Origin of the sequence: Solibacillus sp. FSL H8-0538, assembly GCF_038003525.1 — a bacterium.
Classification (GTDB): domain Bacteria; phylum Bacillota; class Bacilli; order Bacillales_A; family Planococcaceae; genus JBBOPI01.
Genome location: NZ_JBBOPI010000001.1, coordinates 3,440,001 through 3,497,671 on the forward strand (window position 1 = coordinate 3,440,001; position 57,671 = coordinate 3,497,671).

Below are 57,671 nucleotides of genomic sequence, written 5' to 3' on the forward strand. Positions count from 1 at the left end.
CTTCTAGCAGTAACATACGGAAGTCCTTATCACGATGCTTATACCCTAATCCTTGAATATGTAAATGGTAGTGGCAAAGCTCATGTAAAATAATGCCCCGCAATTCATCTATTCCAAAATAATCATACAGCTTTTTATTTAGTTCTATATTATGTGATCTTAACAAGTATCGGCCTCCCGTTGATTTTAAACGGTTATTGAAATAGGCATTATGTAAAAACGGCCGATTAAAATACTGTAATGATAAATCTTCTACTAATTGTTGGGCTTGTTCATCCGTCAACATCTCTCCCCCTTAACATGGCACATCTTTCCCCAAAAATAGAGCAAGCTGATGTCCTATTTTATGTTGTTAAGAACGTTACACTTTCTCAAGCAAAAAAGTGCGCACGAAAATCTGCGCACTTACTATTTTAGTCCATTTGAGCTTCTGGTGGTAGCATTGTCAAAGAAATACGGCCTTTATTTGCTTCTACCTTTTCTACCCAAACGGTTACGATGTCACCAAGAGCAACTACTTCAAGCGGATGCTTGATTCTACGCTTTTGCAGCTTTGAAATATGCACTAAACCATCCTGCTTCACACCGATATCAACGAAAGCACCGAAGTCCACAACATTGCGGACTGTCCCTTGTAGCTCCATACCTACTTGTAAATCTTCCATCTTTAATACATCCGTTTTTAGAAGCGGCTGCGGGAATGCATCACGGGGATCACGCGAAGGCTTCATTAATGTATCGACAGTATCCTTCACGGTTACTTCGCCCACGTTTAATGTAGCACTTAGCTCTTGTACATTTAGCTTACAAATTGCTTCTTCTGCTTTTTTCGTGCCAACATCCTTTTTCGTAATACCCGCTACTTTTAAAATTTCCTCCGCTAGCTTATAGCTTTCCGGGTGAATACCTGTTGCATCTAGTGGATTTTTTGCCTCCGCAATACGCAAGAAGCCAATTGCCTGTTCAAATGTTTTTGCACCAAGACGCGGAATTTTCTTTAGCTGCGCACGAGAAGTGAATTTTCCTGCTTCGCCGCGGACATTGACGATATTTTCGGCGACTGTTTTTGATAAACCTGAAACGTATTGTAATAGCGAAGCAGACGCTGTATTTACATCAACTCCAACTTGGTTAACAGCTGTTTCTACAATAAATGTTAAAGAGTCTGCTAACTGTTTTTGCGATACATCATGCTGATACTGGCCAACACCAACTGCTTTTGGCTCAATTTTCACAAGCTCTGATAATGGATCTTGTAGACGACGCGCAATCGATATGGCACTACGCTGCTCCACCTGTAAATCTGGGAACTCGGCACGTGCCACATCCGATGCAGAATATACCGATGCACCGGCTTCATTAACAATAACGTAAGCAGCATCCGTTTCAACTTCTTTCAATAGGTCTGCGATAAATTGTTCTGTCTCACGAGAGGCTGTTCCATTGCCAATCGCAATAATGCTAATCGGATACTTTTTAAGAATTTCTTTTACGACCGCTTTTGATTTTACGATATCAGGCTTTGGTGGATGTGGATAAATCGCTGTCACTTCTAGCATTTTTCCAGTTTCATCGACAACAGCTAGTTTACAGCCTGTACGGTATGCTGGGTCTACCCCTAATACCATTTTCCCACGCATAGGTGGCTGCAGTAATAAATTACGTAAGTTCTCAGAGAAAATATGAATAGCCTGCGCTTCCCCTTTAGCTGTTAACTCTCCGCGTAACTCCCGTTCAATCGATGGCTGGATAAGACGCTTATAGCTATCCGCAATAGCAAGCTTCACTTCATCCACCGATGTCCCGCTAAAATTGCGTGGAATCCACTGTTGTTCCATGATTTGAGTTGCTCGCTCAAGTGGTACCTGAATAGCCGCACGAAGAATATCCTCTTTTTCCCCACGATTAATCGCTAAAATACGGTGTGGTACAATACGGTGAATAGGTTCCTCATATTGATAATACATTTCAAACACTTGCTTTTCGTCTTCTTCTGCATTTTTTACAGACGTTTCAAGTTTCCCTTCGCGCCAGGATAGCTGACGTAACTTATCACGCACTCCCGCATCATCTGCAAAACGCTCGGCTATAATATCACGTGCTCCATTTAGTGCATCCTCTACGGTTGAAACACCATTTTCTTCATTAAGAAATGAAGCAGCGATAGTCGCGATGTCCCCCTTAGTAAATTGCATTATTTTATCTGCGAGCGGTTCCAGACCACGCTCTTTTGCAATCGTTGCTTTCGTACGGCGTTTTTGCTTATACGGACGATATAAATCTTCCACGCGCTGCAAGATTGTTGCACCATTAATTGCTGTAATTAACTCTTCTGTTAGCTTGCCTTGCTCCTCGATTAAACGTGATACTTCTTCTTTTCGATTTTCTAGTTGCTGTATGTAATGATAGCGATCTTCCACCGCTTTAATTTGAACTTCATCTAATGAACCCGTCGCTTCTTTTCGGTAACGTGCAATGAACGGCACAGTATTGCCATCCTCTAAAAGTTTAATGACCGTTTCTGCCTGATGCGGCTTTACTTTTGCATCGTTTGCAATGATTTGTAGCATTTGTTTATGTTCCATTTTTCCACTACCCTTCTTTGTTTATTACATTTATCCCGCATTTCCGAGGAATAATACCCATGCTGATTGAAGTTCCACTTTATTTTACCATTTGATTACACTTGAACGTAAGTTAGTTCCATTCGATAAACCTACCTTACTCGCGAAAGCAGGCAAATTGATGTCCTTTCATGAACACTAAAAAACGAGTCTACTTTTTATAAAGTAGACTCGTAGTATAAGAACATAATGAACACCACCACTCGAGTCAAAATTGAATAATTCATCAAGCGCTTGGTAGGTAAGCGCCCTCTCCATTACCTCTAATACATCTTCTGCTCGTACGTCTAAATAAATTACTATGAAGATCGCCGTAACTCGGTCGTTAATGCTTCAACCGCCGATTTTAATATCGTAGTCCCCGTTCTATTATTCCATTAGAAACTCAAACCGCCCATGTTTTATTATATAAAAAACGTTTAATTTCCCTAGTACTCTAAATTATTTTCTGCTAAATCCATTTCTCTACTCGAATGGTTGTCCCTTTGTTGACGAAAGATTGAACATCCATATCGTCCATCAATTGTCGCACTCCTGGTAAACCCGCACCTAAGCCGCCTGATGTCGAATAACCAACCTCCATTACCTTGCGTACGTCTCCTATTCCAGGCCCTTTGTCTGAAGCTGTAATTCTAATTCCTTCTCTATCATTTTCGCTAATTCTTTCTATTGTAATCTTACCTGCACGAGCATATAAGTAAATATTACGTGCCAGTTCACAAATCGTTGTCGTAATCTTTGCCTGATCAAGTGTACCAAATCCCACAGACTTAGCTTCGTTACGACCGAGTTGACGTGCCGCTACAATATCCCATTCCGTGCTTATCTCAATAATAGCCTTTTTACTCATCACTGTCCCCCAATTCCAGTTGGAGATTCATTGGTGCTTGAATAATCCCTTTTTGATTCATTTCGAAAATATACTTTCACAAGTTACAATCAATTAATAGCAACAATTACGATACTTCTATCTATTAATATACCGAAGCAACCAGTCTATAGTATCCAACTAAGTATAGTACGATTTTTAGTTATATCGTTAAATTTTTAAATATTTTAAATATTTAATTGATTATAATACAAAGAACCAAAAATTACTCGTTAAACATTCTACCTTTGAATAATATATTTACTTGTTTATACTTTCGTTGTATCACATATCGTTTTAAGTTTTTCGATTATTTTAAGAAAAGAATATGAAAAAACATCGAAACAAGTTGTTTCGATGTTTTTTGGTTTTTTTATGTATTAAAATTTAACTAGCCCTAAACTGATTTCAAGTGCAACATCTACTTTTTCCATCAATTGTGCATCAAGCTGTGTAATGCGATCTGTTAACCGCGACTTATCAATTGTACGCAATTGCTCAAGCAAAATTACCGAGTCCCGCTCAAAGCCATATTTTTTGGCATTGATTTCAACATGTGTTGGTAATTTTGCTTTTTGAATTTGCGCAGTAATTGCAGCAATGATGACAGTAGGACTGAATCGATTTCCTATATCATTTTGGATTATTAATACGGGTCTAGTACCACCTTGTTCAGAACCTACAACAGGTGAAAGGTCTGCAAAAAAAACGTCTCCACGCTTTACAATCAAATTGTCATCCCCCGCTTACGAGACGCTCCACCATATGTTCCGCTTCATACTCTGCATGTAAACATTCACTACAAATAGACAGATTTATGTGCGACATTTCCACATAGCCTTTCATTAAAGCTTCCCGTATTTGATTTGGTTGCTTATGCTTCGTAAATTTACGAGTTGATAGATACGTAATATCTTCGTCGCTTACAAAACTACTCCCAAAAGTCCGTTGAAATTGAACAAACATTTCTTCTGGCAGTCCTACAAATACTTTTTTCATTACAACATCGTCTAATTTCTTTGCGTACACAACAAGCACCTCCACCAAAACGTACCATTTTACATTCCTAGTTCATTTTAGCATTGAATAGAAACGATTAAAAGACAAGAAAATAAAAAAACTGACAATTCTTGTATTTATAGGTTCGTTTTATGGAGTTTTATATCGAAATTACTTACTTAATATAGATTCTTGGCACTCTTGACGTAATAATACACGGTACTTCATAGTTGATTGTTTCGACTTTTGTCGCCCAATCATCTAATGTAATCTCTTCTCCCTGCTGCTTACCGACTAATGTAACTCTCTCTCCAACATTATATGCTGCGGGTAATAAAATCATACATTGATCCATACAAATTCGCCCAATAATTGGCGAACGCTTGCCATCAACTAATACGTCTTGACCGCTAAGCTTACGAATCATACCGTCTGCATAACCAATCGGAATCGTACCAATATAGCAATCGTCCGCTGCTGTAAATGTTGCGCCGTAGCCAACTGATTGACCAGCGTGCAATTTTTTCACATGCACAAGTTCTGTTTCAAGTGCAAGTGCCGGGCGGAGTGGAAATGGTAGCACTTCTCCAACATAAGAAGAAGGAAGCAGACCATACATTGAAATACCGAAACGAACTGCATCAAACTGTAAAGATGAATGCTTAATTAATGCTGTTGCAGTATTTGCTACATGTACAAGCCTCGGTTTTTCAGGGAGATATTGTAAAAGTTCTTTAAATTTATCAACTTGCTTGTCGAAATACAGTGTTTCTTCTTCGTCAGCCGTAGCAAAATGCGTAAATATTCCATCTACACTAAATTGTGCAGTCGATGTAATTATTTCATATAGTTGGAGTAGCTCTTCTAGCGAATTAACGCCAATTCTACCCATCCCCGTGTCGATTTTTATATGGAGTTTTACAGGACTTTGTAGCGACTTTATTTGTTGGGCTTGTTCCACCCATTGTACTGAAAATACTGCTAATGTAATGTTTTCACTTGCTGCATAAGGGATGAATGAAATTGGCGTAGCGCCTAGTACTAAAATATCAATATGCGCAAAGTGTTGGCGTATGCGCACTGCTTCATCCGGTGTTGCAACAGCCAGCATCACTGCCCCCGCTTCTATTGCTGCTGCTGCTACTTGAATATCACCGTGTCCATATGCATTCGCTTTTACAACCGCAATAATATCTACATGTGGCTGCAAATAATTGCGTAGTGACTGAATATTTGCTTTGATTGCTTGTAAATCAATAAGGGCTTTTGTTGGACGATAATACGTTAAGTTTTCCATTTTGCATATACCTTCTTTTACTAGTATTAAACTACTTCGACTGAATTCTACCTATTTTTTAGATTTATTTTAGTAAGTAGATGTTACATTTACTTCATACTATCTTCTGTAACAGAGGCAGCAACCTCCATCATTTCTTCTCTAGATAACTTAGTAGAAGCAATAAAGAATGAGACACCATCCTTTTCCCAGCTAATTGAATGATCTGTCATAGCTCCAATCGTAAATCCTAAATCAGCTGGATCTCCAGGAGAGAATACAGGCAATGTCGTTTCATTATACACAACTGGTTGTTGCATTAATGTAAACGGTTTTTCTCCTTCAAACGTTAAAATAACTCGCTCTACTCCATTATCATTTATAGACTGAGTATCTACAAGCTTTGTATGATCCCAATTTAACTCTGGGTAATGTGTACGGAACTCCTCGCTCTCTATATCGGCTGCTGCTGTTTCTTTTTCTTCATTTTCCGTAAACTTTTCAACGGCATATTCTTCTGCTTTATGCTTGGCACCTAAATCAATTGAATTAAAAGTAATGACGACTTGCTCCTCAAGCGCCTCATTCATAATGCTAACACGTGTAGGCAACATTGTTTTTTTGTCGACAATAATTTGCTGAACAGGTAAAGCCGTTTTTTCGCGATTACGTGTTGCTACTTCAAAAACATAGTGTTTTTCTTCTTCCTTCATGACGGCTGCCTCATCAGATAATAAATCCTCTGCTAATGCACCAATTAAATATGCTTGGCTATTTTGCTTTGGCCAATCACTTTGGAACTTATACGTTTTTCGTAGTGATGGGGTAACAACAAACACCCCTTCTTTGTTTCGCACAATCATTTGTGTAACATCCTCACCTTGCTCTTTCACCGTCACACGGTAAAAATCAGGCTTTGTATGCCAAACATTTACATCATATACCCGTGGCTCACTTCCTGTTTTCACTTCCATAGATGCACTTAGCTCATACCCTTTTGCGTCATTCCACTTTTCATTTGCTTTGTGTACAACATCCTCCTGTGATGCTTTTCCACAAGCACTTAGCACCACCATACAAATAACGAGCAAAGCGACTATCCGGAATTTCATTTCTTCATCCTTTCTCCATTCTACTCCGATAAATCAGCATATGGAGATAACATAAAAATTATGTATTAATTCATTAATACAACCTGCGCAGCTGCTACTTGATTTGTATGCGTAATTGAAATAAATGCATTTGCTAGCTGCTCGTCAAAAAATAACACTGGCTTCCCGCTGTCATCTTTTAATATTTCAATTTGCTGTAGCTCGCAGCCTTTCCCAATGCCCGTACCATTTGCTTTCGCATATGCTTCTTTTGCAGCAAAACGCCCTGCTAAAAACTCGATTTTACGCGAGAGAGATAATGTGTCAAAAATCTCTAATTCTCGCGGAGTTAAAATTCGTTGCTGAAATTTTTCTGAGCGATTCATCGCCTTTTCTATACGTTGTAATTCTACAATATCCAATCCAATTCCTTTAATCATCTAAGTTTCTTCCTTTCATTTCTTAGTCATTCCAATGTATAATAATTTTATTAGAAAGACATATACCGACCAAAGATAGGTCGAGATGATGTCTTTGCTTATGCAGATAACCTAAAACCTTACATTCTTATCTGCTAAATCGAGGTGGAAAAATGTTTATTCGTAGAGAAAATTTCAAGCAATATATTCGACTGTATCCGGTCGTCTCCACAATTATCACCATTAACATAATTGTTTTTATTATTACACTCCTACCAGGTTTTGGCGATGAAATCCTTTATGCCGGCATGAGCGTCAATGGATTAATCGCTGAGGGCGAATGGTGGCGCATTATTACGTCGATGTTTTTACATGGCGGCTTTATGCATGTACTGTTTAATATGTTTTCACTATTTTTATTTGGACCAGAACTTGAAAATATTGCAGGCAAAATTCGCTTTTTAACAGTTTATTTCCTTGCTGGCATTTTTGGAGCAGCCGCAACATTTGTAACGCAAGACGCATTATATGCTAGTGTTGGCGCAAGTGGTGCGATCTTCGGAATTATTGGTGCATTTGGTGCGCTCGTATTTTACACGCACAAATCTTTCCCTCAACTACGCCAAATTATTTTACCGATTATCGTCATTAGTGTTATTATGACCTTTTTACAACCAAATATTAATGCTGCTGCCCATTTAGGTGGCCTCGTTGCCGGCTTTGTATTAGGACTTGTTTATTTTAATCCCAAAAATATGCTGCGCTGGCGTATGAAATAAAGGGGGCTTACAAAGTACAGGACGTACTAGCGGCGACATTAATCAGCCTGCCTCCTAAATGCGAGAAAAAGGACATCTGCTCATGAATTTTCACGGGAGATGTCCTTTTTCTTATTCACGTTCATACCAGTGATAAATTTCTTCAATTTGCTGTTGCTCCATATGATACGCCTTCGCTGCAGCACCGTTCATACCTGACATAACAACAATGCGCGCAGAGGCTACCTTCTTACGCTTTTGGAAATAGCTTTGACTGCTTTGCACAACTTGAATTCGTTTTTTCTCTGCAAAGAATGTGACGCGACTAATTCCTCGTGACACAATCGTTAGCTGTTGATCGGCAATCGTAAAACCCGCCGTCTTATGCCGCCAAATGCCAAGTACAATGACCGGTACGATTAATAATAGCGACAACAAGCCGTACGGGAAAAAGAAATACGACAATACCACCATTAAAGGTACTACCCAAATGAAATCAATTCGGTAAAAAAACTTCCTTGCTCTATTAGGCGAAGACACTTCAGGTGTGTAGTTAAAGTTTAACTGTGGAAACAGCTCATTTAGCGGGTTTAGCGCAGCTTTTTTTGAAATAAGCGGAAACAGTACAATTTTCTTATCCTTATCCCCACTAAATCCTCCACCAGCACTTTCAACTACTACAGCCGCCAATCCTAGCATTTGGCGAAACGGATTTTCAACGATTTTAATGGCCTGCACACGGTTAAGCGGAATCGTAATTCGCTTCTTTTCTAATAATCCACGCGTAATAACTAACCGTTCGCTTTCCTCGGTCACAGTAAAATTATAGTAGCTAAGGAATGTCATAATGACAGATACTACCCAAGCCAAAATTAAAGAAATTACTACTAAAATTGTGATAATAAGAAAGCTATACTTCATTAAGTATGATAATTCTTTAAAAATCATTTCAAACGGAATCAAATCCGCAAATTGTGATACTGCAGCAATAATCCCTGCTAGCACTACACCTATTCCACTTGAAGTCGTTGCTAGTAATAACAACTCCCCTGTTGCCATCTTATGCAACACTTTTACTGGGGGCTGAAGGATTTCTTCGACTACTGCCGCATCTCCCGTCGTTATTTGCTTCGCTTTCTTCATCTCACGTTCAATTTGCTCTGCTGCCTGCCTTGTAACAGCTGTTAATTCTGCTTCAGGCTTGCCATTTTTGCTTCCAGCCGTTTCAACCATTACTTGCACAAGTCCAAAAAGCCGGTGAAAAATACCTTCTTTATAATTTAAACTTTGGATTCGATCGAATGGAATATACCGCTTTTTTTTCACAAATAGCCCGTATTCGACACGCAGTTCACTATCCTCAAACCAATAGGTAAACGTCCACCATTTTACAATACCATTAAACAAGGAATAGATAACAAATACAAATAAAAACAATAGCGGAATCATCTCACCGATAAAGTTTTCATCGCGGTAATCAAAATTAAAATTAAAGCCATTTGCAACAATTAGTATGGCAATCGGAATTAGCAGTTCCTTAAAAGCTTTAAGAAAATTAATAACTGTAGTGATTGGGTGAAGTTTGTATTTTTCATTAGACATCTTCTTCCGCCACCCTTGCTAATTCAGAAATTTTTGTACGAAGCTGATCTGCATCTGCCGTCAAAAGCATCGGAATCGTGTGAACCGTTGCTGCCGAGGATATGGAAATGTTCGCCAAGTCATATTTCTTTAAGATTGGTCCCTGTTCCGTATCGACATGCTGTACACGCACCATAGGAATGAGTGTACGAGTGACGACAAATAAACCACTTTGAATTTCGATTTCTTGTTCTCGCACTTCATAACGCCAAACTTTCCAACGTACATTGGGGAATACAATAACCATTAAAATGCCTACCACTAGTACTAGCACACTAGCAATGAAGCTAATATACTCTGGCCATTCAAATTTATACGTCAGAAAAATAACAACCCCAGCAATAATTGCTAATATTATAGTTTGAAATACACCATATAAACGCCAGACAGTCCGCGCTTTTGGAGGGATTTGATAAATCGGTTGTGCTCTCACTACTTCCACCTCGTTTCTTTATTAGTTTATACGTTCAATACTGTAAATTGTTTCAAATTATTTGAGAAGTGCATTCGCGCCCTTTTGCACGCGACAAGCGCTGGAGAGTTCGAAGCAAAGGCCCTTATCACCCGAGGACCGACCGCTACCTTTAGAGGCTGGCGCTTTCGCCTAGACGTAGCATTTACTTATTTGAATGTTATCCAATGTTACCCACATGGCGAAATTTTATTATTTCCTTAACCATAAAAAAGCTGCATAACAAGACGATTGCTCATCTTGCCATACAGCTTAGAAAGACACAACTCGCCCAAAACAGGGCGAGTTAATGTTCTTACTTATGTGGATGGGAAAGGTATACTTTCTTTTCCACTAAAAATTTTTAATTAGTCTTCGCGACGTTGACGACGAGGAGCTCCGCCTTCACGGTTTCCGCCTTCACGACGGCCACCTTCACGACGAGTACCACCGCCAGCAGAACGACCACCACGGTCTCCACCACGGTTACGATCGCCACCGCGACCACCGCCGCTTGGACGACCACCACGACCACGATCTCCGCTACGGCTACGGCCACCGCCGCCACCGCCACCTGAACGTTCGCGACGCATTGGTAATGGACGCTCTTCAGTAATTGAGATAGGTGTTGCATCAGGTTCTTTAGTTATAGACTTAAGTGCCGCTGCAACTAAATCAATTGCATCATTACTTTGTAATAGTTGAGCCGCAAATTCACGGTATTCACCTAGGTTGTTATTTTGAACCATTTCTACTAAAGCTCTCATTGATGCTTCTTGTTGTCCAGCTAACGCTTCTTCTGAGCTTGGTGGACGTAAAGGAGTCATACGCTTTTTAGTAGTTTCTTCAACGATACGTAAGTAACCCATTTCACGTGGAGTTACAAAAGTAACTGCTGTACCAGACTTACCAGCACGACCAGTACGGCCGATACGGTGAACGTAAGATTCTGGATCTTGTGGAATATCAAAGTTGTAAACATGTGTTACACCTGAAATATCAAGACCACGTGCAGCAACGTCAGTAGCGATTAAGATATCAATTTTACCTTCTTTAAATTGACGTAAAACTGAAATACGTTTCGCTTGGCTTAAATCACCGTGAATACCTTCTGCGATAAATCCACGTAATCCTAATGCTTGCGATAACTCATCAACACGGCGTTTCGTACGACCAAAGATAATCGAAAGTTCCGGTTTTTGAACATCTAATAAACGAGATAATGCGTCAAACTTCTCACGTTCTGTCGCTTTCACGAAGAATTGTTCGATGTTGTCAACTGTTAATTCTTTTGCTTTAATTTTTACGATTTCAGGGTTTTTCATGAATGTCTCTGCAATTTTACGGATTGCTGGAGGCATAGTAGCTGAGAATAGTAAAGTTTGGCGATCAGATGGCACGCTTTCTAAAATCATGTTGATGTCATCGATGAAGCCCATGTTTAACATTTCATCCGCTTCGTCTAATACTAAAGTTTGAACTTCGTCTAATTTAAGTGTGCGGCGGTTGATATGGTCTTGGATACGTCCAGGAGTACCAACGATAATTTGTGGTTTGTTTTTAAGTGCACGTATTTGACGGCTAATTTCTTGACCACCGTATACTGATAGTAATTTAACGCGTTTGTCATAACCTAGCTTGTAAAGTTCTTCTGAAACTTGGATTGCTAACTCACGAGTTGGTGCAATTACTAATGCTTGAATGTTAGGGTTTTTAGGATCGATTTTCTCAATTAGAGGAATACCGAACGCAGCTGTTTTACCAGTACCAGTTTGTGCTTGGCCTAATACATCGCGGCCTTCCATAGCAAACTTAATAGTACCTTCTTGAATTGGTGTTGCTTCTTCAAATCCCATACGTTGTACTGAACGTAATGTAGATTCGCTAATATTTAATTCTGAAAAATTTGTCAAACTCTTCAATCTCCTTTTTCCTTATAGGTTGACAAATGGTTACATTTTCAGATGACATGTCGGCAAATTGGAGCCTGTATATGGAACGTTTCCGTTACTTAAAAAATTCTCTCTGTGTCTAGCAGAGCTCTCTTATATGAAAAGGAAAGCCCGGTCATTGCCGAGCGGTTCAATTCTATACTTCTAATTGTTTTCCGTAAATAAAAAATAGAATAAAACCGTTAAGTTCAAAAAAAAGCACTCTTCAACAATTAAATGAAGAGCCTTCGCACAAAATGTATCCATTGCTTTACATAGTCTATCATGGGTTGTGACGGTATGCAACGATAATGCTTGTATCTAAATAATCTGACTTTTCTAGACCTTGCACAAAAACTTCATCACCTCACTAAACCAGCTATCACAATCTTCACTATAGCAGATATGATGTTTTCCACCCGTTGATAAATAAACATACTTCTCCGCAGAAGAGATATGCTCCATTAAATAGTGCGCTGTTGCCTTTGGGACAATACCGTCTAGTTCGCCTTGCACAATATAAACGGGGATCTTAATATGCGAAATGTACGGCTCCACTAAGCGAACAATTTTCATAAATTCAACTGTAGCACTAAACGGAACATGCTTTAGTTTAAACGCATAACGTTGAAATAATACATTGTTTTTCAACGACCCATGTATTGCATCATCTGCTACATCACGTAAATCACGAACAAGCTGTGATGGACTAACATATTTTGCTGCCGCACTAAGCAGTACAAGCTTTTTCACCTTGTACCGTTTAGCTAGATATAGCGCAATCATGCCGCCCATCGAAAAGCCAACAATAATTATTTCATCCACCTGTTTTGCTAAACTGCGATACGCAATCTCTGCTGTCATGAGCCAATCTGTTGCTTTATAGCCCTTCAACGATAAAGCCTCTCCGTGCCCAGGCAAAGTTGGCATGTCTATTACCCAGTCTGTTCGTGCTGCTATATAATCGGCAAATGGTTGTATTTCATATGTACCGCCAGAAAATCCATGAATCATCAATACACCTATTGTCATAAGTTGCCTCCGGAATAGTCGTTTCTTTTATATTAACTCGTCGGGTGAAAAAGAAAACCTTTCAGCAAAAATTGCCAAAAGGTTTTCACATTTACAAAATTATTTTTACATATTTTTTTGTGGATATAAATTCATTCAAACCCTCTACTGAATGAGTTTAAAATTGTTTCTAACCTCATGCCACGAGAGCCCTTAAGTAAAATTATAGATTGATCTGTAGCATACTGCTGAATGTATTGGATAATAGGAGCATAATCTGCTTCTGAATAAATGAGTCGATCTGCCTCAAAACTCCTTTGCAACTTGTCATATAGCCACTTCATACGTGGACCATATAAACAAACACGAGCGATTTCCTCAGCATGAATGTAGTCTGCAGTCTGTTCATGGAACTGCTGCTCATTCTCACCTAATTCCAACATATCTCCCAGCACAAGCCATTTGTCATCACGCATCTTTGTTGATGTAACGAACTGAATAGCCGCGTTCATAGATGTTGGTGCTGCATTGTAAGCATCATTAATAAATAATGCCCCGTTGCTGCCGTTTACAAGCTGCATGCGCATATCCGTCAGCGTTACTTGTTGCAGAGCTGCACGAATTTGTTCATCAGTAAGACCCATCGCTTTACTTACAAGCATTGCATTTAGCGTATTTTTCACTTGGTGCTTTCCTAAGACAGAGATGAAAAATTCGCCCTCCATTATCCCTTTGACTTGGAAACGGCTACCGGATTCAATCGTTTCAATATCGTATGCCATTAAATCATTGTACTCACCAAAGCCAAATGATTTAGTTTTAGAATACTCATCTTCCGCTACTAAATGTTGTAGTAACGGCTCATCCCCATCAAAGAACAGTACACCCTCTTCAAGTAAACCTTTAACAATTTCATATTTCGCCCGTGCAATACCTTCGCGTGAGCCTAGGTCCTGCATGTGCGCCTCACCAATATTTGTAATAACCGCTAAATGCGGTCGTGCTATGCGCGTTAAAAATTCGATTTCCCCGAAGCCGCTCATACCCATTTCAAGAACAGATACTTCTGTATCCTCGTCTAATTGTAATATCGTTATTGGCAATCCGAGCTGGTTGTTAAAGTTACCAATCGTTTTTTGCACTTTAAAATACGGTGCCAGTGCGCCTGCTAAAATATCTTTTGACGAGGTTTTCCCGTTTGATCCAGTAATACCAATAAACGTCGCTTGATGCTCGCTCCGGTATGCAATCGCCATTTGTTGAAGTGCTTGTTCTGGATCCTCGACAAAAATAAGAGGGCAATTGGCGGGTGGGTTGGGTTCATCCTGCATCCATAAAGATGCTGCTGCTCCTTTTTCAAAAGCTTGCTCGACAAATTTATGGCCATTGACCGCCTCGCCGCGAAATGGTATGAAAAGGTCCCCTTCTTTAATTGTTCGTGTATCAATAGAAATGCCACTTACGAAGGTCTCTTCAAATTGCTGGTTTTGAATGTTTAACCACGCCGCAATTTGTTTTAAATTCTTTTTCAATTTTATCCCACTCAATCTTTATTGTATTGAAGTTGTTGTTTTTCTGCGTGACGCTCAGTCGCAAGAGCAATTAATCGATCAATTAATGCTGGATAGCTCACACCTGTATGCTGCCATAATAGTGGATACATACTAACTGGTGTAAAACCAGGCATTGTATTTACTTCATTGATGTAAACTTCATTATTTTCTGTAACAAAAAAGTCCGAACGCACTAGGCCGGCACCGTCTAAAATTTTAAACGCTTTAACTGCCATTTCCGCCATTTCCATTTCTACATCCTTTGAAATGTCAGCTGGAATAATTAGCGCTGTTGAGCCGTCCTTGTATTTTGAATCGTAATCGTAAAAGTCTGTTACCGGCTTAATTTCTCCAGCAACCGAAACTTTCGGTTCATCATTTCCAAGTACACCCATTTCAATTTCTCGTGCGACAACCCCTTGTTCGACAATGATTTTTCGGTCATATCGAAGTGCAAATTTTACCGCCGCAACAAGCTCTTCTGTGTCTGATGCTTTGCTAATTCCTACACTTGAACCTAAGTTTGCAGGTTTGACGAACATCGGCCAACCTAGCTCCCTTTCACATTTAGCGACAATTGATGATAAATTAAGTTCCCATTCACTACGAATGAAATGTACATAGGGAACTTGCTTTAAACCCGCAATTTCAAATAATTGCTTCATCACAACTTTATCCATTCCTGCAGCCGATCCTAATACACCATTTCCTACATACGGAACATTTAATACGTCAAGCAACCCTTGCACTGTACCATCTTCACCATTTGTTCCGTGAAGTAAAGGGAAAACAACATCAAATTGTAGTTTTGTGTGTGCTTCGATAAATTGCATAATATTATTTAATGAGCTCGTTTCGATCGGCTCAAATTGTAATTGTTCAACGGTTTGTGCCGGTTCTGTTAATTGAGGTCCTACACGCCATTCTCCATCCAATGTAATAAAAATCGGATGTACTTCATACACATCAAAATTCAAAGCTTGCGTTACTGCTCGCGCTGTTAACAGCGATACTTCATGCTCCGCAGACTTTCCTCCATATAATAAACCGATTCTTTTTTTCATTACTTTGACCTCCAGTTATTGAGTATTTCTAGTTTATCACGAATTAGAAAAGCACTAAAGCGATCGATTATCCCCGACAAGCATTGGACGAAAAAAAGCCACGTCCTGCAGTATATTCGTTATTAACCAGTCCTTGTGCGTAGAGGTTCCTGACGAGTAGGCTGGCACACGCGAGGAGGAACATACTGCGACCTCAAGGGGAAGATGCTTTAGCCTAGACACATCGAAAAAGATGCACTCTTCTCTTTCAAAAAAAACGTAAAGATAAAACTTCTTACATATCGTAAATAAAACACTCACCGCTCCCGGAATTTCCCCAGTGCTGTGAGTGTTAGCTAATTTGTATAAATTCATCATAGCCTAGCTTTAAAATTTCGGTTAAATCATCCCATACTTCATCCGGATAATCGTAATAAGCAAGCGTGCGAATTTCGATACCATAATGCGAGCTCGGTTTATCCAATTTATATAAGGATAATAATGCCCCCTCCTTCGCATATGAGCGAAATGCCTTTAGCATTGATGGATCAATGGTTGGTGACTCATCCTTTAACTTACGGCGCCAAAAACTACCTGTTCCTTCTTTTTCCTTAATCATTCGATTAAATAAATTAGCAACGAGCAGTTCTGAATCCCCAATAAAACGGAAATAAATCTTGGTCATTTTATCAATGCTTGATGAATAATAAATATATCGATTTTGAAGCTTTGCAAAAAATGGTGACGCTAATGGCTCACGCTTATGTCGGAAATAAAGCAACTCCGCTTGTTCCAGGGGCGTTAACGCATTCACATTTTTTTCTGTAGTAAAATCAACCCAACATAAATCAGCCGCAACATCGGTTTCTTTTTTTATAAAGTTTGGAATCTCCTCGCTACTAACAAAGTCCAATTGGGTATGCATATTAAAAGAGCCATCCTCGTATGTGTGCTTTAAAAGTAAGGCGTTTTTCAACGGATCAATTGATGTCATAAATTGTTTTAGTGACAGACCGCTATAAACAACGAAATGATCGACATCGTTCATATGTACATATAAATGATGCATAAAGTCTTCTGCCGACTTCATTTTTTTCGCCACAACATACACGCTCCCTTAAAGATAAATAATATGATTATTATATGATGAATTGTTGTAATTTGAAACATTTTCTCACCGAGTTCGTCACATCTTTTAACTTCAGTCATTTACAGTTTTTTTCGGGATAATATGATAAAGTTAAACATGCTAAAATAAACATGTTTAATTAAGAAAGATAAGCTAAAATAACCACTCCGTGTAGTAACGGCTCTTTATCCGACTTTGTGTCGGCACTCAGATTCAAATCTTTAAATAACAGTAAGGTGGAATTCATGGAAAATAATAATCGCAATTTTGCAAGACGCTTCGACTGGACGCTTGCTTTAATTATAATGATGTTTCTTATTATTAGTTTACTCGCAATCGCTTCTGCTCAAACTTCCGGACAGTACGGTAGCACCAACTTTGTGATAAAACAAATCCAGTGGTATTGCATCGGCTCCTTTATCGTTGCCTTTGTTATGTACTTTGAACCGGATCAATTCAAGAAAATGGCATGGGTACTTTACAGCTTCGGTATTTTTTTACTAATAATGCTCATATTTATGCCTGAAGGGAAAGGACAAATCGGTGAGCTCGTTAACGGCGCAAAAAGCTGGTATCATACACCACTTGGAAATATTCAGCCGTCTGAATTCATGAAAACCTTCTATATTCTAGCACTTGCTCACTTAATTAGTAAGCATCATGAAAAATATTCTTTAAAAACAATCCAAACCGACTTTATTCTACTCGGAAAAATCTGTCTTACTTTAATTATTCCACTTGGCTTTATTATGACACAGCCCGATCTTGGTTCTTCTCTTGTATTTTTAGCAATTACCGCAGCACTAGTTATCGTTGCAGGGGTGTCATGGAAAATTATTTTACCCGTATTCGCAGGAGGCGTAGCTGTAGGCGGTACTCTTTTATGGATGGCTCTTTACGCTCAAGACTTCCTAGAAAAAACATTTGGCTTTAAAGCGTATCAATTTGCCCGTATTTACTCTTGGCTTGATCCGTATTCATATTCAACGAGTGATGGGTATCACTTAATTACCTCACTAAACGCAATCGGTTCAGGCGAGATTTTAGGTAAAGGCTTCCAAACTCGTGAAGTATACGTAGCCGAAAACCATACCGACTTTATTTTCACTGTTATTGGAGAGGAATGGGGCTTTATTGGTGCGAGTATTGTTATTTGCTTGTATTTCCTATTAATCTATCATTTAACAAAAACAACATTACTGTTAAAAGATCCTTTCTGTACATACGTATGTGCAGGGATTATTGCCATGATTACATTCCATGTCTTCGAAAATATCGGCATGACAATTCAGCTATTACCGATTACCGGCATTCCACTACCCTTCCTCAGCTATGGTGGTAGTTCACTAATGGGTAACGCACTTGCAATCGGGCTCGTATTTAGCATGCGATTCCATTATCGTACGTATATGTTCTCGGCAAACGACAATGAAGATGAATAGAAAAGAGCTAAAGCATCCGTTCACGCCCGACAGCAACGCTCCTTCCATGTAGTAACGGTTGCAAAAGCTTTATGTACCGAAAGTAAAACGGCAGGTACATAAATCACATCGTGTTAGCCTAGACATCGAATAAAAAGAAAATTCCCGCTGATTTACTCAGCGGGAATTTTTATTTTAGTAGATAAGAAAGTATAACTTTCTTATCTACATAAGTAAGGACATCATCTCGCCCTATATTAGGCGAGATGTGTCTTTCTAACCTTAATTTTGTGTTTGGGGTGTCTGTGTTGGGGGTGTTAAAACTTTTAAAAGCTCAAGACGAGATTTTGTAACTGTAGCCGTAACACCTAATTTTGATAAATTCGTAACGATTTGCTTTAAATCAATCTCTTTAGCCATTCGAATACACCTCAACCTTTCTTTCATTACTCTATATAACGCTTAAATTGCTAAAAAGTTTCAAGTTCATAAGAGGTCTGACATATAACCTTTCACTTATCATACCATTAATTTTCACAAAAAAGTTTTTCGAATTTGTTACAATTTACAAAAGTCAAGTAAATCGTCTACACAAATTTTATCCCAATTTTTTAATTTTAAACACTCGATACTTACATAAGCATAAAATAATTGTTTTGAGGCAGTAAAATCGGATTAAACTAATCGCCTAAACCGGATTTACTATTTCAATTGGCCGTGCTAGAACGTACGATTGTACGCTTGGTCTCCCATATCAACACCTACATCGCTTGTGACAGGCACTAACAGGAGATTATAATTGTTATCATCCACGTATAAGGATACATGGATAGTTGTTTTTAAAACAGTTACAATAGATAGGATAATGTTAAAAGAAAGCAGGATTTATATGAAAAAGGCACTTTTATTACTGATGTCCATTCAATTCCTTGTGTACTTAGGGTTTGCGATTATTATTCCCGTCTTACCCGAAGTTATCATACAGCAAGGCTGGGATGAAATTCACGTCGGCGGTTTATTAACCGTTTATGCTTTAGCAAGCTTCTTCACCGCTCCTCTATGGGGGCAGCTATCTGATAAAATCGGACGCAAACAATTGATTTTAATTGGACTCATTGGCTTTAGCCTAAGTTTTATTATCTTTAGTGTATTCATTAGCAATTTATTCATGCTTTATGTCTCACGTGTTATTGGTGGCTTGTTCTCCGGTGCTCTCTATACTGCTGTTACAGGTTTCATTGGGGATATGTCTACAAACGAGACCCGTAATAAGTATATGGGCTTTATGGGCATGTCAATTGGACTTGGCTTTATTTTCGGTCCAGCAATTGGCGGGGTACTCGGCCATATTAGTTTACAGCTTCCGTTCATTGCGTCTGCTGCTCTGATCGCACTTCTATTTGTTTACGCTTTATTCGTGCTGCGTGAACCCGAGCGCTCTGGACAAGCAAATAAACGCGTACTTGTTCCGACTGGTGCTACCCATTTATTAAAATATCGTGTTCGCTATTTATTTCTTTTTTCTTTTTTCGTAACGTTTACGCTCGCTGGTGTTGAAGCGACGTTCCAGCTTTTCCAAATCGAACGAATTGCCATCACACCGTTACAGCTTGGTTATTTATTTATGTTTAGTGGCTTTGCAGATGCAGCAATTCAAGGCGGTGTCGTACGACGAATTAAAGACGGGGCAGAGGTTAAATGGCTAATCGGCGCCCAAATTGTTACAGCAGTAGGACTACTTCTCATTACATTGACAACAAGCCTAGTGTTTGCCGGAGTCGCTTTAGCTGTGTTTACTGCTGGAAACGCGCTCGCTAGAACTTGTGTCGTCTCACTCACTTCTAAAGAATCAGGAGGGAAATACGGCACAGCAGCTGGACTCACATACTCCATGGATAATTTAGGTCGTATAATCGGCCCGCTATTTTTCGCAGGTTTATTTAAGCTTGAGCCAACAATGACCTATTATTTCGGCATTATTTTCGCGGTGCTGACAATCCTATTTATCCTATTATTTAAAAAATCCACTAACACTTTACGAATTGATTAATAAATAACAAAAGCATTGCGTATTCTACAATTACGCAATGTTTTTTTGTTTCTTAAAACTAAATTCAATAAATTTTAGGCTCTTCACTATAATCCGCACTTGATTAAATTATCTCAAAAAATAAGCCCAGCGATATTGTAAAATCACCAAATAGATGATACAACATATCCAAAAATATGTGCAAAATGGATCGGATATCGCTTGCTGACGCTTATTACCGAATAAGTCGTATAGCGCTTTGCTCGATTGTGCGCATCCTGGATAAAAAAAATGCAGTGACGTAAAACGAAACGCCGACAGATTCGAACTATTGAGAATTTATAACATGAAAAAAGAGTGAGTCTCGTCGCAAGAGCAGATTTCGTTATTGAGCCAATTTTTTGTATCCTTATTAACTACTTTTATCGGAGTGACGTATCAACTAATTTTACAGTCCCTCCTTTTGTTCTCTCATTTCATGCAAACCCCTTTTATTTCTATTTTTAACTAAAAAAACATATAAAACTTATGGAGTAAGCACAAACTGAAGATACTTCTGTTTCAAGCAGGTAAAACTTGAAGCAACTTCACTTCAAAGGAGGAATTAACATAAATTCACCCAGACAGCTTCATGTACCGAAGGAGTTTGAAAACTTTCGCGTACATTTACAAAATTCAGCCGTCGTAACTTCCATAATTTACCCCATTCATGGTAAACCTAAAATTTACGAAAGTAAGCTTGCAGGATACCCATACTTACCACGAGATGCAGTACATCCAAAAGATGCTAACGGGCAGTACATGCTGTTATTAGCACAAATTAATTTTTCTGAAGTACATTTAGGTGCCCCATTCCCAACACAAGGCCTCCTACAATTTTATATTTCAGAACACTGTTATCACCATGCTCAATTAGGTACTGGGGATAGACTTTATAAAATACGGTACTACCCTACAATTATTGACAAGTCACATCTCATTTCCGACTTCTCTTATTTAACACAAACATATTCTACTGATTTCCCGATTAATAGTGAATTGGGTATTCAATTTTCGACAGCGATTGAACCGGTTTCAGCAACTGATTATCGATTATCATATTATTTTAACCCCTTAATATCGGGAGAGCATTTTGCAGTGGATGGGCGCACATTTAACGACCTGTACTTAGAGAACTTTTTAAGCGCAGACCACAAAGTAGGCGGTTACCCTTATTTTATTGAGGAAGATATTCGTAAAAATTCTGTAGCCCTTCAATGCTATGACACGCTATTACTTCAAATTGTTTCAAATGATGAACACGGTATTATGTGGGGCGACTGTGGTGTGATGAGCTTTTTTATTAACTCTAAAAAGCTACAGCATTTGGATTTCTCGGATATTTACTTTCATACAGAAGATTATTAAGCTGTCTCAAAATATTAATGCGACAGCTGCTTTTTATTGTTGAGGCTATTCATTTTAACTCGCCTTACATTACGTTATAATTATGTTCATTATAGTTAAAGTAGGTGAAAATATTGGCCACCTTTTTAGATATGAGTTACATTTTACCCATTGTTACATTCCTAAATATTTCATTTGCTTTAACGCTCATTTTTTTAGAGCGTAAAGATCCATCATCTAGTTGGGCTTGGATACTCGTATTATTCTTCCTTCCATTAGTGGGCTTTGTATTCTATTTATTGCTCGGTAGAAAGCTACGAAAAAAGCATTTATTCCGTTGGGAAGGAAGCAAAGATATTGGGATCGACAAATTAATCGATTTTCAAATTGAAGCGATAAAAAATGACCAACTCGATTACCGAACAGATCATGTCAAAGATTATAATCATCTTATTTATATGAACCTCACGACAAACAATTCCGTTTTAACACAGGACAATGATGTCGTCATTTATCTGGATGGGACAGATAAGTTTGAGGCACTTATTGAGGATATTTTAGCTGCGAAGGATCATATTCATATTCAGTATTATATTTTTAAGGTAGATAATTTAGGACAACGCATTTTGAATGTTCTTATTAAAAAAGTAAAACAGGGTGTAAAGGTACGTATTTTATATGATGAGATGGGGTCACGCGGTGTCAGAAAGCGCCATTTTAAAGATTTGACTGATGTAGGTGGCGAAGTCGAAGTATTTTTCCCTTCGATTTTTCCGATGATTAACCCTCGTCTAAACTTCCGAAACCACCGAAAAATCGTTGTGATTGATGGGCGTATTGGTTATATTGGTGGCTTTAATGTAGGGGATGAGTACTTAGGCTTAACCTCCAAATTCGGCTATTGGCGTGATACGCATTTACGTATTGAAGGCAGTGCCGTGCATCCGCTCCAAACTCGTTTCATACTAGACTGGAATCAAGCAAGTACCAAACAGCGGATTAATTATTCAGAACGTTATTTCCCTGCTATCCCCAAAAAGGGAGAAGCTGCGATGCAAATCATTTCAAGTGGTCCAGATACCGAGTGGGAAGTTATTAAAAATGGCTATATAAAGCTCATTACTAATGCAAAGAAATATGTTTATATTCAGTCCCCCTATTTCATTCCGGATGACAGCTTTTTAGACGCTGTAAAAATCGCTACGCTCTCGGGCATTGATGTTCGCATTATGATTCCCAATAAGCCGGATCATATTTTTGTATTCTGGGCGACTTACTCCTATGTTGGACAGCTTGTACACGCGGGCGCAAAAATTTATCATTACGCAAAAGGATTTATACACGCAAAAATGATTGTTGTTGATGACGAGGCTGCATCTGTTGGTACAGCAAATATTGACGTGCGAAGCTTTAGCTTAAACTTTGAAGTGAATGCCTTTATTTATGATCGTGAAATTGCACATAAACTAGCAGAAATTTTTGAGCAGGATATTTTAGATTGCTCCGAGCTAACCGTAGAAATTTATGAAAACCGCTCAAATATTGTAAAGTTTAAAGAATCTATTTCGAGACTATTATCTCCAATACTATAAAAAAACGTGTTTCGATTTTACTCGAAACACGTTTTTTAATCGATATTTAAATATTCCTCAAGTGAAACGCCTGCTTGAAATACTTTCGTTGCTAGTTCCTTACCTAAATAGCGGAAGTGCCAAGATTCATACATAAAACCTGTAACATTCTCTTTGCCTTTTGGATAGCGCAAAATAAAACCGTACTGGTGGGCATTGCCAATAAGCCATTGTCCGGCTTTCGTTTCACCGAATTCACTTGTTAGCCATAAATCCTCTTTACCCTTTTCACCAATATCAAAGGCCAATCCTGTTTGATGCTCAGAATAGCCAGGACGCGCGCTATAACGGTCTGCATTTACCTTGCCATCCCGATTCACGTAATTTGTATAAAGCTGTTGTTGATACTCATAAGAACGGAAGCCACTAAATGCAACAAGCTCGAATCCTTCTATTCTTGCAGCTGCTGCCATTTTCTCAAATGCAGCTCGCGCTTTTGGATCCTCACCCTTATTATACGTTTTAGGTAGAGGAGTCTTTTTATTTACAACGAGCACACCGTCAATAAATGTTGGCTCAGTTGGTGCAGCTTGTCCGTCAATATACCCATTTTCAATCTCTTGCTCTTTTGGTATAGAATCTTTAGGCTGCTCTGTGGTTGGCGCTTCTCCCTGCTCTACTTCTTCTGCCGACTTATCCTGGTTTGGTTGTGGTTCTGGTTGTGGTTCTGGTTCTGGTTCTGGTTGTGCATCCACTTCCGTTACTTGCTCTTCTTGTTGATGCGCTAAACTCGTTTTTGCCATTTCGTTTTTATAAAAAATCGAAGCAACAATAGAAATAAGCAACACAAATGAAATGAAAGCTCCAATTAATATTTTATTATTACTACGTTTATGACTCGTTTTCAACTTCCCCATAATGCGCCTACTTTCCTATACAATGTTACTATTTTAACATTATTTTTCTGATTTTACTTTATGAAAAACTTTTCTTGATGACAATCACCTAGTCGTTAGAAAGACACAACTCGTCCAAAATAGGGCGAGTTGATGTCCTTACTTATGTGAATGGGAAAGTCATACATTCTTATCCACTAAAAAGAGCTGTGACAATATACTTGTCGCAGCCTCCTTAAAATTTATCCCGAAATAATAATATACAAAACAAATGCGGATGCAACGGCAAAGAATAGGGACATATACTTCATCCACTTTGCCTCTTTTTCATAGCCTTTTTCTTTAAAACTACGGAATCGGAAAAAGTTTGATAATGCAAACATAATCGTTAACGCGAACACAGCTAGTTCAAAGTTTTGCTTCACTACGAAAAATAATGCAGTTAAGCTCGCCCCTACAACAAGAACAGTAGATACGATTTTTTCATTCATGCTGTCATCTCCTTCAGAAAGAAACATTTCACCACTAAAAAGTCGAGGCAAATAGCACCTCGACTGTATTGTACATTATTTTTCTATTTCCTCGGGTATTGCCGAATAATATTTCTTACCGATATATGTTTGAATAACTAAAATTAGTCCTCCAATAGACCAGTACAGCGGTAGTGCGGCCATTGATGAGAATGAAATAAACACAATCATTATCGGAGAAATATACATCATAATTTTCATTTGAGCCTTTTGTGCATCAGGTACAGTCCATAATGATACTTTTGCTTGTACAAAATAAATAATACCCGCAACAATCGTCATCGTAATGTCCGGTGACCCTAAACTAAACCATAAAAATTCATGCGATTTTACGTCGGCCGAATGTAAGATGGCAAAATATAATCCCATAACAATTGGCATTTGAATGATAATTGGTAAACAACCCATATTTATAGGATTAATTCCGTTATCACGATACAATCCCATCATTTCCTGTTGCAGTGACATTTGCTCTTCTTTTGTTTCAGCAGTCTTTAATTTCTTTTGGATTTCGTCCATTTTTGGTTTAACGACATCCATTTTTGTTTTCATTACCGCTTGATTGCGGTAATTTTTCAACATAAATGGCATTAACACTAAACGAATCGCAATTGTAATCGCAATGATTGCTAATCCATAGCTCCCGTTAAATACCGTATTACCTAAAAAGTCTAATAAACTATCCATAGGTTTTACAAAAACACTATAGAAAAAGCCTTCTTTATTGTCGACTGACTCACACCCTGTCAATAATACGAGAACCAGTGTCAACAGGGAACCTAACTTTAGTTTTTTCATTTTTCCACCTACTATAATATTTTAACTATTTCGAAGTATAACGTAACTCTTTAATAAATATCAAATAGCAGGCATGGTTTTATTATAGTTGTCAAAGCATGAGCACATCCTCGATTATGCGCAAATCCTGCTAACGTGACAGGATCCCGCGTTCTTAAGGAAGTACAACGGTAAAAACATTCGCGAATACTCTTTTCTTGTTAAACTTTTTCATATTCAAGTTCGCCAATTTCAAAGCGGTAAAATTCATGATGTAGTTCATCACGGAAATGCTTGGGTGTAACGCTCGTATATTTTTTGAAAATCCGCGTGAAATAGCTTTGATTACAGAAATGGAATTGGTCTGAAATTGACGTAATGCTTTTATTTGTATGACGTAAGTAATATTGAGACTCTTCCACGCGTCGAACATTTAAATATTCAACAAGTGTAATACCCACATGCTCACGGAAAATTCGCGACAAATGGCTCGTACTAATATGGAAATTTCCTGCAATACTCTCTACGGTTAAGTCATTTTCTAATTCATCATTAATATACATAATGACTTTATTTACTGTTTGGTGGCGGAATGTTGGTTGCTTTCGATCTGCGATGAAGTACACATAGAAATCAATTAAATCATCTGCGAATTGCAAAAATTCCGCATCCTTCATTTTATTTTCGATCATATCGGCACATGCAAGGTTAAATGCAAACGCTTTTTTCGAAGGAACTTGGTTATCAAGCAACTTACGGGCAACAATCGATGACAAAATCACAAAGTAATGGCGTACTACTTTAATTACTTGTTTTCCAAAACGAATAGAAAGGATATCAATAATCTCATGTAAAGATTTTTTTGCCTTCACTGCCTCCAAATGATATATCTCAAACAATAGCTTAGACTCTATTGTGAAAAATTCCTCAATCCCATTGTATTGGTTAATATTATCTATTTCTTGGAAGTATCTTTTAGAAATTGTTTCAGATATTGAATGTTGATGTAATTGCATAGATTACCCATCTTTCTTCAGAATGCAATGCGCATTATTTATTTACAAAAATTTACGTAAACCTTATTGCTATTTTTGAAAAGTAAACTACGAAAATGTTTTTTGGTAATTTTTTATAACATATTGAGTAAATCAATTGGTCCTCTAAACGCTAAATATACTATGTAACACTACGTTTTTCTTATAATTTTTAGTAACTAAAGTGAATATTACCATAATTTGCGTTTTTTTTTCAACCTAATTTTAGTAAACATTATAGTTCTAAAATCTTATTCATGCCCTTCCAAAATGATTAGACCATAGCTTTATATGCTACTTTTCCTACTAAATTAACAAAGAATTTTTTCCAATAAAAATACATAAATTGGATCTTTTAAAACTTTTACATTTACTTCAACCATAATTATTTCTTTGTTATTCAAAAATCTTCTTTAGGTAAACACTTTAAATATGTAGTAAAATAGTACATAATTATTTAAAATGCTTATGAAGAGGTGTTAGAGAGTGGATCCAAAACAAATAGAAGAAATCATGGATATAATTAAAGAATTTTTCCCAGAAAATACGTCAATCGCTATTTCAGATACAAATGAGTATTTGTATTATCAACCTAGCAAAAAAGTTGACCTGAAAATTAAGCCGGGTGATCCAATCAAAGAAGGTTCTGCTGCACACAAAGCGGTAACGTATGGACAAAAAATCAGTACTTACATCGAACCGGATGTTTTCGGCGTACCCTATTTCGGCATGAGTATTCCACTAATAGAAGAAGGTGAAACAAAAGGCGCTATTACAGCCATCTTCCCACAAAAGCCATCACCATTTTTAACAAACTACATTACCGTAAAGATTGATGACTGCTGGTACCCAATCAAGCATAACCAAGTCATTTATCTTGAAACACAGCTTCGTAAAACATTTGTTAAAACAATGGGCCGTGAAGGTTATCACCGTTTAAACTTAAGCGATCTAGAACTTTTCCTTGCTCCAGATTCATTTATTCGATGCCATCGTTCATATATCGTGAACATTGATTATATCGATGAGATTCAACCAGATTCTCACTCAACATTCTTATTAATTATGAAAGACGGTACGCGAATCCCTGTAAGTCAGCGTTACGCAAGCTACTTCCGTCGTTCATTAGGATTCTAATTCCATAGACTTAAATAGCTGTCTAACAAAAGACCTTTGCACTATTTGCAATGGTCTTTTTGTATTTATTTGATTTACAAAATATACAAATTCCCGTCGTTCAATAACACTATTCATTCGAAAAAACTCCATTATTCTCTTTAAAGTATTTTTTAAGCGCTTTTATGTGCTTTATGGAGATTTTGTGACAATTTGATGTTATTATTAGGTAATACGCTGGTTAGATATCCGGCCGAATAAACAGAAAATTCTTACACATTTTTTCAGTCTTACAAACCATCATAAAAACTTTTTAGGGGAGGATTTTAAAATGGATCCAAGAGTTGAGAAACGCTTAGGTTTAAAAGAATTAGCAGATAAAATCGTATCTGCACAAGAAGCTGCAGCTTTAATTGAAGACGGCAGTGTAGTTGGTATGAGTGGATTTACTCGTGCAGGGGACGCGAAGGTTGTACCACTAGCACTAGTAGAACGTGCTCAAAACGAAAAATTTAAAATCGATGTATATACTGGCGCTTCATTAGGTCCTGAAGTAGACAAACACCTTGCTGAAGCAGGAGCTATCCGTAAACGCGGACCATTCATTGGTGATGCAGGTATCCGTAATTTAATTAACTCTGGTGATGTATCATATGTAGATGCTCATCTTTCTCATAACGCGGAACTAGTGCGTCAAGGGATTATCGGTCCAATTAAACACTTAATTATCGAAGCTGTTGCCATTACTGAAGATGGCTTAATCATTCCTTCAAACTCGGTAGGAAACTCACCAATCTTCGCTCAATACGCTGAAAATATTATTGTTGAATTAAACCTTTCACATCCAGAAAGCTTAATCGGTATTCATGATATTTATGTACCAAAAGCACAAGGTGAACGTGAGCCAATTCCTATGACTGATATTACACAACGTATCGGTGAAATCGGTATTCGTGTAGATCCAGCTAAAATTCAAGCAATCGTTATTTCTGAAGAGCCAGATGCGCCTTCATTAATCGTACCTCCAGATGAAGAAACACAGAACATGGCTAACCTTTTATTAGACTTCTTCCGCAGTGAAATTAAAGCAGGTCGTTTAACTAATAACTTAATGCCATTACAATCTGGTGTAGGTTCTGTAGCAAACGCAGTACTTGATGGCTTTGCGAATTCAGAATTCGAAGATTTAGTTGTAGCTTCTGAAGTACTTCAAGATGCTGTATTCAACTTAATCGATGCTGGTAAAGTTAAATACGCTGCTGCAACTTCAATTACACTTACTGAAGAATTACAGAAAAAAGTGTACGGCAACTTAGAAAAGTATGCTGACAAAATTTGCTTACGTCCACAAGAAATCTCTAACCACCCAGAGCTTATTCGTCGTTTAGGATTAATTTCAATTAACACAGCTCTTGAGTTAGATATTTATGGTAACGTAAACTCTACGCACGTATCAGGTACAAAAATGATGAACGGTATCGGTGGTTCTGGTGACTTCGCGCGTAACGCTCGTCTGGGTATCTTCGTAACGAAATCATATGCAAAAGGCGGCGCGATTTCTTCAATCGTTCCAATGGCATCTCACGTAGACCATACTGAGCATGATGTAGATGTAATCGTAACTGAACAAGGGATCGCTGACTTACGTGGCTTAGCTCCAAAAGAGCGTGCTGCTTTAATTATCGAAAACTGCGCTCACCCAGATTACAAAGAACAATTACGTGATTACTACAACCGTGCTGTTGAAGCAACTGGTAACTCACAAACTCCTCATATCTTAGAGGAAGCTTTATCTTGGCACGTGAATCTTGCGAAAAACAAAACAATGAAACAAGAAACACCTGCTCAAGCTTAATTGATAAATTTATCGACAAAATCCCTTAATTGGATTTTGTCGATTTTTTTATATTTTAAAATGCTATAATAGGTGAATAAAAAGCTACTCTGGAGGGATGGGCATTTTGCGGTATTTTATTTATGCCATTATTTTCTTTTCATTTTTTGATTTATTTACACAGCTACCGATTATGAGCACATTTGCTGAATCTGTTGGTGCTTCTGCATTTGTAACCGGACTAGCTGTCGGAATGTATTCCTTTTCAAATACATTCGGAAATATTTTTTCTGGATTTTTTACAGACAAAAAAGGACCATTTCATGTGCTTGTGGCTGGTCTTCTCCTAACAGGTGCGGCTTTGTTTCTTTACGCCTTTATTGAGGAACCTTTCGCCCTTCTTGCCATACGTTTCCTTCATGGATTAGTTGCTGGATTTATTGTGCCAGCTGCCTTTACATATTTAGCGAATGAGACCTCACCGGAAAAACGCGGGAAAGGTGGAGCTATTTCTGGTGCATTTGTAGGGATTGCTGCCATTATCGGACCTGCTTTTAGTGGGATTTTAGCTAGTCGCACGAGCGCTCCTATTGTGTTTAACTTTACGGGTATATGTATGGTTGTTCTAGGGCTCATCGCTGTTGTTGTTTTACGTAATCAACAGGGGCATCGTAGTACAAAAACAGCTTCAACCGAGGTGCCAATTCGGGCATTCTTTAGAAACAGTGGTACATTAAAGGCGTTTACAGGCGCATTCTTTTTAATGTTCTCGCAAGGCGTCATTGCATATTTATTACCTTTACATGTTCAAAGTTTAGGATTTGATTCAAGAATGAGCGGTATGTTGATGAGTACGTTCGGTATAGTTGCTGTTTTGGTATTTATTTTACCGACGAATAAAATTTTTGACTTAGTTAAGCCGAAGTATACGTTAGCACTTGGTATCGGATTGATGGGCATTAGTCAGCTATTGCTCAGTCAATCCAGCGACACAACACTCCTATATGTCGCACTTGCTTGCTACGGGGTAGGATTCGGCTTTTTGTTCCCTTCAATCAATTCCTTATTAATTGATTCCACTACAAAGGAAGTACGAGGAAAGGCGTATGGCTATTTTTATGCATTCTTTTCTTTAGGTGTCGTCGTCGGGTCTTCATTACTCGGTTGGTTACCTATCAATCATACGCAGGGCTTCATACTTACAGGTACTTTGTTAATTGTATTTGCTCTCATTTCACTAATGGATCGGCAGAAATTTGTCCATTTAGCATAAATTAAAGCATGGCTCAAAATAATATGAGCCATGCTTTTTTATTATTTATTAAGTTATTGACTTTCTTCGTTATAATAATTAACCGTTGTTATTGCTCCTTCGCTAACCATATTATTACCACGTATGACTTGATTTGTTGCTTCAGCTGCACCTTGAGCGACATCATTTAGTGACTCGCCTGCTCCTTCATTCGTCTCTTGCAGGTACTTCTCTGTATTTTTATTGTTTTCTTTTTGCGTATCAACGAAGTTCATCGCTTTTGTTTTGGCTTCATTTAAAACCACCATTGCTTTATCACGATTTTCTTTTTTGCTCAGTACTGACGCTACACCAGCAGCTAAACCCGCAAGTGCAATACTTTTACCTTTGAACTTTGCCATTGAATATCCCTCCATAAAAATATTAACTGTTATGAAGTTCTTTTACCCAACATGATTAAAAAATAAACCTAAAGCTTCGCTGTATAAATTATGCAAATGTTTCAACATAGAGATATTGAATATGAGTGGACAGAAATTTCACCTCTTTTGGGTGAAGCCGCATTTGTTTTTACATCATCACCCTTTAAAGACCGTGAAAAAAGGAGTTGGCACATTTTAAGCCAACTCCTTATTTTTTATGCCTTCACATCATCATACTCTTCCGTTTTTTCGAATGCCGCTACTACATAAGAACAAATGGCATTCATTTTCAATTCATTTGCACGAGCATAATCTGCTGCTGTGTCTAGTAATTTTTTTGCTACCCCTTGCCCACGCAGTACGTCAGATACGTACGTATGATCCATATGCATTACTCCGTCGTGTTCAGACCACGTAATTTCAGCAACCTTTTGGCCATCCTGCTCATATTCAAATGCCGCATGATTTGGAAGTACTTTATTTAACGAAAATTGCATTGTCTTCCCTCCCCATTTAATTCCAATATATCACAATTAGGTTTTCACTATACAATAAAAGCCTCCCATGAAAGGAGGCTTTTAGCTATTATTTAAACCAAGAGGATACCGTATCAACTAAATTGTTGAAAAAGTTTTTAACGCTTGTCCAGAAGCCCTCATCTTGTAAGATTGCGCCGAATTTTTCTTCAAACTTTGTACTTAAATCGGTTAATTGGCTTGATAACTTACTAAAATCGATATTTAAATTACTAATACGGTCCATTAGATCTACTAACAGCTCGCGGTCTTTATCACTTAGCGTAATTTGTAGTTTTGATAATTGTTCTTCTACAATTTGTTGGACTTCTTCACGCGTTGCGGGATTTTGTTCTGCAATCACTTTTTTAATTTGTGTAAGCAACTCTGCTACCTTTTCATCACTAATGCCTGCATCTTCTGTTAGAGACGTGGCAACAGATAGTTCATCATTGGCTACATCTGTACGTTCAATATCCAGTGCTTCTCCTGTTTTTACCTCGTATGCCTTGTAAATCCCTACAAGTGCAGAGTGGCCGGTTACTGGCTTTGGTGCCGCAATTTCTACAATTGCATCCTCAATACCAGCTGTCAGCATTGCATTAGCGTACATTTCTGCTGTTACTTGTGTAATATTTTCTGGTGTAACAATACTAATGATTAAGCCTTTACCTTCATCTTGACGTGTAATTTTCGCTGATGAGTACATGCGTGAACTTGAGTTACTGTCTTTAATATAATTCACTAAGTCCTGTCCCGATACTGTAATTTCATCAAATTCCGGCTCTTGCTCAACCCGCAATGCTGTTTTTACTATTTCTTTTTCCGCGTCTGATAAACTACTACCGTACACAATAATCGGTACTCCAAGCTTTTCGTTTATGGCATTTTGATTATTTGTAGTAGCGAATGTAGATGTTGGAAGGAAAAATGAAATGGTTAGCGTAAATATCGCTAGACAGGCAATCCATTTTTGTTTCATTTTAATAACCCCTTTCGAAACGTACTCATTTATTTATATTATACAGCATATCAATTCATGTACGTTCTCTTAGTTAGTAGTACGACAAAAAAAGCAAAAGGTTCCAGCATACGCTCCACCTTTTGCTTTGATTTTAGACGCTCTCTGTCCAGCCGTCTTGTTGTTTAATTTTACCGGCTTTCATTAATGTGCCTAAAGCGCGCTTGAACGCACCTTTACTAATTTTAAACATTTCTTGTACTTCTTCTGGTGTTGATTTATCGCCAAATGGCATTTTACCACCAACACTTTCAAGATAAGCAAATATCTTTTCTGCATCCGTACCTAAACGCTCATGCTTACGTGGTAGTAATGAGCCGTTCAGTGAGCCATCATCTTTCACGTCGATAATGCGCACATGCACTTCTTGTCCCAGACGAGGTTCTGCTTGCATTTCTGACTCATGTACAAAAATACGGTACGGTACGTCAACGCCTAATAGGAATGAACCTACTGGTAGTAAACGGTACGGACGCGCAATAAGGTTTTTGTTGTGCACATCTTCCGCAGCACCTTCGTACATTTCAATTACTTTTTCTTCTGTCACTAACCGACCGAATAAATCGCCATTGCGGTCTGTACGCAATGTCATATATAAATGGTCACCTGGTTGTGGCCATAATTCCTCAAGTACTGGTAAATCCTCCGCCTTCACTAACACTTCACGCGATGTACCGATATCACAAAATGCGCCTTCACGTGTTACTTTAAGTACGCGTCCCCAACCGTAGTCCGCTTCTGTAATGGTTGGCAATGCTGTCGTTGCTTGAAGATCCCCGCGGCGGTCCGCAAATAAAAATACTTTCACTTGCTCACCGATCGTTAACGGTTCTAAAACGTCTGAAGAATTTAACGGAATTTCTACATCACCATTCGTTAAAATATAGCGAGACCCTTGTTCTTCTAATACTGTCAAGCTGACAACTTGACCCGATTTGATTAATTGATTCATTTATTTCCCTCTTTTCCTCGTAAATCATTACATACTATGATTTGTTTTCATTTCCTCAAGCTTTTTTGTAAGCTCTGGTTGGTCTTCCAATAACTGAACTAAGTCAGCAATTCGATCGATGGAGTTCCAGCTAAGGTGATGCTCAATCCCTTCAACATCCTCATATATACGTCCTTCATCGACACCGATAAGACGTAAGAATTGCTCCAATAGCTCATGTCGTTGGACAAGGCGCTTTCCTAGCTTTTCCCCTTTTGGTGTTAATGATAAGCCTCTATATTTTTCGTATACTAAATATCCATCTTTATCTAATTTTTGGACCATTTTCGTAACTGAGGAAGGTAGAACAGATAATGCATCCGCAATATCAGACACACGTGCGTACCCTTTATTTTCAATTAGTAAATAAATTTGTTCAATGTGGTCTTCCATGCTCGGTGTTGGCATATCCTGTTCCCTCACTTTCCAAATGCTATTACAAGTTTACTACAACTTTGTATAAAAAGTTAACTGAAAACGAAAAATGAGCCATCCTCATACCGAAGAAGGCTCATTTTCATGTCGCGGATTGCGCCCTACAATATGAATCGCACGAATAATTTGTTTATTAATCATTTCAATATTTTCTGGTGTATTAAGTTGTTGAAATGCCGCGTCACGTGAATCTTTCGTAGTAACATATTTAGGAGGCAGAGTATTCAAAGTTATGGCGATAATATCCAACTCACAAACCTTACAATGACAAAAAGTTTGATACTCATTCCCATGCAGTAAAAATCTGACAAGTCCACTTACAATTTCTTCAATAACATTTCCTAAAACCGGTTCTGTCATATAATACTTTCGCCTCATTTAACTTTTTCGTTAATATTCATTTAACTCATCATAGCGCTTAACTGAGAATAACTCAATATTCCCCATGCATTTCAACAAAAAATTATCGTTTTTCCGTTTTCCAATAAATCTATAATGTTCTATTCAGATGCTTAAATTTTAATTTATTGTTAAATTTTAATAACTATTTAGGATTTATTGATTTTTAATAATCGTAAGGAATTGAGTACGACGAGTAACGTGGCCCCCATGTCAGCAAAAATAGCAATCCATAACGTTAGCCATCCTGGAATAACAAGTAATAGCGCAAGTAATTTCAAGCCCAGAGCAAACGAAATATTTTGCTTTATAATTTGGAGCGTTTTTCTACTCAGTCGAATTGTATAAGGCAACTTTGTTAAATCATCACCCATTAATGCAATATGTGCCGTTTCAAGTGCTACATCTGTGCCAGCACCACCCATCGCAATTCCGACAGAAGCCGTGGCAAGTGCAGGAGCATCATTCACTCCATCACCTATCATTGCAACTGCTCCGTACTGTTGTTGGAGCTGCTTCATAGCCTCTAGCTTATTTTCTGGAAGTAGCGCTGCTCGCACATCACGAATACCGAGCTGTTGTGCAATAGCCTGCGCCGTCTGTTCGGCATCCCCTGTTAGCATAACTGTATGCTCGATATGATTATGATGGAGCGCTTCAATGACCGCGCGACTTTCAGCTCGAATTTGATCCGCTATCGCAAGTGCACCTATAACTTCGAATTTTGTTGCAGCGACAATGACAGATTGCCCTTGCATTGTAAGCTGTTGAATTGTCTTAGCTAACTGCGGTGTTAAAGGGGCAATCGTTTCAATCCATTTTACACTACCGACGTAAACGGTTTGCTCGTTGACGGTAGCATACGCTCCCTTTCCTGTTACTGACTGGAACTCGGAAGGCTCTGGAATGATGACACCTTGCTGATGAGCTTTTGATAGCACAGCGCGAGCGAGCGGATGCTGTGAATTTTTTTCAACCGCTGAAACCATCGCTAGTAGCTCGACTTCTAATAGGTCTGCTGCCGGAATAATATGCGTGACTTCCGGTGCACCTTTTGTTAATGTACCGGTTTTATCAAATGCAACCGCCTTAATGCGCCCAAGCTCTTCTAAATGGACACCGCCCTTAATAAGCACACCTTGCCCCGCTGCGTTTCCAATTGCTGTAACAATCGCAACGGGTGTTGAAATGACGAGCGCACACGGACACCCTACAACGAGCACAGCTAAACCTTGATAAATCCAATGCTGCCAGTCTCCAGTAACGAGTGGTGGAAGAACAGCTACAAGTAGTGCCACAAGCATAATAGCTGGAGTGTAATATTTTGCAAAGCGGTCAACGAATTTTTGAGACGGCGCCTTCTCTGCCTGTGCCTCCTCTACTAAATGAATTATTTTAGCAATTGTTGTATCTTCTACGCGCTTCGTCACCTTTACCTCAAGCGCGCCTTCTTCGTTTAACGTCCCAGCAAACACTGTGTCATCCACCATCTTTGTTACAGGAATAGATTCACCTGTAATCGGTGCTTGATTAACTGTTGAAAGTCCGCGAATAACAATGCCGTCCATCGCAATTTTTTGACCTGGCTTTACAATTAGCACATCGCCTATTTCAATATCTTCCGTTGCTACTTCCATCTCATGAGTGTGATTACCGTGCGCACGTTTTACAAGTGCTACAGGTGGTGCAATATCCATTAGCTGCGCAATCGATTGTCGCGCCTTATTCATTGAGTAAGCTTCTAATGCCTCACTAACGGCAAATAAGAATACAACAATAGCTGCCTCCTGCCATTCACCAATAATCGCAGCGCCAATGATCGCAATTGTCATTAATGTTTTCATATCAAACTCAAACTTCAGTAAATTTCGTAAGCCAGTTTTAAAAATCTGTAAACCCCCAATGATAATGGCAATACCGTATAAACTATTAACTGCAATATGACCCTCACCTTGAAAGGTCCCTATAAAATAAGCTGCAACGACAAAAAATAATGAAAGTGCAGCTAGCTGATTTTCCGTACGTTTATAAAATGGCACACTTGTATCAATCCGGCGCTCCGTAGCAGCTACTACCTTAATACCGTCAAAGGCTCCAGCTTCCTCTAGCTGCTCTAGAGATGCATCCCCCGTTACAGTAAGCTTTGCCGCACCAAAATTTAATTGCACATCCTCTACCGTTGGAATGTCCCGAACATTACGTTCAAATTTTGCTGCGCAGTTTGCACACGATAAATTTTGCAGACGGTATTGCTGTTTGTTTGTTTCATTCATGGTAATTCACTCCTTTGAATGTTCATACGCAATTTTAACGATTTGATATACATGATCATCTGCTAACGAGTAATACATTAGTTTGCCATCTCGTTTAGATATCGCTAATCTGTGCTCCTTTAAATAGCGTAAGTGATGAGATGCTGTTGCTGTACTTGAACCGATAACGGCGGCCACATCACATACACATAGAGACTCTTCAATTGTTAACGCATAGGCAATTTTTAAACGAGTTTCATCTGCCAACGCTTTTAAAAACTGAGCCACCTTCGATAAGTCAGGCATTTGTTGCTGTACATGATGAACGGCGGCTTCATTAATCTTTGTGATTTCACACACTTCTTTATTCACTGTCTCACCTCATTCAAATATTCATTTGATTGTTCACAGTATAGCCGATTTATTCATAATATTCAAATGTCCATTTGAATGTTATGGACAAAAGTACAATAAAACTCGTAAGAATCTTCTCGGATAATTCCCAAGCATCGCCTAAGCACAAATTTGCTTCATGCGGTCAGTATGGTTACCGAGGTACATAACAGATACTCCAAGAGAATTTTTATAATGTTTAAATGAGACAGGTATACTTTCTTATCCATAAAAAAAGCTGTCCAAAAGCGAGTTATTCACTCACTTTTTGGACAGCCCATCTTTACATTATTCTTGAGGTTTTAAAATTAATTCGTATGTTGTATCTATGTCACCATTAATTTTTGTTTTCGAATAGCGTCCGTAAACCCAGCGTGAAATTTGATTATCATACCATTTTGATTTCACATGACCACTTTGACCTGGACCTACAATATGCTCGGCATACGATAAATCTTGAAGATCAGCTACAAAACGCCAAGACGCGCCGTGATTTACAATGCCACTGCCATTTTCAGAAGCAGCTTGCACCGTTACACTAGAGCCGCCTACAGCCATTTGATCAGGAGTTAAATATGAGGCTAGTAAATCTGAAGCGCCCGACAATGGATGATTAAACGTTAGCTTATTATAGCTACCCCATTGCCATTTTGAAATGGACGTACCGAATTTCTGATTAATTATCGAGACAGAATCCTCAAATGCTTTATAAACAAATGCATCTAAGCCGCCTTCATTCGCAATCCAAACGCCTTCGTTGCCTGCATACGCATCACGTAACATTTGGTCCATAACTTGCGACTTACCAGGCATTAACTCATACACATCTTCTGGCATTGCATCTTTAAATAACGCTTCCTTCATGTTTTTCATTAAGAAGTGGAAAACAAGAGGTGCACCCTCATCCTTGTTATCATACAGTTCCCATTCTTCCATTAATGTAATAACATTCGCGTATTTATTATCTGTATCCATCTTCTTTATTGTCGCCAGTAATTCCGGCAAAAACTCTTCTGCATACAGATTTTTCTTATCCATTTGCATCGCCTTCATATCCGCTGCTGTTAGTTTGAGCTGTGCGCCCGTTTTCTCGTCATAAATAGGCGTTTCAATCATCTCTACGATACGCTCGTAGCGATACGGCTGTGCCCAAATATTAGAAATATGGTACGGATATTCCTCACCAATGACTTCATTATTCGCTGTTGCGATATAGCCTTCTTCTGGGTTCACAACGGTCGGCAGTTCATCGTACGGGATGTAACCTTCCCACCCGTATTCAGAAGAATCACCTGGTACTGGTAGCTCTGCATTCCCCTTTTTACGAATCGGGACATTGCCGTTTGCTTTATACGCAATCGTTCCGTCTTTTGACGCGAATACGAAGTTTTGTGCTGGCGCCATGAAATCTTCCAGTGCGAGCTCAAACTCTTCCCAATTCGACGATTTATTAAAACCAATAACCGCTTGTAGTTCTTTCGTTGGCTCTAACGCTGTCCATTGCATTGAAAATACTGCCGATGCTTTTGTATCGTCTGTCATGACATTTGAAATAATTGGACCATGACGTGTCTCAACAACTTCAAAATCAATTGTTTGCCCATCTTTTACAATAATCGGCTCACTACGAACTGTCGCATCTTCCCACTGCCCGTCATACTTAAACTGATACGGATTATTTGGATTTGGCGTTTCGATATATAAATCTTGCACGTCTGGGTTCACATTTGTTACGCCCCATGCGATTTCTTCGTTATGGCCTAAAATAATGCCCGGAATCCCGGCAAAAATAACACCGCTAACATTTTGCTCCGGTGATTTTAAGTGCATTTGATACCAAACGGATGGCGAGCTCAAACCTAAATGCGGATCATCTGCAAGAAGTGGGTAACCTGATTCCGTAAGCTCCCCTGAAATGACCCAGTTATTACTACCATTAAATTCTTTAGGTAGTAAATCTGTATTGAATACACCCGAAACCTCTACCTGATTTGCTAAGTTTGCTTCAATAATTGATTTTGCGTTTTCTGGATAGTTAAACATTAACTCATCCACTTGCTCTTTTGTATAGTTTTGTAATGCCCAGTGGCGGAATGCTTGTAAATTCCAGTTGCCACCTAAGTCATAGGCCATATATTTACCAATCGCCAATGAGTCCACTGGTGTCCAAGTCTCTGGCTCGTAACCTAGTAACTTAAATTCATATGATAGCTTGCTCGTGCCTTTTACTTCGTCAATAAAAGCATTTACACCTTCTGCATACCATTCTAATATTTGTTTTGACTCATCATCATAGCCGTCCCATGATTCTTCCGCTGCATGACGCAGACTAAATGTACGGAAAAACTTATCTGTTTCAACCGCAGCTGCACCGACAACTTCCGCTAATGTTCCGCTCGCTTGACGACGTGCTAAATCCATTTGGAATAAACGATCCTGAGCCTGCACATAACCTTGTGCACGATATAAATCTTGTTCGGACTGTGCCTCGATATGTGGAACCCCCATACCATCGCGTGTAACATTAACATCTTCATCTAAAATTGTGACAACTGTTTCTCCTTCAATTAAAGGCTTAGAGTTTGCTACATATAAATGTAATCCGGCTACTATAACTCCACCAGCCACAATTACTAACCCGATAATCCAAATAAGCAAGTTGACGATTTTCTTGCCTCTACTCTTCACTGTTTTTTGTGACATCATATCCACCTCTCTATCTATGTAGTTACTGTTTTTCCAATAATGTACTTAATTCAACAAGTTCCACATGTACTGATTGAAGTCCTGCAACTGTATGAACTTTCAATTAAACAGTATGTACCCATTTACATCGTTTTCAATTTTAATACGATTGGGCAATGATCGCTACCTAAAACTTGCGAATGAATACCCGCTTCGTCGATAAATTCCACTATACGATCCGATACAATGAAGTAATCAATACGCCAACCTATGTTGCGCTCGCGTACCTTATTCATATAAGACCACCACGTGTAGTGATCGGTTGCATGTGGATGAAGATGACGGAAAGTATCGGTAAATCCACTTGTCAGTAATTCTGTCATTTTCGCCCGTTCTTCCACTGTAAATCCTGAATTCCCCATATTGGATTTAGCATTTTTTAAATCAATTTCGGCATGCGCAACATTTAAATCACCGCAATAAATGACTGTTTTTTTGACATCAAGCTCTTTTAAATAAAGGGCTAGTTTCTCTTCCCACTCCAAGCGCAGTGGTAAACGAGCGAGATCGCGCTGGGAGTTTGGCGTATACACATTCACTAAATAAAACTGCTCGTATTCTAGCGTAATGATACGTCCCTCCGACTGTGTTTCCTCGTCACCAACCCCATAGCAAACGGATTGCGGCTCATGCTTTGTAAAAATCGCTGTACCGGAATAGCCTTTTTTCTCTGCATAGTTCCAGTATTGATAATACCCTTCAAGCGGCAGCTCAATCTGGCCAGCTTGACATTTTGATTCTTGAATACAGAAAAAATCTGCGTCCATTTCATTAAAGTAATTTAAAAAACCTTTTGTGACACAGGCACGGATGCCATTGACGTTCCACGATATAAATTTCATTGTATGCACCCTTCCTGTTATGTTAGAAAGACCCATCCCGTCCAATAATACGAGGAGATGATGTCCTATTATGTAGTTAATGGAAGCTATCCTTTCTTAACTACTAAACAAGCGCCCTCCGTCTTCACGAAAGGCGCTCTTTTTGGTTAGTTACGATCAATCTTCGCCGACAATTTTTACTTCCTTTTCTAACTCTACACCGAACTTTTCTTTTACGACGCGTTGCACCATTTTAATTGTTTCAATATAATCTTTTGCAGTGGCGTTGTTTTTATTAATGATAAATCCAGCGTGCTTTTCAGATACTTCCGCACCACCAACACCCTTACCTTGTAGCTCACTATCTTGAATGAGTTTACCTGCAAAATATCCTGGTGGACGTTTAAATACACTACCTGCTGATGGATATTCGAGCGGCTGTTTTGACTCGCGCTGAAATGTTAAATCTGCAATTTTCGCATCAATTGCTGCTTGGTCACCTTTGGCTAATTGGAATGTTGCTGATAAAACATAGTAGCCGTTTTTAGAAATAATACTTTTGCGATATGACAAATCCAGCTCATCTTTAGACAACACTAGACACTCGCCTTCATCTGTTAACACCGCACACTGTACGATAACGTCTTTAATCTCACCGCCATACGCACCGGCATTCATTGCCATTGCACCACCGATTGATCCCGGAATTCCACAAGCAAATTCAAAGCCTGTTAAACTTTCTGCTGCAGCACGTTTTGAAACGTCTATAATGAGCGCTCCGCTCCCAGCATATACTGTGTCGCCTTCAATACGGATTTCATCTAGCTTTGCAAAATGAAGTACAATACCACGTACACCGCCATCACGTACAACCATGTTTGAACCGTTTCCTAGCATTAGTAACGGAATATCATGAGTATGTGCATATTTTACAACGGCTACTGCTTCTTGTTCTGTTGCAGGCATGACGAAAACATCAGCATTACCACCAAGTTTTGTCATCGTATATGTTTTTAATGATTCATTTGTTTTAATATTTTCTGGTTTTATCCATTGAGCTAAATCCTCAGCCCATTGATATAATGTCATAAAAGTCATTTCCTTTCCTGTAAACCTCTTGTACTCCTTTAGTATCGGGTTTTACGAACTTTTTGACAAGTAAAAACATATTACGTCCACTGTTGCGACCACTTTTCAATTTCACGAACGGCCCCTTCTAACGATTGGCCTTTTTCTGTCAAGGAATACTCCACACGAATTGGTACTTCTGAGAACATTTTACGCTCTACAAGACCTTCTTTTTCAAGCTCTTTTAAACGTTCTGATAATAGGCGTCCACTAATCGGCAAGGCAGATTCAATCGCATTAAAGCGTTGTGGCCCTTCTAATAGTTGATAAATAATTAACGCCGTCCAGCGCTTCCCTACTAACTCCATCGCTTTCGCTAGGCGTGGACATAATGCTGTTTCTTTCACTATTTTTCACCTCTACTTCATCTATTGTAACGATATTAATAACGATTGTAAATTTCACATTAAATAACGGTTAGCTATATTGCTAGTGTACCACTAGCACAAAATTACGAAAAGTAAGTAGCTTACACAATATTCACATTAAATTTAATAACATTTATTGTAATAAGTGGTCATTTATTTTATTATTACAGTTGTAAGCATTATTTGGGGGGATTATGTCATGACTCGATATGCAGTTGATCTTGCTCATTCATCAATTGGCTTTTCTGTAAAACATATGATGATTTCTAAAGTAACAGGACTGTTTGATTCGTACTCTGCAAAAATTGAAGCCGTTGATATTGCTAATTTAGCTGATTCGACTATTCAATTTGAAATTGATGTAGCCAGCGTTTCTACTCGAGATGCGGCTAGAGACAATCATTTAATTTCAGCAGATTTTTTTCATGCAGACCGCTTTCCTAAAATTACATTCGTTAAAACGGCTGTTGAACTAGTTGATGCTCGGCATTTTCGTGTCACTGGTGCTTTAACGATTAAGGATGTAACAAGGCCTGTGACATTTGATGTTACCTACACTGGCCATGTAACAAATCCATGGGGGGCAGAGGCTTATGGATTCTCATGTACAGCAATTCTTAATCGTAAAGATTTCCAGTTAACCTATAATTCCGTGCTAGAATCTGGCGGATTTCTAATTGATGAAAATGTTGTCGTTTCTGTTGAATTAGAATTAAATCCGATATAACTTATACACATCTAGCGTTGCTTTATGCAGGGCTAGATTTTTTTTGGAACTTTTTTATTGATATTACGTAAACAGAACGGAAGGTGGGGTTTATATGTTTCCAGGTGATTTTATGTTTAATTTTGCACCTATTTTTATCGGTATTATTTTTATCATAGTATTTAGCATGCTTGCGTTTACAATTATTTCGAAATTTATGGAAGGGATTAAAAATAATAATTCTCCGTTATTAAATGTACCTGCACAAGTCGTAGCGAAACGCACAAAGGTTCAAGGAAGTAATTCTTATACAACCTATTATGTAACCTTTGAAGTACATAGCGGTGATCGTATGGAATTAAAGCTATCTGGCTCAGATTACGGAATGTTCGCTGAAGAGGATTTAGGAATATTATCATTCCAAGGCACGCGCTTCGTTTCCTTTAAACGCCAAAAACCAGAAAAACACACCTCGTCCCAAAATTAAGGGCGATAGATTTTCCTTTATATGTGATTAAGAAGGTTATACTTTCTTTTCCACCAAAAAAGCTCCTCGCATGCGAGGAGCTTTTTGTTACTTATTATACAGTTACTGTAGCTAATTTTTGTGCAGCAGCTTTTACATTTTCAAGACCAGCAGCGATGATGTTTTGTGCTTCTGCTGGATTAGCATTGTGACCTTCGATAATTACTTCTTCAAGTAATTGCATACCGAATACGCCGCAAGCTACGTTTTTAATGTAAGTGTGAGCCATTTCCATTGGTGCTGACTCCGGAGTAGAGTAGATACCACCACGAGCTGAAAGAAGTATTGTTTTCTTATCAGTAAGAAGGCTAATTAATTGACCTTCAGCGCTGTATTTGAAAGAAAAACCAGCAGCATAAGTATAGTCAATGAAAGTTTGTAGTGCAGCCGGAATTGTTAAGTTCCAAAGTGGGAATGCCCATACTACTACGTCAGCAGCAGTGACAGCATCCATTGCTTTTTGTTTAGCCGCTAAGATACGCGATTCTAGTTCAGATAATTCTTCACTAGCTTGTAATTTACCGAAAGCATTGAATAAATCTTGACCGAAGTAAGGCATGTCTTCAGCGAATACGTCGAAAGTTGTTACGTTTGTACCTTCAACTTTAGCAGCCTCGGCTACAAAAGTTTCATACATTTGTGTTGAAACGCCGTCTGGACGGTTGTTAGCTTTAATTACTAATACATTAGTCATTTATAATAATCTCCTTTTAATTCAAAACTCATTTATCTCGAATTCGAGATATACTCTTATAATAAAAGAGCAACGATTAAAAATCAATCAAATTGCTCTCAGACTTTAGGATGAAATTATAGATCACACTGTCCATCTACACATGCTGCGCCTTCTTGACCTACCATATTAATCTTACGGCGAAGTCCTGCTTCCTGAGCAGCCTTCTCAATTGTTTGTTCAAATAATGCTTGAGGCTGTGCACCTGAAATCCCGTACTTATTGTCCACGACAAAAAACGGTACGCCGCGTACGCCAAGCTGCTGTGCTTCATAAATATCTTGCTCGACCTCGGCATTGTAATCCGTACTGTGAATAACTTGGAGCGCCTGCGCCTCATCTAAACCTACTTCTTTGGCAAGGGCCACTAGTTCGTCTGCACGTCCGATTGCCTTCCCTTCAAGGAAATAGGCTTTAAGTAAACGTTCACTCAATTCAGCACCCTTCCCTTGCTCCTCAGCCCACTTTACTAATCGATGCGCAGCTGTAGTATTCGCTGTTTTCATGTCATCGAAATTGTATTGTAAACCTACTTCTTTCGCGCGCTCAGCCACATTTGCAGTCATATTTTTTACTTCCTGCTCGGACATATTGTATTTTTTACTTAATGAATCATAAACAGAATCTTCAGCATCTACAGGTGTTGATGGATCTAGTAAATAACTTTTAAACTTTACCTCTACTTGCCCTAAGTAACCTGAGTCTTGTATAGCTTTTTCTAATTGTCTTTTGCCAATATAGCAAAATGGACATACATAATCTGACCATACTTCGATTTTCATAATTTTTCACACTCCTTGTTATTTATTGTAACGACGTATGTAAAGTTTACACAATTAAAAAGTCTTATGAATAATGCATCCTCCTCCCTCCTATACTGCCCAATAAAAAGAAAAAAGGTGATGTTTTGAGACATTCTATATGGCTAGATAATTTTACAGCCTTAGCAACTCCTACGCTAGCAAATGACATGAGGTGTCAGGTTTGCATTATAGGGGGTGGACTCAGCGGTATTTATACTGCCTATTTATTAGCTAAAAGCGGCGTAGATGTCGTACTTGTGGAGGCACAAGCAACAATTGCTCACGGTGCTACTGCCTACTCAACAGGGAAGTTAACTGCACAGCATGACATTATTTATTCAAAGTTAACAGAAGCACAAGGTAAAATGTATTACAGCTCAAACAAATCGGCCATTGATGCTGCGTTAACGACAAACCCTCCTTCCTTTTCACTTGCTACTTCATATTTATATACTACGACTGAAGAAGGCCAAGAAAAGTTGAAGCAAGAAGCAGAAGCGTATAAAAAAATCGGCATTCCTATGGTCGCAACGAAGGAAGTTGAATTAGCTCTACCTATTCAGTTGGCACTTGGTATGAAAAATGAAGGGCAAATAAATCCAGCTGAGTTTACTACTCATTTCGCGAAGCTTGCGCGTAAGGAAGGTGCACAGCTATTCACAGATACACGCGTCATCACTATAGATGCACAGGATAAGATCATTCTTACTCATAATGACTACACTATTTCCTACGATAAGCTAATATTATGTACACATTATCCAATTGAATCGATCAAGGGCTTATACAGTGCAAAGCTCCAAGTAAGTCGATCTTATTTAATGGCAACTGAAACTACAGAATTATTAAACGGGCAATATATTAGTATCGATGAACAAAGCCGCACAATGCGAACTGCTCTAATAGGACAAACACCGTATTTTATTTACGGCGGTAGCGCCCATTTAGCCGGCACTGAATCGAATACAGATAAATTTTATGACACGCTCCGATCAGAGCTTACAGGTCAATTTGATTTACCAGAACCCTCTTTTATGTGGAGCGCACAGGACGTTATGACGCCAGATAACCTCCCCTATATCGGGCAACTAACAGAAAGTGAAGACACAATTTATATCGCAACAGGCTACCGTAAATGGGGATTATCTACTTCCCTTGTAGCAGGAGAAATTTTAAATGCGGCGATCACAGGAACAGCGCATCCGGCAGCAGAACTATATGCACCAAGCCGGTCAGCATTTGGACGCAAGCTTTATTTCATGCTGACAACAGGTGGCTTCATTAGCGAGCAATTGATTGCAGGCTATGTCACGCGTATGGATACGCCGCGCTGTACGCATTTAGGCTGTAAAACGAGATGGAATAAAGGGGACGAAACTTGGGACTGTCCTTGTCACGGCTCACGTTATGATAAACACGGACAAGTTATCGAAGGACCGGCTGTTTATCCACTAAAATTAAAAAAGACCGATGAGCGTTAACTCATTGGTCTTTTTTAATTTATTTTAAACCGTCTGTAAGAACAGGGACAATTTGTTTTTTACGAGATACAACACCTGGTAATGAAATGCGACCGTTTACGATTTCACCGCCGAAGCTTCGCGCAGATGCCTCTGCTACTTTACCCACTGCTACTGCTGTAGAGTCGTTGTTTAAGATGTCTGTTACGACGAAGAAGAATAAATCTAAACCGTTTTCTTCAACGTTTTTCGCAAGTAATGCTTCTAGCTCTGCTTGGCGACCTAGTACGTCTTCGATATCTACTGCGTTCACTTGTGCAACAACTGCTTTGTTTACACCGAAGTCAAAGCCTTTCGCATCTAAAGAAAGTAAGTCTTCTAATGATTTATCTGAAAGGTCAGCACCTGCCTTAAGCATTGCAAGACCGTATTCAGCAGCGTCAACACCAGCAATTTCTGCTAGCTCTTCCCCTGCCTTCACGTCTGCTGGAGTGCAAGTTGGTGACTTGAATAGAAGTGTATCTGAAACAATTGCTGAAAACATTAAGCCCGCGATGTTAGCAGGAACTTCTACACAATTTTCTTTAAAGATTTTATATAAGATTGTTGCAGTACATCCAACTGGCTCTGCACGGAAGTATAGAGGGTCAGACGTTTGAAAATTAGCGATACGATGATGATCGATAACTTCTGTAATTTGCACTTCTTCAATACCATCCGCTGATTGTTGAAATTCATTGTGGTCAACAAGAATTACTTGCTCTGCTTCTCCCAAAACCGAACCAATTAAGCGTGGTGCTTCGAAACCGAATTTCTCTAATGCGAACTTTGTTTCATTATTTACATCCCCAAGGCGGACTGCTTCTGCCTTCACACCTAGCTGTTGTTTTAAATAAGCGTATACAATAGCAGATGTAATTGTATCTGTATCTGGGTTTTTATGTCCGAAAACTAAAATATTTTTCATCATTTTCCTCCTATAATAATTGCTTATATGCGTGTTTATTTTATCATACCTCTCCTAGAGGAAAAATAGAAATTTTCTATATTGGTGAATATTAGCATTACCTCATCGCCTACCTTTCCATCAACAAATACTAATGAAAAATACTCGCTTTTAGCTCTAAAAATATTAAATAACAGTCATTTTATCAAAAAAAACATAACATTTAAGTTAATACTTATTATATAATGATTATTAGAAATATGCTTTTTTTAACAAAATACTTGCACATATTTACTTTTACATACAGAAATGAGGATTTACATGACGAAGAAAATGGAGAAAAAGTATATTCCATTAGCTGAATTCTTCCAAAATGCGTCGCAAAAGCAAATGACTCTGACATATGACGAGATTGAAAATATTATGGGGCAGGAGTTGCCAAATGCTGCGTATTTAAATTTAAGTTGGTGGAAGAAAACAAAGCAACCATTAACGCATTACTTATCTTGGTTAAATTCAGAATATAATGTAATTGATGTGAAGCTTAGTCGTTCTGTCACGTTTTCACGCTTGAATCATAGTACGGAAGATGAACTAGATGTAAGTGCTACAAAAAATACATTTATTATCCGCTCAATAGAAACGGATGATGCACGTGCATTCATTAACTTACAAGAAGAAATTTTCGAGCAAACGAATTTCGAATATTTCGGACCCAATGAGCAAGGATTAACTGTTCAACAAATTAGAAAAATGATGGCGGATTGGCGTAAGCAAAAAAACTGTACAATTTTAATGTGTATATTCAATGGACAGTTTGCTGGCTATGCAATGATTCAAGGAAGTGTATCAACGCGTACAAAGCATATAGCAACCGTTCGCATCGCTGTAAAACAACAATTTAAAGGTAATGGCATTGGCTCAGCTTTATTAGAACAATGCGAAGTTTGGGCAAAAGAAAATAGCATCGAGCGTTTAGAAGCAGCCATTATGTCACATAACGAAACTGCATTATCACTATTCAAAAAGCATAACTATTTAGTAGAAGGTACACGTCACCACGGAGTAAAAATAGAGGCAGATTACTTTGATGAGCTTTATCATGGCAAATTAATATAATTTCTTTACGGTATTCCTGCATTAGGAATACCGTTTTTCTTAACCACGAACAATAGCCGTAATGTGCCTGTTTAACCTCGACAAGCCGATGTGGAGGTGCTCTTTGCCTTCGCCTAGACGTTGCATGTACTTATTCACATGTTATCCATATGGCGAAATTTTATAATTTCCTTAACAGTAAAAAAATCGTAAAAGCATGGGGCTTTTACGATTTCAAATATTAGCTAATAGCAATAATGTTCTTCAGTTGATCTGCTTGACGAACGTCATCCATATACGTCTCACGGTATGTTTCATATTGGTCCTTATTTTGCTGCACAACACATTCTACGAGTGCATGTAGTACAGAAAACACTGCAATGGTACAAGTCGCTCCCCCATCATGTACTGATGCGACTGTAAGCAGTACATTTGCCTGCTCTTGAACAGTACTAAGAGGCTGATCTCTTACTGCAATAATCTTTACATTTTTGCGTTTAGCAATATCAACCGTCGTAATAATATCCTCATATTCTTCATTCAATGAAATAACAAATAGTACTGAGTTCTCATCCATTAGCGCAAGTTGTAGCGCTATTTTTTCCGCGTCATGCGGAATGAAATGAACATGATTGCGTAACATGGATAAATTAGTATATAGCCAATGAGCAGCTGGAGCCGATTGTCTAAAACCTAAAATATGTATTTTTTTTGCACGGTGGACAAGTTGTACAGCTTCTTCAAAATGATTTTCATCAATTAATTGGAATGTATTTGAAATACCACTTATATCCTGATTCATGACATCATTCCGTGGGTTACGCTTTTCCTTCTTCGCTGCAACTTTTCTTTTAGGTACAGGCATCCCACCATTTTGAACGATGAAGTCTCTAATTTTCTCTTGTAGTTCACTAAAACCAGATAAATCGATTGCATAGCAGAAGCGAATTACCGTCGATTCACTAACACCAGCAAGTCTACCTACTTCTGAAGCGACTTGTGAGGCAATAACATTCGGATTATCAATAACGAACTGCGCGACCTTTCTTTGTCCTTTAGATAATCGAATATATTTCTTCTTAATACTATCGCAAATACTCATTCTTCATACCCTTTCCTTTCTATTAAATTGGTATACGTTATGTCAGTCTACGAGCGCTATGTTTCATATGATAAAAAATACATTATCATGAATATAAATTGAATACAATGACTTTTCTGAAAAAACTTTAATACAGTAAAGAACGCAGCTTTTTCATGTATATAAATGACAAAATTTTGTAATCCTTTTTAAAAAGATAAAAGATTTATTAATTTTAAACTAAATATATTATATTAGTGCTATTAAAAACAATGTATATTTTCTATTAAAATAGAATAAAACGGCGCTAGCTCATATGTAACTTGAGCTACCACCGTTTTGTACTAAAAGCAACCAGCGAACTATTGCAATTCTGTTTGTTTCGTTTCTTTTCCTAAAATAGCGACCGCTGCTACACCGATTAAAATGGCAATACAGAAAATGGTGAAGATGAAACCAATGTCATAGCCTTTTGTTAAAAGTGACCCCACTAATAACGGGCCGAAAATCCCACCGATACGTCCAACTGATGCAGCCATTCCTGCACCTGTACCGCGAATAACAGCTGGATATTGCTCAGGTGTATAAGCATATAGGGCGCCCCATGCTCCTAGATTAAAGAAAGATAATAACATTCCTGATACGAGCAATGCCGTCACTGTATCTGCATTCCCGAAAACAAACGCACTTGCGGCTGTACCAATTAAATAAGTAATAAGTACAAATTTACGCCCCCATTTTTCAATAAACCAAGCAGCTGTAAAGTAGCCCGGTAACTGTGCAAGCGTCATAATCAATACATATTTAAAACTTGAAATTAAGCTAAAGCCCTTGCCGACCATTACACTTGGTAGCCAAAGGAACATACCGTAGTAAGAAAATACGACAGTAAACCATAAAATCCATAACATTAATGTAGATCGAGAATAGTTTTTTGACCAAACTTCCTTCATATTTTGCATGATGGAACGTTTTTGTGACTCTACCTTTACTGTGAACTGTGGTGAATCTGGCAACTTCATACGAATATAGACAGCGTAAAATGCGGGTAATGCTGTTAATAGAAGTGCCACACGCCAACCTTCAATTGGCCAAAAATCTGCAGGTATAACAAAATACGAAATTATTGCTGCAATTAACCAGCCACCTGCCCAGAAGCTCTCTAACAGTACGACAACACGCCCGCGTTCCTCTGCCTTTACACTTTCTGAAACAAGCGTTGAAGCTACTGGCAACTCCCCACCGAGCCCCATCCCAACAAAAAAGCGGAACACTAAAAACACTGTTAATGTTGTTGTAAATGCAGACAACCCACTTGCTACGGAGAACAGCACAAGCGTCCACATAAAAATTTTCTTACGGCCTACTTTATCTGCAAATACACCGAAAACTAATGCACCAACTGCCATCCCTATGGAGTTAATACTACCAATCCAGCCCATTTGAGTTGAATTAAGGCCCCAATCAACAGCGAGTGCCGCAATAACGAACGATAGAATCCCAACGTCCATCGCATCAAACATCCAACCAATCCCCGCAACGCCTAGTAACTTATTGCGAGAAAGTGGTTGTGTCATATTTTTCTCTTTTGTATGAATTCTAGTCATCTTTACTCTATCACCTTTCATCTGTCTTTACACTTGACTTAACAATGAATACTATAACACATTTGTTCCCTAAAAGTGACAACAAAAAATTAATTTATCCAATTGTTTAGACTATTTATTCATTACCTATTGAAATAGCACTAGGAGAGGGTTAAAATGTCTTGTATATAAAAACAACTGTTCATCTAGTGAGAACAAAAGGAGCTAATTTCGTTATGTGGAAAGGTCTTATCGAAGAATACAAACAATATTTACCAGTTAATGAAAATACACCAGCACTAACACTAAATGAAGGAAACACTCCTTTGATCCATTTAGTAAACCTGTCTGAAAAACTAGGCATTGAATTATACGGGAAAATAGAAGGTGCTAACCCAACCGGTTCTTTTAAAGACCGCGGTATGGTATTTGCGGTAGCCAAAGCAATCGAAGAAGGCGCTAAAGTAATTATCTGTGCGTCTACTGGTAATACATCGGCAGCTGCTGCAGCATACGCAACACGTGCAGGCATTAAATCGATCGTTGTAATTCCAAAAGGCAAGGTTGCTTTAGGTAAACTCGCACAAGCTTGTATGTACGGAGCAAAAATTATTGAAATCGACGGTAACTTTGACGACGCCTTAACAATCGTACGTAAAGTAAGCGAAACAACACCAGTTGCACTTGTAAATTCAGTGAATCCTTATCGTATCGAGGGCCAAAAAACAGCGGCATTCGAAATCGTAGACAGCTTAGGTGCTGCACCTGATTATTTATGTATTCCTGTCGGTAACGCAGGTAATATTACAGCGTACTGGAAAGGCTTTAAAGAATATAATGAAGCTAAAGGTACTGGTCTGCCAAAAATGTTCGGCTTCGAAGCAGAGGGTGCAGCGGCAATCGTACAAGGTGCCCCAATTGCAAACCCTGAGACCGTAGCAACAGCAATTCGTATCGGGAATCCAGCAAGTTGGAAATTCGCTGAAGCAGCGCGTGATGAATCTGGCGGTATTATCGACTCTGTAACAGATGATGAAATTTTAGCAGCGTATAAATTAATTGCTGGTACAGAAGGTATTTTCGTAGAGCCTGGTTCAGCAGCTTCTCTTGCAGGAGTGATTAAATCAGTAGAAGCAGGAAAAATTGCTAAAGGTAGCCGTGTCGTTACTGTATTTACAGGAAACGGCTTAAAAGATCCAGATACAGCAATGAGTGTTTCAACTGTTGATTTAGTGTCTCTTGATAACGATGAACAAGCAATTCGTGAATATATTGAAGGTGTTTTTGCACTATGAGTAATCAATGGCAAATCTCCATTCCTGGAAGCACAGCGAACTTAGGACCAGGCTTTGACTCTATCGGGTTGGGTTTGTCACTGTATTTAAAGCTAACTGTTACGCTTCAAGATGAATGGCAATTCGTACATGTAGGTGAAAATGTGCCAACTAATACAACAGTTGAGGACCATTTAATTTATAAAATAGCAAAACAGGTTGCTGAACAGTTTGGCAAACAATTGCGCCCATGCCTAGTTGAAATGACAAGTGAATTACCTCTTGCACGTGGTTTAGGCAGCAGTGCAGCGGCAATTGTAGCAGCTATTGAACTTGCTAACCTATTATGTGAACTTGATTTATCCATTCAAGATAAATTAAATATTTCCTCACAAATTGAAGGTCATCCAGATAATGCAACAGCTTCTGTATTAGGCGGCTTGACGATTTCAGCAATGAGCGAAGACGGTATTGTCGACACAATACAAGTAAATGATATTGATGCGGCATTTGTTGTATTCATTCCGAATGTGGAGTTGAAAACGGCGGAAGCACGCGGCGTTCTTCCTGCACAGTTTGACCGAGCTTATGCAGTACGGGCAAGTGCTAATGCCAATATGCTAGCAGCCGCACTCATTGCAAAGGATTATGAACGTATCGGTTGTTATATGGAAGTAGATTTGTTCCATGAGCCGTTCCGTGCTAAACTAATTCCGCAGTATGTAGAAATCCATGCAGCAGCTAAGCAAGCTGGAGCATACGGTACAGCGCTTAGCGGTGCAGGACCTACACTCATTTCCATCATACCTAGTGAAGGTGCCGAGCAATTTGTGGTGAATATGAAGGCACAGTTCCCTACTCATAAAATAGTATTAACAACAGCGGATCACAAAGGCGCTCAAGTACTAGCGCTATAAATTATAAGATTAGAAAGACACATCTCGCCCCAAAATAGGGCCAGATGATGTCCTTTACCACTAAAAATAAGGCAATAACATCTCAGGTGAGATGTTATTGCCTTTTTATGCATATTTTACCCATAAAATGGATATAATAATAGAATCCGATAAAAGAAAGGGGAAAGGACGATGAAGATTGGAATTATTGCAGCTTCAGGAATAGCCGGAGGTCATATTTTACGTGAGGCTGTAATGCGTAATCATGACGTGACAGCCATTGTCATGAATAAAGCTGCCCTCAAACTCGATGTCGATACAATTGAGACGGATTTATTCTACTTAACACCTGAGCAGATCCAGCCATTTGATGTACTAATTAACGCCTTTTCCCCACCACTTGGAGAAGCGCATTTACACGTTGAGGCAGGTAAACATTTAATCTCGTTACTAGAAAATAGTGAGAAGAAGTTATTTGTCGTCGGAAGTTCCGGTTGTCTATTCATCGATCGTAACAAATCGATTCGCCTATTAGAGCACGATGAATATCCAAAGCATCTCGTCGAAACAGCGAAACACCAGTTGCAAAATTTACACGACTTACAAAATTCTTCGATTCAATGGTCTTTCCTAAGCCCTTCCGTCATGTTCGATTCAGATGGACCACGTACAGGACATTATATTTTAGGTAAGGAGCGCGTACTAGTAAATTCACAGTTCAATAGCTACATTAGCTATGCGGATTTTGCGGTAGCGGTCATTGATGAGATTGAAAATAATCACTTTGTAAACAAAAGCTTTACAGTCGCTTCTGAAAACGTAAATTCCACTTCCTAGTTAGAAAGACACAACTCGCCCAAAATAGGGCGAGTTGATGTCCTTACTTATGTGGTTAAGAAAGTCATACTTTCTTAACCACTAAACCGAAGGGAAGTATCCAAAAACTTTGGATACTTCCCTTTATTGTGCTCTACACTATTAATACTAAACTAATCGCCATGACGGCCATCCCTGCCACTAAACCGTAAATTGATAAATGGGTTTCGTCGTATTTCTTTGCAGCTGGTAACAACTCATCTAGCGAAATAAATACCATAATGCCGGCAACCCCTGCAAAAACAACACCAAACATAACATCATTTAAATACGGCATTAAAATTAGGAATGCTACAATAGCACCTACTGGCTCTGCTAACCCTGATAATAACGATAAACGGAATGCCTTAACACGGTTACCTGTCGCGTAAAAAATTGGTACTGCAACCGCAATACCTTCTGGAACATTGTGAATAGCCACGGCAATCGCAATCGCAACACCGAGACTAGGATCCTGCATCGCTGACATAAACGTTGCAATACCTTCTGGGAAATTATGAATGGCAATGGCAAGCGCTGTAAATGTACCCATCTTCATTAATTTATCCGCATCCACAGCGGGTTTCATCTCAACAGCATTAACGTCCTCTACTGTGCGTACCTCATGTGGATTATTTTTATTTGGGATAAAACGATCGATTAACGCAATTATCAACATACCTCCAAAAAAGCCAGCTAACGTCATCCAGTAGCCTTCTGTTTCACCTAGTGCATTCGTTAATGCATCCTTTGCCTTCACAAAAATCTCGACAAGTGAAACATAAATCATTACACCCGCTGAAAATCCAAGTGCAATTGATAAAAACTTTGTATTCGTTCTTGATGTGAAAAAGGCAATTAAACTACCTACACCGGTCGCTAACCCGGCAAAAAGTGTTAAGCCTAATGCTAACAGTACATTTCCATCCATACACTTTCCCTCTGTTTCTTAATATTATTTTGATTATACCGCAAAAGTTTCATTCAGGAAACATTTTTAGCCTAATAAATATTTTGTGTGACAAACCAACTTTTAGTTCAAAATTAAAGCGCCTAATTTCTTAAGCGCTTATTTTTAGCAGTTCGTCTTTTACTATATTCATACCAAATGACACAAACGACAAACCATGTATACCCCATGCTCCAACCAGCTAGTACATCTGTTGCAAAATGTCTGCTTTCTGCAATGCGGGACAGACCAATCAGACAGGCTAACGTTACTGCCACAACCCAAACCCCTATAATTTGCTTACGGACTATTAATACCTCCGATACTAAATATGCCAGTGCTAATAAATAGAGTACCCCTGTCATCGAGTGACCTGACGGGAAACTATAAGACGTTAGCTGCTCCACAATTTCTGGACGTGGACGCTCAAAAATAGCTTTTAACAGTTGATTTAATAGATTTCCCGCAGCGACTGTTAGTAACACAAATAACATCCCGCGGTAATTGCGCCCACGTATCCATAATACAAGCATGGTGATTAGCGCGACACACACAACAAAAATCGTATCCCCTATATAGTGGAACAAAATAAGTAGCTCATTGCCACCTAGTAGCGATGACATGGTAGTATCAAATTCGACCGTAAACAATTTTTCATAGTTTATTGCTAACAATAGGAATACTACGAATGTTACAGCGGCTAACGGATACGCCCAATTCTTCATTTACATCGCCTCTCTTTCTAAATAATTACTGACATTTTACCATATGCAGAGGAAAATACGTTATTTCCAAGTTCAATTAAAAAAGGCACTGACTTAAAAGTAGCGTTACCACTTTTGAGTCAGCCCCACATAGTTATTCTATAACAATATAATTACCATGTTCCATTGCAATAATAAATTCTGGTTGTTCAGGCTTTCCTTCTTTTAGTCGCGCTTTGTGGCCTGCAATATGCTCCGGGCTCTTCTCCCAGTTTTTCCATGCTTCTTGAGATTCCCAACGAACAATCATGACTACTTCTTCATCACCGCGACGCACTTTTTTCACAAGAAGCTCGCGCCCAATAAAGCCAGGTTGTTTTTCAATAAGTGTTGGCCCATCTGTTTTTTTCGCAAAGCGTGTTACAATTTTATCCGAGTTGCCCTCTGTTACTATCCATTTACGAATTTGTACGAACATAATATCCTCCCATAAGGCGAAATTTTATCATTTCCATAATAATTAGAAAAGCTGCCCTAGAAAGGACAGCTTGTTATTTAGGTAGTGATTATTGGAATGCCGCTTTAATTTCTTCTACTTTTTCAAGTTCAGAAGTTAAACCGCCACCTGCTAGATACCATAAAGCACCGTTTAGGTAAACAATTTTGCCGTTTTGTGCAGCAGTTGTTTTATTTACTAATTCATTTTCAATTGCTTCTTTTACGTTTGATTCTTCACCTGTAGCTGCCAAACGGTCTACTACGAAAAGAATATCAGGGTTAATTTCAAGAATTTGCTCATAGCTAATTTGTGCACCGTGTGTAGAGTTTTCTAACGTTTCATCTGCAGCAGCAAAACCATATACGCTGTGTACGAATCCGAAACGAGAACCTTCACCAGGACCGTAAGCTGAAATTGTTTCATTGTAAAGAGACACTAATGCTTTACCACCATCAGCTGTTGCTACTTCTTTCACTTCAGCAATTGCAGCATCAATTTCTGCTAATTTAGCGTCGGCTTCCGCTTGCTTACCGAAAAGATCTGCAGCGATTTGTACAGAAGCTTTGAATGTGTTCATGTAATCCTCGCTTGAAGTACCAACGAATACAGTTGGGGCAATCTCACTTAATTGCTCATACGCGTCACCTTGACGACCTGAGATGAAGATTACATCTGGCTCCATTGCTGCGATATCTTCAAATAATGGCTCTTTTAATCCACCAGCGTTTAAATATTTATCATCATTGTATTGGCTTAAAAAGTCTGGGAAGTTCCCTTTCGCTACTGCTGTTACATCCACACCAAGTGCAGTTAATGTATCTAAGAAGCCGTAATCAAATACTACAATTTTTTCTGGCATTTTTTCAAACGTTACATCTTCATAACCTTCAACAGTTGATTTTACTGTCATCGGGAAAGCTGGAGCTTCTTCTGTTGTTGTTTGCTCTGCTCCTGATGTTTCAGCAGTTTCATTCTCTACTTCTGTTTTTGCTTCGTTATCTGAACCACAAGCAGCCAACATAAGTACTAACATTGATAAAATGACCGTAAGTAATTTCCAATTTCTCATCTGTAAAAACTCCCCTATCTTTATTATGAATATTTATATTTGTTATTTAGCATCCTAAATGATTCTCATTATCATTTGAACAATTCTCATTATATCTAGGTTGATTCTCATTGTCAACTACTCTTGGAATTTCTCCCTTAATTATCCGAATTTTTCTTTTTAAACAAGAAAAACCTGTATAAATATTAGCTTATACAAGTTTCAATTATTCTATTTATACATTTAAAAGTTGTAAATTCTACCAAAAGATACTACCTCTTACTGTTAGGTAACTATTTTATTCTCAATTATCTATTATGAGTGTGAGTTAAAATATACACAAATACGACAACCATCTTGCTCTTGAACCGGGATAT

57 protein-coding genes (2 of these 57 cut by a window edge) are annotated in these 57,671 nt (G+C 38.5%); 15 read left to right on the forward strand and 42 right to left on the reverse strand.

Going from position 1 to position 57,671, the window contains the following annotated elements:
- From MHH87_RS16480 to acpS, 8 genes are all read right to left on the reverse strand, one after another.
- On the reverse strand, nucleotides 1-283 hold the 5' portion of the coding sequence (locus tag MHH87_RS16480; RefSeq protein ID WP_340750309.1) for a SprT family protein. It extends 200 nt beyond the left edge of the window; 283 of the gene's 483 nt are visible here — the first part of the coding sequence; the start codon lies at nucleotides 281-283; its stop codon lies beyond the left edge, outside the window.
- Nucleotides 284-413: 130 nt separating this feature from the next.
- Complete coding sequence (locus MHH87_RS16485; protein ID WP_340750311.1) at nucleotides 414-2,585, reverse strand: Tex family protein; 2,172 nt, start codon at nucleotides 2,583-2,585, stop codon at nucleotides 414-416.
- Between the two features lie 490 nt (nucleotides 2,586-3,075).
- Complete coding sequence (locus MHH87_RS16490; protein ID WP_340750313.1) at nucleotides 3,076-3,474, reverse strand: anti-sigma regulatory factor; 399 nt, start codon at nucleotides 3,472-3,474, stop codon at nucleotides 3,076-3,078.
- 398 nt (nucleotides 3,475-3,872) lie between these two features.
- Entirely contained in the window at nucleotides 3,873-4,223 is a 351-nt protein-coding gene (locus MHH87_RS16495) for a type II toxin-antitoxin system PemK/MazF family toxin (RefSeq protein WP_340750315.1), read from the reverse strand.
- Between the two features lie 4 nt (nucleotides 4,224-4,227).
- A complete protein-coding gene (locus MHH87_RS16500; RefSeq protein WP_445683107.1) occupies nucleotides 4,228-4,521 on the reverse strand; it encodes a transcriptional regulator in 294 nt (97 codons plus the stop codon).
- A 145-nt stretch (nucleotides 4,522-4,666) separates the two neighbouring features.
- Nucleotides 4,667-5,788 carry an alanine racemase gene (gene alr / locus MHH87_RS16505; protein WP_340750317.1) on the reverse strand — a complete coding sequence of 374 codons (1,122 nt, stop codon included), beginning with the start codon at nucleotides 5,786-5,788 and terminating at the stop codon, nucleotides 4,667-4,669.
- A gap of 89 nt (nucleotides 5,789-5,877) precedes the next feature.
- Entirely contained in the window at nucleotides 5,878-6,879 is a 1,002-nt protein-coding gene (locus tag MHH87_RS16510; RefSeq protein ID WP_340750319.1) for a LolA family protein, read from the reverse strand.
- A 65-nt stretch (nucleotides 6,880-6,944) separates the two neighbouring features.
- Nucleotides 6,945-7,298 (reverse strand): holo-ACP synthase, encoded by a 354-nt coding sequence (gene acpS / locus MHH87_RS16515; protein ID WP_340750321.1) that lies wholly within the window; start codon nucleotides 7,296-7,298, stop codon nucleotides 6,945-6,947.
- Nucleotides 7,299-7,450: 152 nt separating this feature from the next.
- On the opposite strand from acpS, the gene MHH87_RS16520 reads away from it, so the two are divergent.
- Nucleotides 7,451-8,056, forward strand: a complete 606-nt coding sequence (locus MHH87_RS16520; protein ID WP_340750323.1) for a rhomboid family intramembrane serine protease — start codon at nucleotides 7,451-7,453, stop codon at nucleotides 8,054-8,056.
- 111 nt (nucleotides 8,057-8,167) lie between these two features.
- Here MHH87_RS16520 and MHH87_RS16525 read toward each other — a convergent pair whose 3' ends face one another.
- The 7 genes from MHH87_RS16525 to MHH87_RS16555 all read right to left on the reverse strand — a co-directional run bounded on the left by MHH87_RS16525 (nucleotide 8,168) and on the right by MHH87_RS16555 (nucleotide 16,767).
- Entirely contained in the window at nucleotides 8,168-9,637 is a 1,470-nt protein-coding gene (locus MHH87_RS16525; protein ID WP_340750325.1) for a PH domain-containing protein, read from the reverse strand.
- Nucleotides 9,630-10,109, reverse strand: a complete 480-nt coding sequence (locus tag MHH87_RS16530; RefSeq protein WP_340750327.1) for a PH domain-containing protein — start codon at nucleotides 10,107-10,109, stop codon at nucleotides 9,630-9,632. The genes MHH87_RS16525 and MHH87_RS16530 overlap by 8 nt, the downstream gene beginning before the upstream one ends.
- A 386-nt stretch (nucleotides 10,110-10,495) precedes the next feature.
- Complete coding sequence (locus tag MHH87_RS16535; protein WP_340750329.1) at nucleotides 10,496-12,040, reverse strand: DEAD/DEAH box helicase; 1,545 nt, start codon at nucleotides 12,038-12,040, stop codon at nucleotides 10,496-10,498.
- Nucleotides 12,041-12,397: 357 nt separating this feature from the next.
- The gene (locus MHH87_RS16540) at nucleotides 12,398-13,090 is read right to left on the reverse strand and encodes an alpha/beta hydrolase (RefSeq protein ID WP_340750331.1); all 693 of its coding nucleotides are present in this window, start codon (nucleotides 13,088-13,090) and stop codon (nucleotides 12,398-12,400) included.
- 131 nt (nucleotides 13,091-13,221) lie between these two features.
- The gene (locus MHH87_RS16545; protein ID WP_340750333.1) at nucleotides 13,222-14,601 is read right to left on the reverse strand and encodes a UDP-N-acetylmuramoyl-tripeptide--D-alanyl-D-alanine ligase; all 1,380 of its coding nucleotides are present in this window, start codon (nucleotides 14,599-14,601) and stop codon (nucleotides 13,222-13,224) included.
- 11 nt (nucleotides 14,602-14,612) lie between these two features.
- A complete protein-coding gene (locus MHH87_RS16550) occupies nucleotides 14,613-15,686 on the reverse strand; it encodes a D-alanine--D-alanine ligase (protein WP_340750334.1) in 1,074 nt (357 codons plus the stop codon).
- A 331-nt stretch (nucleotides 15,687-16,017) separates the two neighbouring features.
- Nucleotides 16,018-16,767: a hypothetical protein gene (locus tag MHH87_RS16555; protein WP_340750337.1), complete on the reverse strand. Its 750-nt coding sequence runs from the start codon at nucleotides 16,765-16,767 to the stop codon at nucleotides 16,018-16,020.
- Between the two features lie 272 nt (nucleotides 16,768-17,039).
- Between MHH87_RS16555 and MHH87_RS16560 the strand changes: the two genes are divergently transcribed.
- Nucleotides 17,040-18,236 (forward strand): FtsW/RodA/SpoVE family cell cycle protein, encoded by a 1,197-nt coding sequence (locus tag MHH87_RS16560; RefSeq protein WP_340750338.1) that lies wholly within the window; start codon nucleotides 17,040-17,042, stop codon nucleotides 18,234-18,236.
- A gap of 261 nt (nucleotides 18,237-18,497) precedes the next feature.
- On the opposite strand, the gene MHH87_RS16565 is transcribed toward MHH87_RS16560, so the two are convergent.
- Nucleotides 18,498-18,635 carry an Lmo0850 family protein gene (locus MHH87_RS16565; RefSeq protein WP_340750340.1) on the reverse strand — a complete coding sequence of 46 codons (138 nt, stop codon included), beginning with the start codon at nucleotides 18,633-18,635 and terminating at the stop codon, nucleotides 18,498-18,500.
- Nucleotides 18,636-19,104: 469 nt separating this feature from the next.
- Between MHH87_RS16565 and MHH87_RS16570 the strand changes: the two genes are divergently transcribed.
- The 3 genes from MHH87_RS16570 to cls all read left to right on the forward strand — a co-directional run bounded on the left by MHH87_RS16570 (nucleotide 19,105) and on the right by cls (nucleotide 23,222).
- Nucleotides 19,105-20,265 carry an MFS transporter gene (locus tag MHH87_RS16570; protein ID WP_340750342.1) on the forward strand — a complete coding sequence of 387 codons (1,161 nt, stop codon included), beginning with the start codon at nucleotides 19,105-19,107 and terminating at the stop codon, nucleotides 20,263-20,265.
- Nucleotides 20,266-20,820: 555 nt separating this feature from the next.
- Nucleotides 20,821-21,651, forward strand: a complete 831-nt coding sequence (locus MHH87_RS16575; RefSeq protein ID WP_340750343.1) for a YwqG family protein — start codon at nucleotides 20,821-20,823, stop codon at nucleotides 21,649-21,651.
- Between the two features lie 131 nt (nucleotides 21,652-21,782).
- Nucleotides 21,783-23,222 carry a cardiolipin synthase gene (gene cls, locus MHH87_RS16580; RefSeq protein ID WP_340751039.1) on the forward strand — a complete coding sequence of 480 codons (1,440 nt, stop codon included), beginning with the start codon at nucleotides 21,783-21,785 and terminating at the stop codon, nucleotides 23,220-23,222.
- Nucleotides 23,223-23,257: 35 nt separating this feature from the next.
- Here the strand turns inward: cls and MHH87_RS16585 are convergent, their stop codons facing one another.
- The 4 genes from MHH87_RS16585 to MHH87_RS16600 form a co-directional block, all read right to left on the reverse strand.
- Nucleotides 23,258-24,118: a M15 family metallopeptidase gene (locus MHH87_RS16585; RefSeq protein ID WP_340750345.1), complete on the reverse strand. Its 861-nt coding sequence runs from the start codon at nucleotides 24,116-24,118 to the stop codon at nucleotides 23,258-23,260.
- A gap of 221 nt (nucleotides 24,119-24,339) precedes the next feature.
- Entirely contained in the window at nucleotides 24,340-24,588 is a 249-nt protein-coding gene (locus MHH87_RS16590) for a hypothetical protein (protein ID WP_340750347.1), read from the reverse strand.
- A gap of 75 nt (nucleotides 24,589-24,663) precedes the next feature.
- Nucleotides 24,664-25,425 carry a membrane protein insertase YidC gene (gene yidC / locus MHH87_RS16595; protein ID WP_340750348.1) on the reverse strand — a complete coding sequence of 254 codons (762 nt, stop codon included), beginning with the start codon at nucleotides 25,423-25,425 and terminating at the stop codon, nucleotides 24,664-24,666.
- 200 nt (nucleotides 25,426-25,625) lie between these two features.
- Nucleotides 25,626-26,420 (reverse strand): helix-turn-helix transcriptional regulator, encoded by a 795-nt coding sequence (locus MHH87_RS16600; RefSeq protein WP_340750350.1) that lies wholly within the window; start codon nucleotides 26,418-26,420, stop codon nucleotides 25,626-25,628.
- Nucleotides 26,421-26,924: 504 nt separating this feature from the next.
- Here MHH87_RS16600 and MHH87_RS16605 point away from each other — a divergent pair.
- The 3 genes from MHH87_RS16605 to MHH87_RS16615 all read left to right on the forward strand — a co-directional run bounded on the left by MHH87_RS16605 (nucleotide 26,925) and on the right by MHH87_RS16615 (nucleotide 30,661).
- On the forward strand, nucleotides 26,925-27,575 hold the full coding sequence (locus MHH87_RS16605; protein ID WP_340750352.1) for a LytTR family DNA-binding domain-containing protein: 651 nt from the start codon (nucleotides 26,925-26,927) through the stop codon (nucleotides 27,573-27,575).
- A 310-nt stretch (nucleotides 27,576-27,885) separates the two neighbouring features.
- Entirely contained in the window at nucleotides 27,886-29,409 is a 1,524-nt protein-coding gene (locus MHH87_RS16610; RefSeq protein ID WP_340750354.1) for a succinate CoA transferase, read from the forward strand.
- A gap of 106 nt (nucleotides 29,410-29,515) precedes the next feature.
- Nucleotides 29,516-30,661 carry an MFS transporter gene (locus tag MHH87_RS16615; RefSeq protein ID WP_340750356.1) on the forward strand — a complete coding sequence of 382 codons (1,146 nt, stop codon included), beginning with the start codon at nucleotides 29,516-29,518 and terminating at the stop codon, nucleotides 30,659-30,661.
- Between the two features lie 53 nt (nucleotides 30,662-30,714).
- On the opposite strand, the gene MHH87_RS16620 is transcribed toward MHH87_RS16615, so the two are convergent.
- The 12 genes from MHH87_RS16620 to MHH87_RS16675 form a co-directional block, all read right to left on the reverse strand.
- Nucleotides 30,715-31,041, reverse strand: a complete 327-nt coding sequence (locus tag MHH87_RS16620) for a 3-oxoacyl-ACP reductase (protein WP_340750358.1) — start codon at nucleotides 31,039-31,041, stop codon at nucleotides 30,715-30,717.
- A gap of 236 nt (nucleotides 31,042-31,277) precedes the next feature.
- Complete coding sequence (locus MHH87_RS16625) at nucleotides 31,278-31,559, reverse strand: GNAT family N-acetyltransferase (protein ID WP_340750360.1); 282 nt, start codon at nucleotides 31,557-31,559, stop codon at nucleotides 31,278-31,280.
- An 88-nt stretch (nucleotides 31,560-31,647) separates the two neighbouring features.
- Entirely contained in the window at nucleotides 31,648-32,559 is a 912-nt protein-coding gene (locus MHH87_RS16630; RefSeq protein WP_340750362.1) for a DUF1002 domain-containing protein, read from the reverse strand.
- A 133-nt stretch (nucleotides 32,560-32,692) separates the two neighbouring features.
- On the reverse strand, nucleotides 32,693-33,550 hold the full coding sequence (locus MHH87_RS16635) for a CvfB family protein (RefSeq protein ID WP_340750363.1): 858 nt from the start codon (nucleotides 33,548-33,550) through the stop codon (nucleotides 32,693-32,695).
- Nucleotides 33,551-33,577: 27 nt separating this feature from the next.
- Nucleotides 33,578-33,997 (reverse strand): transcriptional regulator MntR, encoded by a 420-nt coding sequence (mntR, locus tag MHH87_RS16640; RefSeq protein ID WP_340750366.1) that lies wholly within the window; start codon nucleotides 33,995-33,997, stop codon nucleotides 33,578-33,580.
- A gap of 87 nt (nucleotides 33,998-34,084) precedes the next feature.
- On the reverse strand, nucleotides 34,085-34,384 hold the full coding sequence (locus MHH87_RS16645) for a late competence development ComFB family protein (RefSeq protein ID WP_340750367.1): 300 nt from the start codon (nucleotides 34,382-34,384) through the stop codon (nucleotides 34,085-34,087).
- A gap of 188 nt (nucleotides 34,385-34,572) precedes the next feature.
- On the reverse strand, nucleotides 34,573-36,696 hold the full coding sequence (locus MHH87_RS16650) for a heavy metal translocating P-type ATPase (RefSeq protein ID WP_340750369.1): 2,124 nt from the start codon (nucleotides 36,694-36,696) through the stop codon (nucleotides 34,573-34,575).
- 6 nt (nucleotides 36,697-36,702) lie between these two features.
- Entirely contained in the window at nucleotides 36,703-37,047 is a 345-nt protein-coding gene (locus MHH87_RS16655) for an ArsR/SmtB family transcription factor (protein WP_340750372.1), read from the reverse strand.
- A gap of 309 nt (nucleotides 37,048-37,356) precedes the next feature.
- On the reverse strand, nucleotides 37,357-39,771 hold the full coding sequence (locus MHH87_RS16660) for a penicillin acylase family protein (protein WP_340750374.1): 2,415 nt from the start codon (nucleotides 39,769-39,771) through the stop codon (nucleotides 37,357-37,359).
- A gap of 125 nt (nucleotides 39,772-39,896) precedes the next feature.
- Nucleotides 39,897-40,655, reverse strand: a complete 759-nt coding sequence (locus tag MHH87_RS16665; RefSeq protein WP_340750376.1) for an exodeoxyribonuclease III — start codon at nucleotides 40,653-40,655, stop codon at nucleotides 39,897-39,899.
- A gap of 156 nt (nucleotides 40,656-40,811) precedes the next feature.
- Complete coding sequence (gene murB / locus MHH87_RS16670) at nucleotides 40,812-41,723, reverse strand: UDP-N-acetylmuramate dehydrogenase (protein WP_340750378.1); 912 nt, start codon at nucleotides 41,721-41,723, stop codon at nucleotides 40,812-40,814.
- Nucleotides 41,724-41,803: 80 nt separating this feature from the next.
- Nucleotides 41,804-42,109, reverse strand: a complete 306-nt coding sequence (locus tag MHH87_RS16675; protein ID WP_340750380.1) for a winged helix-turn-helix transcriptional regulator — start codon at nucleotides 42,107-42,109, stop codon at nucleotides 41,804-41,806.
- A gap of 220 nt (nucleotides 42,110-42,329) precedes the next feature.
- On the opposite strand from MHH87_RS16675, the gene MHH87_RS16680 reads away from it, so the two are divergent.
- Both MHH87_RS16680 and MHH87_RS16685 read left to right on the forward strand, forming a co-directional pair.
- The gene (locus MHH87_RS16680) at nucleotides 42,330-42,857 is read left to right on the forward strand and encodes a YceI family protein (RefSeq protein ID WP_340750382.1); all 528 of its coding nucleotides are present in this window, start codon (nucleotides 42,330-42,332) and stop codon (nucleotides 42,855-42,857) included.
- A gap of 94 nt (nucleotides 42,858-42,951) precedes the next feature.
- Entirely contained in the window at nucleotides 42,952-43,323 is a 372-nt protein-coding gene (locus MHH87_RS16685) for a DUF2500 domain-containing protein (RefSeq protein ID WP_340750384.1), read from the forward strand.
- 94 nt (nucleotides 43,324-43,417) lie between these two features.
- Here MHH87_RS16685 and MHH87_RS16690 read toward each other — a convergent pair whose 3' ends face one another.
- Both MHH87_RS16690 and MHH87_RS16695 read right to left on the reverse strand, forming a co-directional pair.
- Nucleotides 43,418-44,056: an FMN-dependent NADH-azoreductase gene (locus MHH87_RS16690; RefSeq protein WP_340750386.1), complete on the reverse strand. Its 639-nt coding sequence runs from the start codon at nucleotides 44,054-44,056 to the stop codon at nucleotides 43,418-43,420.
- 116 nt (nucleotides 44,057-44,172) lie between these two features.
- Nucleotides 44,173-44,877 carry a DsbA family oxidoreductase gene (locus MHH87_RS16695; RefSeq protein ID WP_340750388.1) on the reverse strand — a complete coding sequence of 235 codons (705 nt, stop codon included), beginning with the start codon at nucleotides 44,875-44,877 and terminating at the stop codon, nucleotides 44,173-44,175.
- A gap of 125 nt (nucleotides 44,878-45,002) precedes the next feature.
- Between MHH87_RS16695 and MHH87_RS16700 the strand changes: the two genes are divergently transcribed.
- Entirely contained in the window at nucleotides 45,003-46,379 is a 1,377-nt protein-coding gene (locus tag MHH87_RS16700; RefSeq protein ID WP_340750390.1) for an FAD-dependent oxidoreductase, read from the forward strand.
- Nucleotides 46,380-46,398: 19 nt separating this feature from the next.
- On the opposite strand, the gene MHH87_RS16705 is transcribed toward MHH87_RS16700, so the two are convergent.
- The gene (locus tag MHH87_RS16705) at nucleotides 46,399-47,325 is read right to left on the reverse strand and encodes a manganese-dependent inorganic pyrophosphatase (RefSeq protein ID WP_340750393.1); all 927 of its coding nucleotides are present in this window, start codon (nucleotides 47,323-47,325) and stop codon (nucleotides 46,399-46,401) included.
- Nucleotides 47,326-47,625: 300 nt separating this feature from the next.
- On the opposite strand from MHH87_RS16705, the gene MHH87_RS16710 reads away from it, so the two are divergent.
- Nucleotides 47,626-48,423, forward strand: coding sequence for a GNAT family N-acetyltransferase (locus MHH87_RS16710; protein ID WP_340750395.1), 798 nt, complete (start codon nucleotides 47,626-47,628; stop codon nucleotides 48,421-48,423).
- Nucleotides 48,424-48,643: 220 nt separating this feature from the next.
- Here the strand turns inward: MHH87_RS16710 and MHH87_RS16715 are convergent, their stop codons facing one another.
- Entirely contained in the window at nucleotides 48,644-49,504 is an 861-nt protein-coding gene (locus MHH87_RS16715; RefSeq protein ID WP_340750397.1) for a MurR/RpiR family transcriptional regulator, read from the reverse strand.
- 341 nt (nucleotides 49,505-49,845) lie between these two features.
- On the reverse strand, nucleotides 49,846-51,090 hold the full coding sequence (locus MHH87_RS16720) for an MFS transporter (RefSeq protein ID WP_340750399.1): 1,245 nt from the start codon (nucleotides 51,088-51,090) through the stop codon (nucleotides 49,846-49,848).
- 215 nt (nucleotides 51,091-51,305) lie between these two features.
- Here MHH87_RS16720 and thrC point away from each other — a divergent pair, with 215 nt between their 5' ends.
- From thrC to MHH87_RS16735, 3 genes are all read left to right on the forward strand, one after another.
- The gene (thrC, locus tag MHH87_RS16725) at nucleotides 51,306-52,364 is read left to right on the forward strand and encodes a threonine synthase (protein WP_340750401.1); all 1,059 of its coding nucleotides are present in this window, start codon (nucleotides 51,306-51,308) and stop codon (nucleotides 52,362-52,364) included.
- Entirely contained in the window at nucleotides 52,361-53,260 is a 900-nt protein-coding gene (gene thrB / locus MHH87_RS16730) for a homoserine kinase (protein WP_340750403.1), read from the forward strand. Before thrC ends, thrB begins: the two co-directional genes overlap by 4 nt.
- Nucleotides 53,261-53,431: 171 nt before the next feature.
- A complete protein-coding gene (locus MHH87_RS16735; protein ID WP_340750405.1) occupies nucleotides 53,432-54,076 on the forward strand; it encodes an NAD(P)-dependent oxidoreductase in 645 nt (214 codons plus the stop codon).
- 133 nt (nucleotides 54,077-54,209) lie between these two features.
- Here the strand turns inward: MHH87_RS16735 and zupT are convergent, their stop codons facing one another.
- From zupT to MHH87_RS16760, 5 genes are all read right to left on the reverse strand, one after another.
- Nucleotides 54,210-55,025 (reverse strand): zinc transporter ZupT, encoded by an 816-nt coding sequence (gene zupT / locus MHH87_RS16740; protein ID WP_340750407.1) that lies wholly within the window; start codon nucleotides 55,023-55,025, stop codon nucleotides 54,210-54,212.
- Between the two features lie 122 nt (nucleotides 55,026-55,147).
- Complete coding sequence (locus MHH87_RS16745) at nucleotides 55,148-55,768, reverse strand: phosphatase PAP2 family protein (protein ID WP_340750410.1); 621 nt, start codon at nucleotides 55,766-55,768, stop codon at nucleotides 55,148-55,150.
- Between the two features lie 133 nt (nucleotides 55,769-55,901).
- Nucleotides 55,902-56,225 carry an antibiotic biosynthesis monooxygenase family protein gene (locus MHH87_RS16750; protein ID WP_340750412.1) on the reverse strand — a complete coding sequence of 108 codons (324 nt, stop codon included), beginning with the start codon at nucleotides 56,223-56,225 and terminating at the stop codon, nucleotides 55,902-55,904.
- An 88-nt stretch (nucleotides 56,226-56,313) separates the two neighbouring features.
- On the reverse strand, nucleotides 56,314-57,315 hold the full coding sequence (locus tag MHH87_RS16755; RefSeq protein ID WP_340750414.1) for a siderophore ABC transporter substrate-binding protein: 1,002 nt from the start codon (nucleotides 57,313-57,315) through the stop codon (nucleotides 56,314-56,316).
- A gap of 294 nt (nucleotides 57,316-57,609) precedes the next feature.
- A protein-coding gene (locus MHH87_RS16760) for an iron ABC transporter ATP-binding protein (protein WP_340750416.1) crosses the window boundary here: on the reverse strand, nucleotides 57,610-57,671 show its end. The gene runs 706 nt beyond the window's last position; only the last 62 of its 768 coding nucleotides appear in the window; the start codon falls outside the window, past its right edge — the gene reads right to left on this strand; its stop codon occupies nucleotides 57,610-57,612.

Excerpts from the sequence above, each read along its gene's own strand:
- murB (WP_340750378.1), bottom strand. The coding sequence starts at position 41,723 with ATGACATTATATCAATGGGCTGAGGATTTAGCTCAATGGATAAAACCA.
- yidC (WP_340750348.1), bottom strand. The coding sequence starts at position 25,425 with ATGAAAAAACTAAAGTTAGGTTCCCTGTTGACACTGGTTCTCGTATTA.
- MHH87_RS16485 (WP_340750311.1), bottom strand. The coding sequence starts at position 2,585 with ATGGAACATAAACAAATGCTACAAATCATTGCAAACGATGCAAAAGTA.
- MHH87_RS16590 (WP_340750347.1), bottom strand. The coding sequence starts at position 24,588 with ATGAATGAAAAAATCGTATCTACTGTTCTTGTTGTAGGGGCGAGCTTA.
- MHH87_RS16520 (WP_340750323.1), top strand. The coding sequence starts at position 7,451 with ATGTTTATTCGTAGAGAAAATTTCAAGCAATATATTCGACTGTATCCG.
- MHH87_RS16685 (WP_340750384.1), top strand. The coding sequence starts at position 42,952 with ATGTTTCCAGGTGATTTTATGTTTAATTTTGCACCTATTTTTATCGGT.
- MHH87_RS16630 (WP_340750362.1), bottom strand. The coding sequence starts at position 32,559 with ATGAAACAAAAATGGATTGCCTGTCTAGCGATATTTACGCTAACCATT.
- MHH87_RS16660 (WP_340750374.1), bottom strand. The coding sequence starts at position 39,771 with ATGTCACAAAAAACAGTGAAGAGTAGAGGCAAGAAAATCGTCAACTTG.
- MHH87_RS16690 (WP_340750386.1), bottom strand. The coding sequence starts at position 44,056 with ATGACTAATGTATTAGTAATTAAAGCTAACAACCGTCCAGACGGCGTT.
- mntR (WP_340750366.1), bottom strand. The coding sequence starts at position 33,997 with ATGCCAACACCGAGCATGGAAGACCACATTGAACAAATTTATTTACTA.
- thrB (WP_340750403.1), top strand. The coding sequence starts at position 52,361 with ATGAGTAATCAATGGCAAATCTCCATTCCTGGAAGCACAGCGAACTTA.
- zupT (WP_340750407.1), bottom strand. The coding sequence starts at position 55,025 with ATGGATGGAAATGTACTGTTAGCATTAGGCTTAACACTTTTTGCCGGG.
- MHH87_RS16610 (WP_340750354.1), top strand. The coding sequence starts at position 27,886 with ATGGATCCAAGAGTTGAGAAACGCTTAGGTTTAAAAGAATTAGCAGAT.
- MHH87_RS16540 (WP_340750331.1), bottom strand. The coding sequence starts at position 13,090 with ATGACAATAGGTGTATTGATGATTCATGGATTTTCTGGCGGTACATAT.
- MHH87_RS16510 (WP_340750319.1), bottom strand. The coding sequence starts at position 6,879 with ATGAAATTCCGGATAGTCGCTTTGCTCGTTATTTGTATGGTGGTGCTA.
- MHH87_RS16680 (WP_340750382.1), top strand. The coding sequence starts at position 42,330 with ATGACTCGATATGCAGTTGATCTTGCTCATTCATCAATTGGCTTTTCT.
- MHH87_RS16600 (WP_340750350.1), bottom strand. The coding sequence starts at position 26,420 with ATGCAATTACATCAACATTCAATATCTGAAACAATTTCTAAAAGATAC.
- MHH87_RS16550 (WP_340750334.1), bottom strand. The coding sequence starts at position 15,686 with ATGAAAAAAAGAATCGGTTTATTATATGGAGGAAAGTCTGCGGAGCAT.
- MHH87_RS16560 (WP_340750338.1), top strand. The coding sequence starts at position 17,040 with ATGGAAAATAATAATCGCAATTTTGCAAGACGCTTCGACTGGACGCTT.
- MHH87_RS16665 (WP_340750376.1), bottom strand. The coding sequence starts at position 40,655 with ATGAAATTTATATCGTGGAACGTCAATGGCATCCGTGCCTGTGTCACA.
- thrC (WP_340750401.1), top strand. The coding sequence starts at position 51,306 with ATGTGGAAAGGTCTTATCGAAGAATACAAACAATATTTACCAGTTAAT.
- MHH87_RS16525 (WP_340750325.1), bottom strand. The coding sequence starts at position 9,637 with ATGTCTAATGAAAAATACAAACTTCACCCAATCACTACAGTTATTAAT.
- MHH87_RS16625 (WP_340750360.1), bottom strand. The coding sequence starts at position 31,559 with ATGCAATTTTCGTTAAATAAAGTACTTCCAAATCATGCGGCATTTGAA.
- MHH87_RS16620 (WP_340750358.1), bottom strand. The coding sequence starts at position 31,041 with ATGGCAAAGTTCAAAGGTAAAAGTATTGCACTTGCGGGTTTAGCTGCT.
- MHH87_RS16750 (WP_340750412.1), bottom strand. The coding sequence starts at position 56,225 with ATGTTCGTACAAATTCGTAAATGGATAGTAACAGAGGGCAACTCGGAT.
- MHH87_RS16735 (WP_340750405.1), top strand. The coding sequence starts at position 53,432 with ATGAAGATTGGAATTATTGCAGCTTCAGGAATAGCCGGAGGTCATATT.
- MHH87_RS16490 (WP_340750313.1), bottom strand. The coding sequence starts at position 3,474 with ATGAGTAAAAAGGCTATTATTGAGATAAGCACGGAATGGGATATTGTA.
- MHH87_RS16570 (WP_340750342.1), top strand. The coding sequence starts at position 19,105 with ATGAAAAAGGCACTTTTATTACTGATGTCCATTCAATTCCTTGTGTAC.
- acpS (WP_340750321.1), bottom strand. The coding sequence starts at position 7,298 with ATGATTAAAGGAATTGGATTGGATATTGTAGAATTACAACGTATAGAA.
- alr (WP_340750317.1), bottom strand. The coding sequence starts at position 5,788 with ATGGAAAACTTAACGTATTATCGTCCAACAAAAGCCCTTATTGATTTA.
- MHH87_RS16705 (WP_340750393.1), bottom strand. The coding sequence starts at position 47,325 with ATGAAAAATATTTTAGTTTTCGGACATAAAAACCCAGATACAGATACA.
- cls (WP_340751039.1), top strand. The coding sequence starts at position 21,783 with ATGAGTTACATTTTACCCATTGTTACATTCCTAAATATTTCATTTGCT.
- MHH87_RS16715 (WP_340750397.1), bottom strand. The coding sequence starts at position 49,504 with ATGAGTATTTGCGATAGTATTAAGAAGAAATATATTCGATTATCTAAA.
- MHH87_RS16645 (WP_340750367.1), bottom strand. The coding sequence starts at position 34,384 with ATGACAGAACCGGTTTTAGGAAATGTTATTGAAGAAATTGTAAGTGGA.
- MHH87_RS16695 (WP_340750388.1), bottom strand. The coding sequence starts at position 44,877 with ATGAAAATCGAAGTATGGTCAGATTATGTATGTCCATTTTGCTATATT.
- MHH87_RS16650 (WP_340750369.1), bottom strand. The coding sequence starts at position 36,696 with ATGAATGAAACAAACAAACAGCAATACCGTCTGCAAAATTTATCGTGT.
- MHH87_RS16755 (WP_340750414.1), bottom strand. The coding sequence starts at position 57,315 with ATGAGAAATTGGAAATTACTTACGGTCATTTTATCAATGTTAGTACTT.
- MHH87_RS16710 (WP_340750395.1), top strand. The coding sequence starts at position 47,626 with ATGACGAAGAAAATGGAGAAAAAGTATATTCCATTAGCTGAATTCTTC.
- MHH87_RS16635 (WP_340750363.1), bottom strand. The coding sequence starts at position 33,550 with ATGAATCAATTAATCAAATCGGGTCAAGTTGTCAGCTTGACAGTATTA.
- MHH87_RS16720 (WP_340750399.1), bottom strand. The coding sequence starts at position 51,090 with ATGACTAGAATTCATACAAAAGAGAAAAATATGACACAACCACTTTCT.
- MHH87_RS16565 (WP_340750340.1), bottom strand. The coding sequence starts at position 18,635 with ATGGCTAAAGAGATTGATTTAAAGCAAATCGTTACGAATTTATCAAAA.
- MHH87_RS16585 (WP_340750345.1), bottom strand. The coding sequence starts at position 24,118 with ATGGGGAAGTTGAAAACGAGTCATAAACGTAGTAATAATAAAATATTA.
- MHH87_RS16745 (WP_340750410.1), bottom strand. The coding sequence starts at position 55,768 with ATGAAGAATTGGGCGTATCCGTTAGCCGCTGTAACATTCGTAGTATTC.